The organism is Pontibacter sp. H249, from assembly GCF_037892465.1.
In the GTDB taxonomy this organism is placed as follows: Bacteria; Bacteroidota; Bacteroidia; order Cytophagales; family Hymenobacteraceae; genus Pontibacter.
Map to the genome: position 1 here is coordinate 1 of NZ_JBBKTR010000019.1, position 57,031 is coordinate 57,031.

The window sequence follows — 57,031 nt, forward strand, 5'->3', positions numbered from 1 at the left end:
ATTGCTTAAAACAGTTATTAAAAGGCAATCAGACCTAATAGCTAAGACTCTTTGTCAAACCCTACAGTTCCCAGAAAAAATGCGAAGAAAGTCTTCCTAATAACAGGAGGGAATCATTGCACCAATAAATTTTAAGCTATTATTAGACCACTGGCATTATACATTATAATCAAGTATCTAAATAAAAGAAATAAATAATATTTATTATATATGGTTCAATATTTAATACGTAATAATTATTATTCATTACCTATTAAATATTAATTATGTGTTTTGTCTCTAGTATTGATGATAGTCACTGAACATAAGTAACTATATTATTGAGCCTTATCTAAACGAAGAACTTCGCTGAGCCTCCATTAAAGAAGCATGCTTCTCCTTATCCAGTGTTTTGATCAACTCATGCAAAAGCGAATAAGCAGAGTTTGATTGAAGCAGATCCACCTCCTGCACACTATTCACCATCAACTTTCGGTTACAGATATTGATGCGGTTAAGCATCGGAACAATGCTGTTGAGGTAGCGGTTATAGAAGCCAGCAATATCCTCCACGCCGTCAGGAAGCTTATAGCCTGACTTGCCTTGGATACTTGCGATCAGCACCCCGTTGTCGCGCAGGTGTTGGACACAAACCCGCAGCTGCTGCTCCGAAAAAGTCGGAAATCTCCTTTTTAGCTTATCGATGATCTCCCGTTTCTCGATGAGGCGGTCAGGAGCGGTGCGGAACATCAGGTACAGGTACTGCAACACGGCAAGCGCCTCCTCCGAAAGGCTGTTTCTGCCAGAGAGTGCCTCTTGTGCGGACTCCGAGGCTATTCTTCGAATAAGATGGTTCTTCTGCCGATCTTCGGGGGTAGGGGAGAGGAGATAGTCTGTTCTTTCAAAAGGGAAAAAATCAATGAACGTACGGTCGTGCAGCAGATCGAACAGGGCGGATGCCTTTTCATGGCTGTGACTGGTGCAGTAAATCTTGCCCAGGCAGCCAGAAAGAAAATCTGCCAGCTGCACCAGGGGCTCCTCTGCCTTATCCTCCACCAGGCGATAAGAGCGCTCCGGTGTAAACAGATCCCGTTGGATAACTTTGGTTTCAATGTAATGGTGCAGGCTGCGCCGAAACTCTGGCCAGCCAAGCTGATCGGCATGAATCGAAAAAGCAGTGAAGTTTTTGGGAAACTGCTTGAGAAAGATTCTGTTGAAGTATTTATAGAACACATCATTATGATCAAAACCTGCTCCCTCCAGCTTGCTCTTGTTGATGACCATCCCCAGCACCACAAAGTCCAACTGGCGCAGCTCCCTTAATACCTCCAATCTTTTTCGGAAGCCCTTCTCATCATTGGGGATACGGCTGGACTTGATGGGTTGGCCTTGGAAGAAGCGTTGGCTGATCGTATCCCTTAGCAGCCGGGCCTGCTCCAGCTTCGTCTCATCCAGGAGAACAGCTGTCAGAACAAAATGGGAGAAGGTACCGGCTTTATCCAGATTTAGGCTGGCGTTTCCGAATTCATCCAGAAAAATATGTACATATTGCATAGGAGGAGTATAGGGTGATAACTCTTATGCCACATAAGATACAAAAGATGAAGCACTTTCAATATAAATATAGTAAGCCTAAACTACGCTGGTGAGGGCATCCGTTTGAAGCTGCCCTTGTCGGATGTGAAGCCGCTGAACGGTGATGGCAAAGAATTTCTTCCCCCTGCGGGTGGTGAAGCCATGGCTGTTAAGCCGGTCAGCAATTTGCTGATAGGTCATATCCTTTTCCCGATACATCTGGATCAGTTCCGTGGCCTGTCGGTTGGCTTTGTGCGATGCTGCGTTCTCCTGCCGTATCTGAAGTCCTTTCGTCCTGGCTCCCTGGGTCAGGTTCTCAGGCGTACCCAAGGCAAAACCCTGTAGCTTCTTTTGCTGGAGCGCGGCTCTGGTCCTGGAGCTGATTAACTCCCGCTCATGCTGGGCCAATACGGCGAAGATTCCGATGGTCAGGGTATTGGCATCGGGCATATCCACAGCAAGAAAGTCCACGTGGCTGTCACGCAGCTTAAAGATAAACCCGGCGTTACGACTGAGACGATCCAGTTTGGCAATCAGCAGCTGGGCCTGCTCCCGTTTGGCCAGGGCGATGGCCGCCTCTAGCTCTGGCCTATCGTTCTTCTTGCCGCTCTCCACCTCAATGTGCTCGGCAAGCAGCGCATCGCCGGGCTTGAGGAAACCCTTCACCATCTCGCGCTGTGACTCCAGACCCAGCCCGCTCTGGCCTTGCTTCTTTGTGGAGACCCGGTAGTAGGCCACGTACTTCATCTTCGCTACTCCTTATTATATAGGTGAAACTCGGGGGCGAAGATAGTTATAACATTTTACAAACGGACGTTTATAAAATGTTATAGATACACAAATATGTAAAATGTCTTTGCTTTGCTATAAATTTTAGAGAACCAACAGGTCAAAAGGGGATGTGTAATCTAAGGACCGTCCATCCATTAAAGACAGGGGAAGAGGTGCTTGCCTGTCGGGGCAGCAGTAAGATAGGGGAAAGTTTGAGAAAGGTGCCGTAGCATTTTGGATACCACAGTTTACCCTTGTGTACTTATACGAGGTCTTCTTGGTACACATTGACTTTATATGTACCAGAAATTAACATTCTTGGTACACACCTTCCGCTATATGTCCCTAAAATCAGCATTCCTGGTACATATTAAGAATCTTGCGTGCCTATAACAGGCGTGGTGGAGGTGTACTGCTCTTTGGCATTCACAAAGACCTCGATCAGGGGGAGGTTCAGGTAATAATTGCTCGTGCCTACCTTTTCTTTTTGTAGCAGTCCTAAATCAGCAAGTGCATTTAAATATCTGGCAGCGGCTTTTCGCTCCAGCATGAGGTCCTTCATCACAAACTCAATCTTGGTGTAGGGGTGCTTGAACAGGTTGTTGAGCAGATCCTGACTGTATATTTTTGGCAGGTCCGTACGAATTCTTTTTTTGTACTGCTGCATGAGGAGGTTAATGCTTTTCACCATCTCGATGGTCTGCTTGGCAGTTTCTTCCACGCCCTTCAACATAAATAAAATCCATGCTTCCCAGTCACCTGAGTCGCGTACCTGCTGCAGTAGGCGGTAATAGTCTGCCTTATTTTCCACCACATAGCGACTGAGGTATAGCACAGGTAGTTGCAGCAGGTCTTTGCACACCAGGTACAGGATGTTGATGATACGTCCTGTGCGGCCATTCCCGTCATAGAAAGGATGTATACTCTCAAATTGGTGGTGGATGATGGCCATCTTGATCAGCGGGTCGACATCCGATACCTCGTCATCATTAATATATTGGACGAGGTTATGCATGAGGTGTTCTATCTGGTCCGGGTGCTGCGGCGGTGTGTAAACCGTTTCACCCGTTTTGGCATTTTTCAATGCCGTGCCTGGCAGCTTACGCAGGCCAGCGTTGTTCTGCTCAAGTTCCTGTTGAATCCTAAGAATATGGCTTAAGCTCAGAATCTTATTCTTACGCACCGCTTCAAATCCTTCTCGTAAGGCAGTGGCATAGTTCTGCACCTCCTTAGTGGCAGTGCTTAGGGCGTAACCTGCCTGCAGTTCGGCTTTGAACAACTCATCCTGGGTGGTGATGATGTTCTCAATGGCCGAACTGTCCCGCGCTTCCTGCAGCGTAAGCGTGCTGATCAATATCTGTTCATTGGGAATAGTTGCGGCCACTCCTTTCAGCTCGGCCAGATAGCGGTGGGCTGTCGTCGCCTGTTTTAAAACGGCTTTTGTCTCTACTTCAACAGGAACAGGTAAATCAGTTGGCTGCCACATGGCTAAAATTGTATTAGATTAGTGAAAAGCTATTGGGGGTTCCCCAACAGCAAATGGTGTATAACTATGTAAGTTGTCTTTCTAAGATAACAGCAGTCGATGAGAAGGCCAGCTCTTGGTTGAGCTATAATTACAGCTGCCCTATCAGCTCCTTAGCCTTATTCAGGTTGTAAGCTCCCTCTATAGCTTTACTCTCAAAAACCATAAAATAGTTATAGCCAGAACCAGCCAGTTGTGCCCACTGATTGCCTAAACGGCATTTTGCTTCGCTGTCTGAATTATCCCGATCATCTCCCTTCGTTTCCAAAAGTATTACCCTTCCAGACTTCGTGTAAAGTATGAAATCAGGGTAATGGTTAGACTTGAACCCGTTTATGGCAAAGCCCTTGCCACGGCCCAGGTTACGATGCCAGAACAGTACATTTGGCAGGCCTGAAAGCTCCATAATGCTGCTCTGTTCAAAATTGTTCATACTTCCCTCGCGCTCATAAAGTGAGCTGGCAACCGGCGCACCCAGTGCACCAGGCACCAAAGTCATAGGAAACTTCCAGTTTGCAGCCGCTGTAATTTTTCCAATCTTCAGCTGCTCATTAAAGCGCTGTTCTGCATAGGCGTCAGCCAGTGATCGGATCTTCTTCTTTATCTTATCGGTGTAGCTATACTTGCGCGACAGGAAATCCCGAAGCTGTTCGGTTGTTAGCTTGGAAAGAATCCGCTCCACGTAGATTTTTACCTCCTGTTCAGCGATAGGGTACATGTTGCCGATAAGCTGCATGATCTGGTGACCAATGTCTTTTACCTGGCTCTCCTTAGGCTTTGCCAGAATGTACTCGGCAATGGGATCCTTTACCTGTTGCTGCTCAATCTTCGCGAAAGACGGTGTGAAGTCATCCTTCTTGGCCTCATGCAGATCCACCTTGTACATATCCGATGAGATGCTGTCAAACGCTACTTTAGTATCCTCATCGGAAAGCCGGAAACCTTTTAACAGCACCTCCTGATTAAGTAGGGCAGAACCTGTTTCCATATCGAAAATAGAGCTGGTGGGTACTTCCAGGAAAAACTGCGGTAAGACTATCTGCTGTGCCGTTTCTGCAAAGGCATCCCGCATCTGGTAACGCTGTACTTTTTCACCCATTTCAGAAAAGATGTTGTCCGTGTTCGATTTCTCCTGCTCCTTTATCCGCTGCTCTGTCTCGGCAACCTGCTGCACAGCCATTTGCTCGATCTGTGAAACGACGGAAGACGAGGCAGTAGGAGGTAAAGGAGTATCAAGGCTATAGTTAATGCGACCGGTGTCGATCTGGTCCTCATCGGGTGTCTCCGGGTACTCCTCTGGGAAGAATGCCTTGTTCAGCGATTGCTGGGGCGTTTCCTCTGGCTTTGGTGCCTCTGGAAGTGTATCCTTATGGCGGTAGTCTTTGCTGCTGAAACCGGATGCCTGCAGCCCTTTTACAATATTCTGCAGCGTTTCGTTAAACTTAGCTGAGGCTGTGAGCACGTAGGACACGTTCAGCAAGGGGTGACTGTGTTTCATCACATAGGGCTGGCGCAGCACACGACCCAATATCTGCTCCACATCTACTGCCGAGGACTTGTCGGCCAGGGATGCCAGTATGTAGGCGAAGGGGCAGTCCCAGCCTTCTTTCAGGGCGTTTATAGTAATAATAAAGCGAACCGGGCATTTCTCCGACATCAGATCCACACCCTTCAGCTCGTCTTTGTTTGCTGTTTTTATCTTGATCTGCTCCTCCGGAATGCCTAGTTTGAGCAGTTGCTGCTTCAGTTTATCGAAGGTAGTGTTGTCTTCGCCGGTGCGTGGCTGCGCCTGAAACAGCACGATCGGGCGTATATAGCGGCCTCCGTTTTTGTGTTGGGCCTTGGCCAGCTGCTCCAGGTTCTGTTGCAGGTGCAGAGCGCTGTTCACCACCTCCGTTTTGTCGTGGTGGTTATACACGATGACAGGCAGCTTTACCATGTGCTCTTTCTTCAGCTCAATGGCAGGCACCAAGCTGATGATGTTGCTGTTCTCCTTCGGCGTGGCGGTAAGGTCCAGCAGGAAAGACGGGTTCAGGGCCTGCAGCATGTCCACACTCAGGTCGCTTTCGGCATTGTGGCTTTCATCTACCACTACCACAGGGTTCAGGCTACGGATCACGTTGATCAGCGCCGTCTCGTCTGTATTGTCAAGCAGGTGAGAAGTATCTTTATACTGCTGTGCGAACTGCGCCAGCTGCCCGTTTTCCTGGTATACTTTGCGGTCTTCCTTGCGGCGGGCACGCAGGCTGGCAAAGCTCATGACGATGATGGTGAGCTGCTCCTGCACCACCGTCGGGTTGAAGTTAGCCCCCTGCAGCAGGTCGTCTTTTTTGTACACCTCTACGCGGTGGTTGAAGAGGGCATCCAGCTTCTGGCGGTAAGGGTGATCCGGGTCACTCAGGTTCTTTACCGTCTGGTCCAGCAGGTTGCTCCACGGCACCAGCCATACTACGGCCTTGGGCTTCTCCACCGGGAAGGCCCTGAAAATGGTGCTCAGGGCATTGCAGGCAATAAAGGTTTTGCCACCGGCGGTGGGCACCTTAATGCAGATGCTGGCCGCCCCCGGTACATTGTTTTTGTAAGGGCGCATGCCTTCGCCGGTTAGCGGGTTGTGTGGCCCTATTTTGTCCTCCCAATACCTGCTAAAGGCCTCCCCAACCAGCTTATGCTGCTGGGTGTACTCCAGAAATGTTTCAAGGTCCTGTATTACCTGCTGCTGATATGTTTTTAACTCCATTTAGGATCCCGTTCGTCTGTTAGTTTTTTTAGAACTGGCGTTTAGTTTTTCTACTTCTTTCTCGGAATCGGCTTACCTGGCGACTTCCTCTTACTGAACTATTCAAATTTTTCTAATAGTTGCCGATTCATCCAGAAAATATACACCCTCCTTTATCTGATGATCGGGGGTAGTATAGAAGAAGATAGTTGATTCCGGCGGGTTTTGCTGTGCTGGCATATCTTAAAACCTTGAAATATCTCTCGGTATCTTTTTGAAAACGATGTTATACTTCTGCAACAGCTCTTTGGGAAGCAGGCAGTTGTCGGCATACATCACATACTGCTCTGCCTTGTGCGTGACGGTGGCCAGGAAATCGTAGTCAAGGTTGGTGATCTGGTTTGGCTCGTACACAAAGTAGTAGGCAGTGTGGTGCAGGCTGCCCAAAAAGTATGTATCGGAGCCAGCGACAGGGGCAGGGTAGGGGCTGCGGGTTTCGGAATACCAGATGTATTGCCGCATGCGCTCCAGCCCTACCGCCTCGTTCAGGTTGTTCTCCTCATCAAACAGGCACGGGCCTAATGTATAATAGGTAAAGTCGCCGCCTGTGCCTGCTACTGCTTTACTGCCTTCGCCATAACCCTGCATCACCCGCTTCACGCGCTCGGCGGTTATACTTTCGGCATAGTCTTCCATCTCCACCAGTATAAACCTGCGGTTTCCGCCATCCTCCTTGTTCAGGTTCAGCACGGCATGGGCCGTGGTGCCGGAGCCTGCGAAGCTGTCAAGGATGATATAGTCTTTGTCGGTAACTATTTTTAGAATTCTATCAAGTAATTTAGTAGGTTTTGGTGTTTCAAATTCGCCGGCGTCACCAAAGATAGATGCTAGCTCCTTAGATGCTTCTTGATTATGAGCTACTTCAGAATTTGGCCACCAAGTCCATACAGTTGTACCTTCAGTTTCGCTCAAAAACTTCTTTTGTCTTGGTCTAGCATTTCCATCTTGGCCAAACCACACTCTATTATCCTGTATAAGACGCAAGAAGGTATCTTCTGAAAATGCCCAGCATCTACCTTTGGGTGGTTTCAATGTGTTACCATTTGGTGTTGGTATATTGTAATATTGAGCCTCAGTGGCGTGTCCAGTTTGCCCAGTCATATCAACTGAAGCCCAAGGTCCTCTAGGGTCATTATCTGGATTCTTATAAGCCTTCGATCTTTCTCCACTTAATTTCACTTGATTCAACTTCATAAACTGCTTTTTTTTTGAATAAGCTATTATGAAATCATGTGCTGGAGCAAGATTCTTTCTTGCATCAGGTGACGTACGCTTTTGCCAGACAACGTTTGCCACAAAGTTCCCCGCCCCAAATATCTCATCCATCATCAGCTTCAGGTTTGCCTGTTCATTATCATCAATGGAGATGAAAATGGCACCGTCCTCAGCCAGCAACTTGTGCAGCAGCTTCAGGCGCGGGTACATCATGCAGAGCCACTTGTCGTGGCGGGTCAGGTCTTCGCCTTCTTTGCCCACCACCTGCTGCAGCCACCGCTGTATCTTAGGGTCGTTTACATTGTCGTTGTACACCCAGCTCTCGTTGCCGGTATTGTAAGGCGGGTCGATGTAAATGCATTTCACCTTGCCCTCATACTCCGGCAGCAGCGCCTTTAGCGCCTCCAGGTTATCACCGTGTATGATCTTGTTTCCGGCTGCGGCGGGTGCAGTTTGCTGTTCGGTGGTGAAAGTATAGGCAGGCTCCAGCACCCTGAAGGGCACGTCGCGGTGGTGGTTCACTACTTTTTCTTTTCCAATCCAGTGGAGCGTAGGCATCGGGTAAGGGTGGTTTCTGGGTTAGCTACAAAAAGGTAAAGATAGCAAGGTTTCGGGAGATAAGCGCACGATAAAAATAGTACTATGGCGCAAGTGCCTATCACCGCTTTTGCAGGAGCTCACCCATTTTTTTGCATAAAATATATAAAAGCAGTTCAGTAATATATAAAACCGTAATCTGAAATGACTTGTAAAACAGGAACAGCAAAGGTGCAACTGGTGCTGTGCACTCCTTGCAAGGAACTGTTGTGGCGGTACAGCTTATTAGCTCCTTTGCAATTAACTACATGTAAGATAGCACTACCAGCATGGATAACAGTCAACATAACACACATAACAACGGCAAGCATCAGGGTGGCGGGGATGCGCGGCGTAACCCGGCCCATGGCCGAAAGGCAGCTGCGCGAACATAACAAGTAAATGCACGAAGGCGGAGGTGGTGACGGTAAAGGCAAGGACCATGACATGGAAATGAACCCCGAGATGCGCCAAAAGATGCTGCACATGCACCACATGCAAACGCTGTGGGTTTACTGGATGATCATCATCCTGGGGGTATGGGTGCTGCTGTCTCCGCTGACCTTCGACTATGGGAGGGCGGTGACCGAGCCCAGCGGCGGAAGCGAAGTGTGGCTGAGTATGGAAGAGCGGGTCGCTTTTATGAAATGGAGCGACATCATCAGCGGGGCACTGCTTGGTTTGGAAGTGGCTGCCCTGGCTGTACCCTTAGGGCCTAAAACAGAAGTTTATGCCGAGTGGGGACGAGTACATCAAGTAAGGCACTACCGACTGACGCGGTAAAAGTGCAGGTGCGGGAGGAACATAAAAAAGAGAAGTTGAGGAGGCCCTGAAGCCTGCACAGCATCAGCACGTACCCTAACTGACCGTTATAAATAGTTTTACAGCAAATGGAAAACTCAAACTGATATGGAAATAATAAAGTTTAAGACAAACGTCGTGGATGAGGAAGCCTTGTCCAAAGTGGCACCACTTTTAGATAAAGAAGAAAGGATAAGCAAGTGGAGCCTCGACACGGAAAGCGCAGAAAAGGTGCTGAGCGTGTCAGGCACGGGGCTGGACCCTCAGGTAGTTGAGAGCGCAGTAGAAGAGGCCGGGTATAAGGCTGAAATTATACGTGTAATGGGCATTAGTGGCGGAGATTTGTGAGCCTAACATAAAAAATAAAGTGTGGGCGTGGGAATAAAATAAATTGAAAACAGCCTTGATAGCAGCAGGCGCAGCATAAAAGCAACTGCACTTGATTACCGTTTATAAATGAAGACCAATCAATATCTAAAACTATGAAAAAGCTGTACTTGTTTGTCTTAACACTTCCACTATTGCTGAATTACGCTTGTACTTCAACACCCTCTTCTGACGTCGCAGATGCAACGGCTTCACAAGAAGCACAACCTGTGGACTCGGTAAGCCTCCAAATGATTGCCGCTGATCTGGTCTCCCCGGTGTTCCTGACGCAACCACCTAACGACGAGCGGCTTTTTGTGGTAGACCAGGTAGGTGTGATTAGAGTGGTGAAAGACGGCCAGCTACAACCGGAGCCATTTCTGGATCTGCAGAGCAAGATTATCAAGCTTAAAAGTAAACATGAAGAAAGGGGGCTGCTGGGCTTAGCCTTCCATCCGGAGTTTAAAAGCAACGGAAGGCTCTTTGTATACTATAGCGCCCCGCTAAGACCGGATGCCCCTAGTGGCTTTGATCATACCAGCGTGGTGGCAGAATACATGGCGACAGGAAACAACCGCGAAAAAGCCGACCCCAACTCAGAGAAAGTGCTGATTAATGTGAACCAGCCGCAGGATAACCATAATGCCGGCACGCTCATGTTCGGCCCCGATGGATATCTATACATCAGTTTAGGCGACGGTGGCAACAAAAATGACATCGGGGAAGGGCACGTCACGGATTGGTATAACAAAAATGACGGTGGCAACGGCCAGGACGTGAAACAGAACCTATTGGGCAGTATTTTGCGCATCGACGTCAACAGCGGTTCCCCTTATGGTATTCCTTCGGATAACCCCTTCGCTGGCAATCAGGACGGCATGAAGGAAATCTATGCCCATGGTCTGCGTAACCCCTACCGCTTTTCCATCGACAACAAAACGGGTATGATCATCGCTGCTGACGCGGGGCAGGTGCTGCGCGAGGAGATCAATGTTATCCGGAAAGGAGCGAACTACGGCTGGAACGTGAAAGAAGGCACGCTGTGCTTTAATGCTGCCGACAACAAAAACCCGCTGCCTGACTGCCCTGACCAGGACAGCCTGGGGAACAAGTTTGTGAACCCTGTCATAGAATTCAAAAACAGCATGACCTACCCGGACGAAGGATTGGGTATAGTGAGTGTTGGTGGCTACGTGTACAGAGGAAACAAACGTGCAGCCCTGAATGGGGACTACCTTTTTGGAGTCTGGACCCAGCACCACGGCAAACCGGACGGGGCCGTTTTTGCAGCAAAGATGGCTGGCGAGCAGGGGCCCTGGAGCTACAGGAAGCTTTACTTTCGTGACAAGCCGGGCAGTGCATTTGGGCACTACGTGCTAGGCTTTGGACAGGACAACAGCGGGGAGGTGTACATTCTGGGGAGCGACGAGGAAGGCCCAACCGGCAAGACAGGGAAAGTATATAGGATTAATTAGTTGTAAGAATGGTAACCATTATAAAAACATAAATGATAAGCTATTACATACGGCTGTGCCAAGTTGTTAAATATGTGCAGTTTTGAATCTAAAGGCGATTATTTAATATCTATGATAGAAGATAAACACTTGGAGACAAATCCACAGGAGGTTGTTTTAGACCGCTCGCCCTCTGCCAGAAATATCCACGCAATAGTTTTTGAGGAGGCTGAATCCGAACTGAAGCGGTCTTCACCAGCTTTATTATGGTCTGGTTTGGCGGCTGGGCTTTCGATGGGTTTTTCCATGATCTCGGAGGGATTGCTGAAGGCTTATCTACCGGATGCAGAATGGAGTATTTTAGTATCTACCTTTGGGTATAGCATGGGCTTTCTGATCGTGGTTCTGGGCAAGCAGCAACTATTCACCGAGAACACGCTCACACCAATACTGCCGCTGCTGCACCGTAAAAACATGGCTACGTTCTTGAATGTCGGGCGTCTTTGGGGGATAGTGCTTTTCGCCAACCTGCTGAGCGCTTTAATTATCGCTATGGCAATCGCCTATACCTCTATCTTCGAGCCGCATGTGATGAAGGCTTTTGAGGCGATAGGGAAGAAGGCAATGGAGCCGGGTTTTGGCACTACCCTGTTGCGGGCGGTGTTTGCTGGCTGGCTTATCGCCCTGATGGTATGGCTCTTACCTTATGCTGATGCCGCCCGGGTTTGGGTAATTATAATTATTACATACATAGTAGGAATTGGCCATTTTAGCCATGTTGTGGCAGGTGCTGTCGAAACCTTTACGCTTGCTGCCACACAACAGGTTTCCTGGTTCGATGTGCTGGGGAATTATATCCTGCCCACGCTTATCGGCAACATACTCGGTGGCGTGATCTTAGTAGCAGCCATCAACTATGCCCAGATTAAAGCAGGCAGGTTTAAAAAGGGTAATACTTAGCTTTTTATACATGCCTGCTTCAGCATCTCGGTCATTTGTATGCAACACTCTTTTGTGCGTTGAGTTAGCAGGACCAACTGATTACTGCCTTCTTTCGGTGTGCCGCTTGCGGGTAAGCGGCGGAATAAAATAAAATTCCCTTCAGGTTGTAAGAGTTAAAGAAATCCAACTCTGCTTAAATATTCACGTTTCTATATACTTTACTTCAACAACTATAAAACCATAAAATGGAACACGCTAACCAAAATAGTAATATGAAAGGAAGCTACACAAAGTTTGTATTGATGCTGGCCTTCTCTTTTGTTGCGATGTACATCACCATGTACATGAACACGTATCAGTTTGACCATGTGTATTTTAGCATGACACGCTTTTACATGTCCTGCCTGGGTATTTCGGCAATGGCCGTGATCATGTTTTTGTTCATGAGAAAAATGTACAAGAACAGAACAAAGAACATGGCAATTATTGCAGGAAGTATTCTCTTGTTTATAAGTGCTTTATCTCTTGTTCGCGCACAAGAACCAATCGGCGATGTGCTTTGGATGAAAGCCATGATCCCGCACCATTCTATTGCCATATTAGCCAGCGAGCGTGCTGACATTAAAGATCCTGAGGTAAAGAAACTGTCGGAAGAAATAATTAAAGCGCAGAGAAAAGAGATTAGTGAGATGAAAGCAATGTTAGAGCGCCTGGATAAAGAATAGCACCTGCTCTAAACATGCAATTATTGAAGATTGGTCGGATTAAACAGTCTTGAGGCGCTACACACATGAGGTGTAAATTGGGTTTAGCGCCAGAGGGTAAGTATCTCTAATCTCGATTAACTACACCAAAAAGTAACAGCCCTGCCTCTCTAAGAAAGGCAGGGCTGTTGCTTTTTACCTTATACTCAATTGTGTGTTGTCATTTCTACCAAAGGGAGAAATCTGTAATGCTTTGTGCAATAATTCAGATTTTCCAAAGCTATACTCGCTCTCTTAGACTCTCGCGTTAAGAGTGTTCGAAATGACAGAAAGTTGCTAAAATACTACAGCCAGCTATCAGCCATTAGTTTTATGTACCACATCCCAGGTCCAGCCGTCCATTTCCAGTAATGCCGTAAGCAGTTTTCTGTGTTCCTGTACCTCATGGCTAAAAAGTGGCTTATGCTGGAGTGGTATCCCTTTCTCCTCCAGCTCCGAAAGATCAGGAACTGGGGCGCCCTCTTTAGGGGAGGCACTTGTCAAGAAGCTGCCTTTTACCATATTTAGGTACGAGTCCAGCGCTTTCTGCAGCATACTCATTTTCAGCTGATCTACTCCCGCCTGTGGTGATACCGTTTGCGCCAGCATCAGGTGCGTTTCAGCCAGCAGCACAACAGCAGGTGTGATAGCCTGTTCAGGCTTACTGTCATGAAAATAGTGAATGACAGGGTAAGACTGATGGTTAACGGTGTGCTGCAGCAGCATTTGACACAGATCCGAAGTAGTATCGAAGAAAGAAGAGAGTTCTTGCCCGTTCCAGCTGTTGGTTAGTACCTGCTGCGGCGTTTTACCCATACTGCTGATGTAAAGGCTGAGCTTGCTTTGCACGCCCACGGCAGACAGCACCGGGATGAAATACGTGATGGAAGTAGTGATGAAAGCCAGGCCGGAGAAAGCCGCGACACTGGTTACAATCCGCCAGAAGTCATTGGTTACCACATAGTCGCCCACACCCAGCGTGGAGAGGGTAAAACCGGCATAATACAGCTTCTCCCAGGCATCGGCAGGAGCCAGCGTACTGCTCTTCTGAACAGCGTCGGGATCTGACAGCAGCAGCAGGAACAGCCCCAGCCAAAGCCCGACTACCCACACCAGCAGGATAGAGACCAGTACAGATGGGCCGGCATACTGTAGCAGTTTTGATTTTCCTTTTCTGCCTGCAGCAAGAAAAAACACTTTCCAGACGGACCTGGACACGAGATTGGTGATTTTTCCTCCTCCGTTGGACGAAAGCGTGGTTTTGATGATATCAAGTACGGTGATGGCAAAAAGGAAGGCTCCAAGGCAGAGGTATAGGATATTCATAAAATAGCATGGTTTGCACTAAATATGCTTCTTAACGAATATATAGAAGAATGGATTTGCAGCACTTTTTGTAATTCGCTAGCCGGTGCAGTTAAACAACATGCCTACAAATTGTTTTAACCTTTACCTCTTGCCGATTGATAATTCAAGGCGGTTTTTTTCTAAGTATATATAAAAATTGACTCAAAATATGTAAAACGGTGCTGCTACACGGAGAGTATAACAGAAATGTGTTGAACTAATTTGTATAACTATGAACAAAGACTTAATAAAAGCCTTAGCAGCATGTGAGGTATCTTGCAACCATTGTGCTATTTCTTGCCTCCAGGAAGACGATATAAAAAAAATGGTGCCCTGCATCCGGCTGGATCTGGACTGCGCTGCCATTTGTAGAGCTACATTAGACTATGTATCGCGTGACTCCCGCTACGCGAAAGATCTTGTACAGGAGTGTATCAAAATTACCAAAGCCTGCCAAGAAGAATGCAAGAAACACGATATGCAGCATTGCCAGGAATGTGCTGACTCTTGCGCCAAGTTAGTGCAGGCCTGTGAGCAGTACATGAGTGCTTCATAAATCAGGCTTAAGTATGGTAGCTGGTTTACTGAAAGCCAAATTGTTTGCCACACTAGTATAAAATGATGTGGCAAGTACAAAGAGCAACTACTAAGTAGCCAGTGAAACCGGTGATAATACCGTACAACTAAACTGATGTATAGTTACTTGAGCCATAAAAAAGTACAATAGAAATATCCCCCTGCTGTCGGAGATTTTTGCAGTCGCTCCGGTGGTGGGGGTTTACTATTTAAAGCTAAAGCAGAATTACCGCCAGCTTCAAGCTTACAGAATTAACTGAAAGGCTGTGTCAGTTGAGTGGATAGGAAGCCGGAGCAGAGTTTCTCTTTGGCTGTAGGGCAAATCAGCCAGTCAAAGTATATTAAATTTCCCATACTTATGCAAAGTATCCTGAATAGTAGAAATTATGCAGCGTTAGTGATTTTCATGATAATACACCTTGCGCTTACCCAAAAAGAGGCCGCTGCCCAAACCGACACTATTGTTTACAACCTGACCATTGACCAGCAGCAGGTGAAGATAGCCGGCAAAAAAAGTATGGGCATGACCATCAACGGCACCATTCCCGGTCCCACCTTGCGCTTTACCGAAGGAGATTACGCAGTAATGCACGTCAAGAACGAGATGGACGTGGAAACCTCTGTGCATTGGCACGGTTTGCTGGTGCCCAACTTCTACGACGGCGTACCCTACCTCACTACGCCTCCCATTCCGCCGGGAGAAACGTTTACCTATGAGTTCCCGACAAAGCAGGCGGGCACCTACTGGTACCACTCCCACACGGGTTTGCAGGAGCAGTCGGGGGTATACGGCTCCATTGTGATAGAGGACCGGGAGGAGCGCATGGATTATGACACCGACCTGGTGCTGGTGCTGTCGGACTGGACCTATGAGAAGCCTAAGAATGTGCTCAAGACGCTGAAGCGGGGCCTGGAAATCTACGACATCCAGAAGGGAACTTCGACACCGCTAAGCATGGTAATAGCCCGGGGAGCATTGGGGGCGCAGGTGAATTTTTGGAAACAGCGCATGGAGGGTGCTGATATTGCTGACATATACTACCCCGCCTTCCTGACAAACGGGCAGCCTGTGCGGGAGTACCCAGAGTATAAGCCGGGGCAAAAGGTAAGGCTGCGGGTGATCAACGCAGCCGCATCCAGCCAGTTCTGGCTCACTTTTGGCGGCCCCACGCCTTTGCTTATCGCCGCCGACGGACTGGACGTGGTGCCGGTGCGGCATGCCCCAACCTTTATCGCCGTTGCTGAAACCTATGATTTTGTAGTGACCGTACCCGAGAACGGGAAGCTGGAAATAAAGGCCACCGTACAGGACGGCTCCGGCCATACCTCCGCCTATCTGGGGCAGGGGCCCGTAGTACCTGCACCCGATGTGCCCCGGCCTGATAAGATCGCGATGATGCAGCAAATGGCAGCCATGGATATGAAGATGGGGGCTCCCGCCCTCAAGTTCAACCCCAGCGAAGTAGAGCCCTACGAGATGATGAAAGAATGGGGCATGCAGATGGATGGCGATATGCAGATGGATGGTGACATGCACATGAACCATGACAAAAGTATGGAAGGCAAAATGAAGCCGCAGCCTACGGAGCAGAAACCGATGCATGAGCACAACATGGAGATGAAGCAGGACACGGCAGGCGCTATAAACGCTAAAAAGATGGATCACTCCAAAATGGAGCACCAGAAAATGCAAACAGATACCACCGCTGCAAAGGGTATGGATCATGCCAAAATGAACCACACCATGCACGGCAGGGAGATGCAGCCAGACACCGCCGCTGCCATGGAAATGGACCACCGTATGCACGGGCAGCGTGTGGATACAGCAAAGGCCAGTTCCGTAAAAGAACGCAAAAGCATCGGCATGCAGCACGAGGGCATGCCGGGCATGGACATGTTCGCCGAGTATAATTACGATTACCTGAAGGCTCCGGAGCCAACCGATTTTGCAGAAGGCAAACCCGTGCGTGAGATACTCCTCAACTTGACCGGAAACATGGTGCGCTACATCTGGAGCATGAACGGCGTGCCGTTAAAAGAAGCCGACAAGATAAAAATCAACCAGGGCGAAGTTACCCGCATCACGCTAAACAACCTGACCATGATGCACCACCCCATGCACCTGCACGGCCATTTCTTCCGGGTGATTAACGAGCACGGGGAGTATTCTCCGCTCAAGCACACGGTAAATGTGGCGCCGATGCAGAAGGTGGTGATTGAGTTTGACGCCAATGAGTATGGCGACTGGTTCTTCCATTGCCACATCCTCTACCATCTGGATGCCGGTATGGCCCGCATCTTCAGTTACGATACCCCGCGTGACCCGCGCCTGAAAATGTACCCGCTCAATGTGCTGACAAACAAAAGTAACCACTTTTTCTTTTGGGGAGCCGTGGATGCCGCCTCACACATGAGCGAGACAAGAATGGTGCTATCTAACCTGCGCAACCAGTTTACCTTAACAGCAGAATACGGCTGGAACAAGAATCTGGAGGCGGAGTTTACCTATGGCAGATTCCTGTACGACTACCTGAGCGTATTCGCCGGTGTGAACGTAGAGAACGAGGAGGAGGATAGCATGGACGAGGTGGAAACCACTGCCATTGCCGGTATCCGGTACCTGACGCCTTACCTGTTTAACCTCGACCTGCGCCTAGACAATAAGCTGAGGCCACAGATAAGTCTGGGCCGGGAAGTGTTGATTTTTCCACGCACGTTCCTGTTCGGAGAGTATGAGTACCAGGCGGACTTTGGCTGGGTAAACGACTTTGAGCCGGAAGAGGGCACAGGTAAAGCAGATAACTACCGCAGCGAAACCACCTGGAACGTGGGGCTGGAATACCTGGTGTCGAAGAGTTTTTCGCTGATGGGCAGCTACGACAACCGCTTCGGAGCGGGCGGTGGCCTAACGGTGCGCTTCTGATGTAGTTTCTGCGTTCCCTGAAGTAGGTAACTTTAGACTTTAGCGCCTAGTATTGAACCGGTTGTGGATTTGGTGTTATATTAGCCTGATGAAGCTAAAAAGTAAGCAATACTATATCCGCAAATCTCACCGCTATCTTGGCCTTGTGTTAGGCATCCAATTCTTCTTCTGGACACTTGGTGGGTTATACTTCAGCTGGAATGATATTGATAAGGTACACGGGGACCACCTCAGGAGCGGGAAGAAATATTTCCCGGCGTCTATGCAAATGGTGTCGCCGCAGGTGGTGCTGGAGCAGCTAAAAGCTAATAAGGCGGTAGACTCTGTGCAGTCGGTGCAGCTGATCGAAGTTGCGGGTGTGCCTACTTACCAGGTGCGCTACTTTTCGGGTGCCGTGGATCATGCGCAGCATGAAGCTGGGGGGCACATGCCAAGCCATACTTCCAATGTAAAAGTGCAGCTGGCCAATGCCGAGACCGGTGCGCTTGTCTCACCGCTTTCTGAAGATATGGCCGTGGTAGTTGCCAAACGGCAAATGGCGAATCCGATAAAAGTGGATAAAGTGGAGTACCTGACAGAAGTTAGTTCGCACCACGAGTACCGCGAAAAACCGTTGCCAGCATGGGCCGTAACCTTTAGCAAGCCGGACAAATGTACGGTGTACGTTTCAGCAGAGTTAGGTACATTCCAGGCTATACGCCACGACCAATGGCGCGTATTCGATTTCCTCTGGATGCTGCACACCATGGACTACGCCGGCAGAGACAATTTCGGAAACGTGTTGTTAAAAGCGTTCTCTATCTTTGGCTTGCTTACTATACTTTCCGGCTTTGTGCTGTATTATATGTCGTCACCGTCGGTAAGAAAAGTAAAGAAGCGGGTGCAGAAAGTATAGCGCATCATCTTAATAAACCCTTATCTAAAGTATAAATTCAACGTGAAAAAGAAGACATTCCTTTTAGGAGCTGCGACCGTAGCGGCAGCAATCACAACAAGTTGCACCAGTACCACAGAGGAGAGCCAGCAGGAGCAGGTTTCCTCTGTAGAAATAGCAGAAACCCCAGAGCCACAGGAGTCACAGCCAGACACGATTAAAGGCAGCATCCCATCCGAAGCCGCAGGAAGTATAGGCAACGCAGACATTAAAATAAACTACCATGCACCGGGCGTAAAAGGGCGAATTATTTGGGGAGGTTTGGTGCCGTACAACCAGGTATGGGTAACAGGAGCACACATGGCCACCTCTTTTGAAACTGATAAAGCCTTGATAATTGATGGCAAGGAATTACCTGCCGGTAAGTATGCTTTATTTACCATACCGGGAAAAAATGAGTGGACGGTGATCTTCAATAGGGACTGGCAGCAGCACCTGGCCGACAAGTACGATCAGAAAAAGGATGTGCTGCGAGTGCAGGTGAAGCCAGAGGAACTGAAACAACACCAGGAAAGATTGAAGTATGAGATACTTGGGAAAAATAGCTCAGAAGGCGACATTCTTATTGCCTGGGATAAAGTTGGACTAACGGTGCCAGTTAGATCTAACTCGTAATCAAAGCATAAGGAGGTGGCAAACGCGCTCTGACACCTCCTTATAGATTTAACGATAGAAGGCAATATAACTTTGGGAACAGACGCAAATATTCATCTGCACCAACTGGTAGCGCTGGCTCCCACACCCAGCACCACACGAGGCGTAACTTGCCTTCCGACTCTGATCTCGGCAAGATCTATAACCTCCACCTGCTACTTTAGCTGCCTACGCAGCAGCTGCGCGTTAATAGCCACAATCACGGTGCTCAGGCTCATGAGCGCCGCCCCAACAGCAGGAGACACCATGATACCCTGCTGATACAGCACACCGGCAGCCAGCGGTAGCGCCACCACGTTATAGCCCGTTGCCCAGATCAGGTTCTGGATCATTTTCCGGTAAGTTGCCTTACCAAATAGTATGAGCGAGGCAATGTCCTGCGGATTGCTGTTGACCAGGATGATGTCGGCAGTCTCGGCGGCCACATCGGTGCCCGAGCCCACGGCAATGCCCACGTCGGCCTGCGCCAGGGCAGGGGCGTCGTTCACGCCGTCGCCCGTCATGGCCACAAACTCACCATTTTGCTGTAGCTCTTTTACTTTCTCCTGCTTCTGGTGCGGCAGCACATTGGCCAGGTAGCCATCCATGCCCAGTTTGTCGCTTACGCTCTTGGCTACACGCTCATTGTCACCGGTTAGCAATAAGTTCTTAATGCCGTTCTCTTTCAGTATCTTTATGGCTTCCTCTGACTCAGGTCGTATTTGGTCTTTCAACGTGATAAAGCCTGCCACCTGTTGGTCTATCATAATATAGACCACGGTTTCTACACCATCTTCGGCATCGTTTTCGGGTACTTGTATGTTGAACTCTTTAATGTAGTTTGGCCCTACTACCTTCACATCCTTTCCTTCCACGGTTCCCTCCAAGCCCTTGCCGGGCAGGTAGTGAAAGTCAGAGGAAGCGGGTATGGTAATGCCTTCTGTCTCAACCTTGCGCAACACGCCCTGCGATATGTAGTGCTCTGAGTTTTGCTCGACTCCGGCTGCCAACCTTAGCAATTCCTGCTCTGTGTAGGCCGGGTTCAGCGATACAACCCGTGCCACCTCATGCGAGCCTTGGGTTAGGGTACCTGTTTTGTCGAAGATGATGGTGGTGATGTTGCGTGAGTTCTCAAAAGCAGTACGGTTACGGATCAGGAGCCCATTGTTTGCAGATACAGCTGTAGAAATAGCCACTACCAACGGTATAGCCAAACCCAGCGCATGCGGACAAGAAATAACCATAACGGTAACCATCCGCTCCAAGGCAAAGCCAAACTCAGCACCGGCAATTAGCCACGCGACTAAGGTTAAAGTACCGGCAGTAAGGGCAATGTAGGTGAGCCATTTGGCAGCCTTGTCGGCAAGCCGTTGCGTATCTGATTTTGTTTTCTGAGCCTCCTGTACCAAGGTAATTACCTTGTTCAGGTAACTGTCTTTTCCGGTGCTTTGCACACGCACCTGTAGCGAGCCGTTGCCGTTTATGGAGCCACCAATTACCTTATCGCCTGGTTTTTTCTGCACCGGTTTGCTCTCACCAGTCAGCATGCTTTCGTTCAGGTAGCTATCTCCCTGTACCACTTCGCCATCGGCAGGCACTTTCTCACCGGGCTTTATTAGAATAAGATCATCTGCTTTTAGCTCCTCTACCTTCACTTTTATGGTTTGTCCATCTTTGATAAGCGCAACCTCGGCTGGCATCATGCTCACCAGTAACTCAAGGGCTTTGGAGGCACCTAACACAGATCGCATCTCAATCCAGTGGCCCAGCAGCATTACCACAATCAGGGTGGCAAGTTCCCAGAAAAAGTCCATGCCTTTTATCCCGAAGGCCACTGCCGTGCTGTATACATAGGCCACGGTAATGGCTACGCCAATCAGCGTCATCATGCCCGGGGCCTTTTTCTTAACCTCCTCGGCAAGGCCTGTTAGAAATGGCCAACCCCCATAAAAGTAGATGATGCTGGAAAGCACAAAGGAAATCATCATGTTGTAGGGGATATTCAAAGAGTAGCCCAGAATATCCTGGATCATAGGGCTGATGATGATAACCGGAACCGATAATGCAAGTGAAACCCAGAAGCGTTTCTTAAAGTCCTCGATCATCATGCGGTGGTGGTCGTGGTGGCCCTCATGCTCCCCGTGTTCCGCGTGGCCTATGTGCTCTTCGTGCGGTGGGGGCGTGCCTTCTCCATGCGGCATGGCCTTGTGGTGGGCGTGCAGTGTCTTTTCCTCCAGCCGCTCTGTTACCTGGTTTTTCTGATCCTTTGCCTGCTGGCGCTGACTTTTCCCCTGGTGGTGTTGATGGTCATGATTCATGATAGTAGCTTCTAAGATTGATAATCAACTCTTAATTTTTGGGCCATTTCAGGCGTAACAGAATCGGCATACGTTCCATAAGCATCTATCAGTACACCTTTTACGCCCTGATCGGAGGAGATCGCGTACACAACCGAGTTATCGTCAGGGTTGCTAGCTCCTTCAAACCGATGTACCTCATTGATGTCAAACTCCCCCGCCCCTAACTCCAGTTGTAAACGGGGGCACTCCAGACAGTACGGGCGTAAGTTAAAGTCCTCCACATAGCCCCGCTTCTTTAAGTCATGGAGCGCCTCGACTATGGTTTCGTAGTGGTACTTGTTCATCCTTGTCAGCTTTAAGTTTCATACATTTAGAATCTACGCGCACAGCTAAAAAGCAAAGGCGCAGCTATGGGGCTGCGCCTTTAAATTAATGATGGTGCCCTGTGTCCAGGTACTTGCCTTGGGGGCCGACTCCCTCTATGTGTACGAGCTGCGCACCATAATGTCCTGCCATGGCCACGCTGTAAGCGGCACCGGTAAGAACAAAGGCTACGACCAGCACGCTCCAGCGCTGGCCCTTAAACAGGAACTGACTCAGCAGCTGTGCCGCCAGGCCTATTCCCGCTAAGTAAATGGTCCAGTCGGCGTAGTAGTCGTGCTGGGCGAGTACAAGCTTTGCATGTTCTGTGAGTCCGCTGGTATGCGGATGCGCGATTTTAGTAACATAGTAGGCCATGCCAAAGCTTATTAGGGTGGCTATGGTGGTGATCCAGTCCAGCTCTCTGCGCAGAAAAAGGATGTTGCAGAGCTGCACGGCGGCGGCTACCAACAGCAGCACGATGGGGAAATGCACAAGCAGAGGGTGCATGTTAGGGAAGTCATCCGGTCTGGCGTGGGCACTCTCCGGTTCTTGCTGGTGGGCGGCATGCGCTTCGGGAGCTACTGCGGGTTGCACTACGGCAGCGGTATCTACTATCTGCGGCTTCTCTTGCTTTGCGGCAGCCTTCCCGTGTTTCTCGCCTCCGTGTGCGTAAAGTGTTTGGGTACTAATTACAGATAAAAACAACATTAGGAGTAGTAAAAAACAGGTGTTTTTCATTCTTATAAAGCGTTAGTTAAGTGGGCGTATTATGATTTACACTAAACCTCCACAATACCTAACTACTCACAATAATATTAAAATTAGCAGCCACTGATTGCACACAAAAGTGCTAAGCAGGTGCGTTGCCTTTGAACACACTTAGAGTACTCGAGCGAGACGAAGGCAGTTTTATAAATTTATGGAGCAGCGTTATATATCTGTGGAGAAACCTTAGTATCAATACAGGTTATCGATAGTATGACGGTCTGAGCCACCCTGCCGCTTGTATTGATTGAGGGTGGTGCCAGTAACTTCCTTAAACTGCCTGGAAAGGTGCTGCAGGCTTTTATAGCCGAGCTTGGTTGCAATAGCAGTAAGAGGAAGCTCGTCGTAAGTGAGCAGCTCTTTGCTGCGCTCTATTTTTTGTAGCACAATGTACCTATTCAGGGCTATACCCTCAGATGCTTTGAAAGCCGTGCTGATGGTGGAGTAGTCTTTGTTTAGCTTCTCGGCCAGATAAGTAGACAGGTTCGTGGCAAGGGATGAAATCTCATCACTATAAACTAAATTAATGACGGCTACTTTGATACTCTCTACAAGCTCTTCTCGCTTATCGTGGAGCAGCTCAAACCCTTTCTGAGCCATGGCCGCTTCTATGGCCGTTTCATCCACCGCTTCGTTTTCACCGATAACGGCTGTACCCAGCTCTACCTCCAGAACAGGCAGGCCCAGCTTTTCCAGTTCTTCCCGCACAACCATAATACAGCGGGGGCACACCATATTTTTAATGCGAAGCACCCTTTGGTGCTGATTCTCTTCACTCATTTAAACCAATAGTATGTTAGCGGCTAGCTTGCTTTAAAAGCGAACTACCGCTTCATTTGATGTTACAAACACATTCAGCGCGTTACATGCCTTACTGCAAGCCAGGAAGAGCGGCGCAGGTGAAAGGCACAGAAGGTCACGCACATCAGAGACGGAAAAGCATAGCTCTTCCATGATGCGGTCAGGAGCAGCTTGTGCATCAAATGACTAAAGAGTGCAGGAATATTATGATGTCAGGTATTTTAGGAACAGGGGGATCAGGGGGAGCGTGCGACACCGCTGTAACACAGTTCTTATAAAAAGCGCGTAATACAGCCTGATAAAGGCTATCCATGAAGGTATACGATGCCTTTACAAGCGACGGCAGCTCCACGGGAGGAGCGCTCTTTAAAAAAGGGGCGTAAGCTAAATCAGAGCAACAGCTACTATCCTCCGTTGACGACGCAGGATGCTTCTCCTCATGGTGTGCGTGCTCCTTACCGTGATGTTCCGAAGAGGTTTCATGTTTATGGCTATGCCCACCATGCTCTGCGCTGTGGTGTTGTGCTGGAGTGGAAGCTACAGGTTGGAGCCGCTCAGCCAGGTGCGGCAGGTTGCAAACCAGCTGAACAAGGTACAGGCTCACGAAGACTGCCAATAGAAGCAGCCCCGTAAAGTTTAAGTTCTTGTTATGTCTGGTTCTTCTCATGAAGTAAGGCCTTTGTGCGGCAGCCCCTTAACCTTCGCACAGTGTAAATATATAGAAAAAACAATAAAATACAGGGTTGCACTGTACTTAAGCAAGATACGCCTCCACTAATACTGAATATTCGGGGAAAAAGCTTCTCAGCCAGTCGCTCCAAGGTTCAGTAACACCTGTGGTGGGAATACAGCTATAGATGCATGCGTGAGTCCCTGGCAGACTCACGCATGGTTAGTTTTAGTTCAGCACTTCCTCCGTGCCGCCGCACTTGAGCATCTGCTCGCCGAAGTATGGGTTGCGGATTTCCTGGTTAGCGCTCAGCCAGTAGGCGCCTTGGTTGTTGTTTGCCATCGGGCAATGCTGGTAGTAGAGCTTCTGGTCCGTCGCGCCGAATGCCTTGGTAAGCGAGAACGTAGCCTCTGAGAGTAGCTCCAGGCTTTCACGCTGTGCGCTCACCTCACCTGCCTCAGCAATTTTGGTGGCACTTTGCTTTACTTCCTCCACCTTCTCTTCGGCAAAGGCTTTCTGCTCGCCCTCCAGCTTAGCTAGGTCTATTTTTTCGGCGGCGGCAAGTACAGATTCAGCCGCTGCCTTCGCTGTTTGCGCGTTGGAAGCAACGAGCGCGTCCTTCAACTTTAGGTAATTGTCTACCAAAGCTGCCACTTGTGCCTTTACAGGCCCGCCAACCGAAGTATAGTCAGGAGCCTCTACCACCTCCTGCGTTGTCATCTGTCCGTGGTCCATAGTGCTATGGTCCATTCCTTCGTGTTGATCCTGAGCTGCCTCCGTTGTTTCCTGCTGCTTTTCGGCACAGGCAGTAAAGGTAAAGGCACCCATTACGGCCCCGGCAAATGCGATTCTTTGAATTGGTCTTAGATTCATTTTTTAATTTATTTAGAGTTAGTAATTAATTTGATTTACTAGTACAAAGGCGACTAAAGCGCCTACGATAAGGTAAACGGCCCATCTCAGCCATTTCTTGCTGTTTGGTTCTTTCGGTTCGTCGGGCGCTATCCTGCAGCAGTCTTTCATTGGTTTTAATGGTTATGGCCTGCCATCGGGTCGCCGCCCTTCTTCAGCACAAACTCGCTGTAGAGCAGATAGGCCCCTGAAGTCACGACCTTATCATTCTCTTTTATTCCCGAGAGTATGGCGACATTGTTAAAGCTTTCCTCCCCGAGCGTCACCATGCGTGCCTGAAAGGTTCCTTTTCCTGTCTGCACCCACACATGGCTGCCACTCTCATCCCGGATCACCGCATCGTTAGGCAGCACCAGTTCAGAACCGTTCTTACCGGGGAGCGTCACGTTGGCCTGCATACCCGGCAAGTACTGCCCCTCATTGTTTTTTAACTCAGCACGCATGACAGCTACCTGGCTCCCGGCACTATACTCCGGGTTCAGGAAGGTAACCTTGGCGGGAATAGCCCCTTCGGTAAAGCCCTGTACTGACACCTGAACCGGATCCCCCACCTGCACTTGGGCCACCTCCTGCGGATAGAGCTCGGCCTCCACCCAGATGCTGCCCAGCTTGCCAAGCCTGTACAGCACGCCGCCTTCTGCTACGTATTGCCCTTCGGCGGTGGCAACTTCTGTTATTACGCCTGCGCTTGGAGCTACAAACGTGACTCTGGCATTCAGTTGATCCGTACTGGAAAGTTTTCTGATCTGTGCCTCCGTCAGGCCATAGAGCAGGAGTTTCTTTTTGGCAGCTTTCAGAAAAGAGGCAAAGCGAGGGTTCTCCTGTCCCAGTTCCTGGTTCTGCCTGAGGGCCAGCAGGTACTCGCGTTGCAGGGTCAGGAGCTCTTCCGAGTACAGTTCGTAGAGCGGCTGCCCTTTCTGAACACGCTGTCCGGTTTCTTTGATGTAGAGCCGCTCAATGCGCCCCGCGGCACGGCTGCTAACCACATCGGTTTGTGACTCGTCCAGCACGAGTTGCCCGGTCAGGATGGTACTGCTGCCTACCTCGCCATACTTTACCCGTTTCACAGTGATGTTCCCCAGCGCGATCTGGCTGTCGCTCAGCATCAGCTCCCCCTCATTTTGGCCTGACTGCGACACCGGCACCAAGTCCATGAAACAAATGGGGCAGGTGCCCGGCTCGTTCTGCACGATCTGCGGGTGCATGGGGCAGGTATAGGTGGTTGCTTCGCCCTCTGTATGGGCTGCCTCCTCATGGCTGCAGGCCCCCAGGGTAATTACCACCAGGAAAGCCAGCAGGTACAGGGTATACTTTCTTGCTCTTGTCATCATGCTTTTACTTATTTACTTTGATAAAGCTCTCGCTGTCCACCAGGAACTGCGCGTTAGCGGCCACCACATCGTTCTGCTGTAGCCCTTCCACGACCTGTGTCTGATTTCCTTCCGTTATGCCCGCCGTAACAGGCACTGGCTCAAACACACCGTTTACTTTCTTAAAGGCCACAGACCTGGTGCCCATGTCCAACACGGCAGCTTTAGGCACCCACAGGGCAGGAGCCGTGGTATAGCTGGCGCGGGCAGTTACCAGTTGCCCCACCATCGCCAGCTTTTGCTGCCCCGGCAGGTACACCCGCACCTTGGCAAAACTCTCTCCTTCCTCATAAAAAGGCTGGAGAAAGTCTACCTTCGCCTCCAGGCGCTCGCCGGGTAGCTGCGGAAAGGTGACCTGCACCGGAGCTCCTTTGGCCAGTGCGCTCACCTGGGCGGCAGGCACATTAAACTCCGCCCACAGTTGATCTGGATTTACCACCCGCAAGAGCGGCTGCCCAGTACTCACATACATGCCTTCCCTTAGCTGGATATCTTCAGCCGCAGCAGTGGGAGTAGCCGAGGGGCTAGCTCCTGCGCCCGCACCATTGCCGCCTCCCATGGCATCCATGCCACCGCCTGCACTTACTGCAGCGCCCGTCGCTGTGCTTGGTGTAGCGGATGGGGCTGCGGCATTCAGGCCAATTACATAGCCATCATAAGGACTGTAGAGGGCAAAAGTATAGCTCTCTTCCCCGGTTCGGATGAGACGGCTGACTTGCGCATCCGTGGCACCCAGCAGGAGGAGCTTCTGCTTTGCTGCCTCAATTAGCTGTTTGTCCTCGGGAGCCGACTGTACCAGGTATAACAGCTCCTTTTGTGCCGTAATCAGCTCCGGGCTGTAAACCTCCATCAGCTTCTGCCCTTTGCGGATGGGCTGGAAGTTATACCTGACATACAGCTTCTCAATCCTTCCTCCCACGCGGGCAGGCACAGTATAAATCCGGCGAGGATCGTAGGTGATGATGCCTTCCATTTGCACCGTAGCCTGCACGGTTTTTTCCTGGGGCTTTGTCGTGGCCACCGAGGAAACGACGGTACTGTTTGTAGGCCTCAACAAGAACGCCAGATCCTCTGTGATTTTGATCTCTGTACCATGCCCAGACTTCGGCACCAGGTCCATGCCGCAGATCGGGCAGGTGCCCGGCTCGTTCTGCACGATTTGCGGGTGCATGGGGCACGTATATTCTGTATCACCTCCCGCATGCTCCGTTTCGTCATGGCTACAGGCTCCCAGGGTAATCACCACCAGAAGGGCCAGCAAATAAATAATGCTATTTTTCAATTTCCTTCTCATAATTCACAACCATTAAGTACAGCTCCTGCAGCCTGTTCAGATACTCCATCTGCGCCATGTTCAGCGCCTCCCACGCATCAATCGCCTCGGGCAGCTGCGCGGTGTTCTGCTCGTAGGCCAGCATTGTCACATCATAGTTTTTCTTTAGAGCGGGAATGATCTTTTTTTGATAATTCTCCGTCTGTGCCCGCAGGGTGTTCAGTTCCAAAGCCATGTTCCGTATCATGCCCTGGGCCTCGTTTACAATAGATTCCTTTTCCTGCTGCATGGCCTCTATCTCCAGGTTCATGGCCTTGGTGTTGGCTTTGTACATTTTGGAAGACCACGGGGCGATCGGGATAGAGACCATGCCCATAGCCGTGAACTGTTGCGGCATCATGCTGTTACGCGGGTACATGTGCTCAAAGCGGATGCGGAAGTCAGGCTTACGCTCCAGCTGCTCCAGTTCCACGTTCAGCCGCATCGACTGAATGGTCCTGTCCAACTGACGCAAGTCGCTTCGGGCGTTGATCAGGCTACTCGTATCCACCGCCAGAAGAGCCGGCTCCGGGATAGCTACCAAAGTGTCGATGCGAAACCGCTGCTCTTTAGGCAGGTTCATCAGTATATTGAGCTGCACGTTCTGCTGCTCAATCTGACTGGCCGTCATCAGCTGCATGTTCTGCACCTCATGCAGGCGCCCTTCTGCTTTGTACACGCCTCCCAAACTTCCCTGGCTGTAAGGGTAGCGGATTTTAGCCAGCTTGAGCATGTACTCCATAATGCGCTCGTTATCCTGCAGCACATCCATCTTTTTTTCAAGCACCACCCAACTGTAGTAGGCGGCTTTTGCCTGTGCCCGTAGCTGATTGAAAGTAACATCCCTGCCCGCGTTCTCGATAGCCGCTCTGGACTTCATGTAGTTCTCTTTGGCCCGCTGCTTGGCAGGGTTGGGAATGTCCTGCTCTGCCGACAGCATCAGCATGCCCCTGTCACCCCCCTCCATCACTTCTGCGCCAGGATACGGAGCCATGAACACGCCGCCACCCACCATGGGTGCCATCCAGCTTCTTGCCCCTTCTGCATAGGCATCCATGGCCCTGGCCCGGTAGTCATATTCCTGAAGCATCGGGTTACTGCTGCTGATGCGCTGCAATACGCTGTCCAGGTTCATGGTCTGTTGCTGGGCCAGCGCCGGAGCGCTGGCCAGCAGCATCACAAACAACCAAACAAAACACTTACATTTCTTAATGCTTAACATCGTAAATTTCCAATTTGCCGTGTTTTTTTAACTCATACTCTTTTGTCATCTCAAACACCACCGGCGTTACCAGCAGGATGTGAACCGAAGAGGTAAACACCCCCCCGATCAGCGGGAGCACAATCGGTAGCATGATGTCCGATCCTACTCCGGTGGCCCACAGCACCGGGATCAGGCCAAACAGGGACACTGACACCGTCATGATCTTTGGGCGAAGGCGCTTGGCCGCACCTTTAAAGACATAGTCGCGGATATCCTGCTTCGTGATCGTGTCACGGGAGTTGCCTTTCGTGGCCACCAGCTCTTTCATCGCCTCATTCAGGTACACGATCATCAGCATACTTGTCTCCATGGCCAGGCCAAACAGGGCTATAAAGCCCACGGCCACGGCCACCGACAGGTTCACGCCATAGAAGTACACAATGTACACACCCCCGATCAAGGCGAAGGGAATAGTACCCAGGTTGATGAGTGCTTCTTTCAGGGACTTAAAGGAGAAGTATAGGATGAGGAGGATAATCACCAGCACCAGCGGGATGATGATTTTGAGTGTGTTATTGGCGCGTACCTGGTTTTCCCACTGCCCGCTCCACTCCAGATAATAGCCCTCCGGTATGCCTGTCACTTCCTTGTTGATCTTTTCGATGGCCTCCTGCACGGTGCTGCCCAAGTCACGGTCCCGTACATTAAACAGTACCGCCCCGCGCAGCTGCGCGTTCTCCGAGTTGATCATGGGCGGTCCGTCAGTAAATCGGACGGTGGCCACGGAGGACAAAGGCACCGTGCCAGCCGAGGAAGTCTGGATCGGGATGCGCCGAATGCGCTCTACGCTGTTACGGTACTCCTGCGCCAGCCGCACGTTAATGGAAAAGCGCTCGCGCCCCTCAATGGTGTTTCCGATAGGCGTGCCGCCCAAGGCCGACTCCACGATCATGTTCACATCGTCCACCGTCAGTCCATAGCGCCCCAAGGCCTCCCGGTTGATGTCGATCTCCAGGTACTTGCCGCCTGTGATCGGCTCCACGTACAAGTCCTTCACACCCGGTACTCCGTTCAGCGCCGTTCTAACCTTTTCAGACACAGCCGCTATGGAGTCCAGGTTCTGGCCGTATACCTTCACGCCCACGTCGGTGCGGATACCGGTGGCCAGCATGTTGATACGGTTGATGATGGGCTGGGTCCAGCCGTTGACCACCCCTGGTATCTGCAGCTTGGCATCCAGCTCCTGGATAATGTCCTGTTTGGTAACTCCCTCGCGCCACGCTGACTCCGGTTTCAGCATGATGATTGTCTCAATCATGCTGATAGGGGAGTTGTCGGTGGCGGTGCTGGCGCGGCCGGCCTTGCCCAACACGCTCTCCACCTCGGGCACTGACTTAATGATTTTGTCCTGTACCTGCAGGATGCGTTTGGCCTCTGCGTTGGAAATGTCGGGCAGCGTGACGGGCATGAAAAGGATGGACCTTTCATCCAGCGGCGGCATGAACTCTGTGCCCAGGCTAAAGAGCATGGGAATAGAGATCACCAGCGCCAGGATGTTTATGCCCAGTGTGGTTTTGCGCCACTTCAGGCACCACCTCAGCACAGGCCCATACACTTTCTCCAGCGCTCTGTTAACTGGGTTGGCGCTCTCCTCCTTGAACTTTCCTTTTAAGAAGAAAGAGATCAGCACAGGCGTGAGGGTGATGGCTACGACAGCATCCACTATCAGGATGAATGTCTTTGTCCAGGCCAACGGGCCGAAGAGCCTGCCTTCCTGCCCTGTGAGCAGGAACACCGGCAGAAAGGAGGCAATGATAATCACCGTGCTCCAGAACACGCTGGGGCCTACCTGCCTGCTGGCCTTTTCTATGATTTGAATTCTTTTTTCTTTTGACAGTTTCATGTTCACTCTACTTATGAATGCTGATACTTAATCCTCCCACGACTTGCCCTTCGTCGCATCGGCCAGGTGCCGGTAGGCGTTCTCCACCATCACGATGGCGTCATCCACGATCACGCCGATGGAAAGGGCAATGCCTGTCAGGGACATGATATTGGAGGAGATACCGAAGGCATTGAGCAGGATAAAACCAATGGCAACGGAGAGCGGCAACTGGATCATGATCACCAGGGCACTACGCCAATGGAAGAGGAAGAGGAGCACCACCAGCGAGGCCACGATCATTTCCTCGATCAGGGTGCCTTTGATTGAGTCTATGCTTTCGTTGATGAGGCCGCTACGGTCGTAGACGATGTTGAACTTCATGCCTTCGGGCAGACCTTTGGCTACTTCCTCCATCTTCACCTTCACGTTTGCGATTACTTCTGCGGCGTTTTCCCCGTAGCGCATCACCACGATGCCGCCCACGGCCTCTCCCTCGCCGTTCAGGTCGAAGATGCCCAGGCGGCTCTCACCTGTCATCTGCACCGAGGCCACATCCCTTACCCGTACCGGGATGGTGTTACTGGTGATGATGGGTATATTCTCAATCTCTTCGGCAGACTCTAAGTAACCGGTTGTTTTGATGATGTAGCCAATATCCGAAAGCTCAAACTTGCGACCTCCCGCCTCATTGTTGTTGGCCCGCACCGCCTGAATCACCTGCGGAACGGAGAGGTTATAATAAGTGAGCTTGTTGGGGTCAAGGGTGAGCTGGTACTGTTTCTGAAAGCCCCCGAAGGATGCCACCTCGCTCACACCCTCCACGTTCTGCAGCGCGAACTTCACGTACCAGTCCTGTACGGCGCGCTGCTCACCCAGATCCATGCCGGGGGCATCTAGGGTATACCACAGGATGTGGCCGACACCGGTACCGTCAGGGCCCAGGGTAGGGGTTGCGTCTTCAGGCAACATATTGCCAACAGAGTTCAGACGCTCCAGCACGCGGGTGCGGGCCCAGTACACGTCCGTCTCATCCTCAAAGATGATATAAATAAAGCTCATGCCGAACATGGACGTTCCCCGCACATACTTCACCTCGGGTAGGCCCTGCAGGTTCGTCACGAGCGGATAGGTAATCTGGTCTTCCACGAGCTGCGGGCTGCGGCCCATCCATTCGGTAAAGACGATGACTTGGTTTTCAGACAAATCCGGGATGGCATCCACCTTGTTTGTCTGCACGGAATAGACGCCCCAGCCAAACAGCGATGCAGCGATGAGCAGCACCATCACACGGTTGCGGAGCGAAAAGGAAATTAGCTTTTCGATCATGGGAATAAATGAGTAACCTTAACAGGAAATGACTGGCAGCCACAGGAAATGACTGAGACGGACATAGTGCCAACGGACAGGCAATAGTGTGGCTAGGCTACACCAGCACACTTGCCCAGAGAGGCACCTGTAAGACTGTAAGGTTAAATAAGAAAGGACTGCACCAGAACAGGTATGTCCCGGGCAATGGGAGGGGAGGTGTAAAGCGCGTAAGCAGGTTTAAGTTCCTCCTGAGGGGCAAAAAGCTGCAGTATCACCACTTTTACAGCGGCAATGAACTTAAGATCCAGCGTTTTGGTGGGCGTAAGCGCCTTCGTGTCCGTGGTTATATCCAGGCGCTCTATGGTCAACTGGTGATCTTCGCAGCAGCTTCTCTCCTTAGGCTCTTCCTCAGGGGCGTGGCAAGGAGGCAGCTTTTCTTTCATCTGCTCCATGGGACATTCATCTGCCTGCCCGTACAAATTCAGGTCGCGTATCTCTCCGGCACATAAATGCATCCCTACCGAGATGCCTGTCGAGGAGACAAGCACTAGCAGTGCAAGCGTTAGCAGTATGATCCGGTGAAGCACTCTCATAAGATGATTTTGCCACAAAGTTACAATAGAAGCAGCTGGCACTGTTACATAATTAGCATTTTATTTTACATATTTATTGGACTCTCTTGACTAGGTCATGCAGCTATATAGGCTATAAAGCACAGAGAGTAGCTTTACGCCCCACTTTAAGGGTCTAACAAACGACTTTCAGCTCCCTTTTGTTCAGCCTTAAGTTACGTATGCTCCCGTAAATAAAATAGGCACTGTGGCTGTGGGTGACAGTTAGCAAAAGCCGGTCTGTTGTATTTCAACAGCTCCTACTGTCTACAGCATGCTATCAGAGGAAGTCTGTAACTCTTTGCTAGAATTTTGTAATAGCAAGCGCTGGGTCAGGATGTACCTTTGTGTTATCAAGAACGACTAAATGAGTGGTAAAATGGAGAATAAAGTACTTACCCCTGATAAGGCTGTAGGTCAGCCTACTGCACAGGAGCAGAGAGTGTCTTTACCGGTTACAGGTATGAGCTGCGCCTCCTGCGCCCTCAGCGTGGAATCCATGGTAGGAGCCCAGCCTGGAGTGTCGCAGGCAGCGGTGAACTTTGCCTCCCAGACACTGCAGGTGTCTTATAACCCTGATAAAATCACCCTTGCCGAGATACAGCGAAATGTGCAGGAGATAGGTTTTGACTTGATCGTTGATGAGGAAAACGCCCAGGAGAAGCAGGAAGAAGAGCAGCATAACCGTTACCAGACGCTGAAGAAGAGGACTATCGCAGCAGCCATTCTTACCCTGCCGGTGTTTATCATCGGGATGTTTTTTATGGATATGCCTTACGGGAACTGGATCATGATGGTGCTGAGCGCCCCGGTGCTGTTTTACTTTGGCCGAAGCTTCTTTATCAATGCCTTTAAGCAAGCCAGAAACGGAAAGGCAAATATGGATACGCTGGTATCATTGAGTACAGGCATTGCCTTTGGCTTCAGTGTGTTTAACACCTTCTTTCCGGAGTTTTGGCACACACGCGGGCTGCACCCCCACGTGTACTTCGAGGCCGCGGCCGTCGTGATCGTGTTCATCATGCTGGGCAAGCTGTTGGAGGAGAGGGCCAAATCCAATACCTCCACCGCCATTAAGAAGCTGATAGGCCTACAGCCCAAAACCGTTTGGCTGGTAGAGGGGGAGCACGAGCGGGAGGTGCCAATTTCACAGGTGCAGAAAGGCGACCTGCTGCTGGTGCGTGCCGGCGAAAAGATACCTGTGGACGGAGAGGTGGCGCAAGGCACTTCCTATGTAGACGAGTCGATGATTTCGGGGGAACCCGTACCGGTGGCCAAGCAGAAAGGAGACAAAGTGTATGCAGGCACCATCAACCAGAAGGGCAGCTTCCGATTTGTGGCCGAGAAGGTAGGCAGTGAGACCATGTTGGCCCAAATCATCAAAATGGTGCAGGAAGCGCAGGGATCCAAGGCACCGGTACAGAAACTCGTGGACAAGATCGCGGGTATTTTCGTGCCAGTCGTGCTGCTGATCGCGCTAGTAAGCTTTACGACTTGGTTGATGCTTGGCGGTGACAATGCACTGACGCAAGGGCTGCTGGCCCTGGTCACCGTACTTGTGATTGCCTGCCCATGTGCCCTTGGCCTGGCAACCCCAACCGCTATCATGGTGGGTGTGGGCAAAGGTGCTGAGAACGGCATCTTGATTAAAGACGCCGAAAGTCTGGAGCAGGCCCATAAAGTGAATGCTGTTATTCTTGATAAGACGGGCACCATAACGGAGGGCAAACCTGTATTAACGGATATAATTTGGGCTGGTGGAGCGGAAGCCCGAAAACAAACCCTGCAAACCATACTGCTGTCATTGGAACTGCAGTCAGAGCACCCGTTGGCTGAAGCAGTGGTCCGCTACCTGAAAGACCAGGAGGTAAGGTCACTTGAGCTGGACACGTTTGATAGTGTAACCGGGCGCGGGGTGAAAGCTTCCTTGCACGGAAACCGGTATTTAGCAGGTAATCATAGATTACTAGAAGAGGAAGGCGTACATGTTGATGCGAAGCTGACACAGCTAGCCAGCTCTTTAAGAGATGAGGCAAAAACTGTTATCTTCTTTACAGAGAACAGTAGTGCTGTAGCTTTAGTAGCCATTGCAGACCAAATCAAGCAAAGTTCGGCGGCAGCCATCCGAACATTGCAAGAGCAGGATATTGAGGTGTACATGCTCACTGGCGATAATCAACAAACCGCTGCCAGTGTGGCAGCACAGGTAGGCATAAGGAATTATAAAGCTGAGGTTTTGCCTTCGGATAAAGCCGCTTTTGTAAAAGATTTGCAAACTCAAGGCAAGGTAGTAGCCATGGTGGGGGATGGCATCAACGATTCGCACGCACTGGCACAGGCTGATGTAAGTGTAGCCATGGGCAAGGGCTCTGACATAGCCATTGATGTCGCCAAAATGACCCTCATTTCCTCCGATCTGCAGCAGGTTCCTAAGGCACTGAAGCTATCGAAGCAAACGGTGCGGGCCATTAAGCAAAACCTGTTCTGGGCCTTCATCTATAACCTGATAGGTATTCCCATTGCTGCAGGTGTGCTTTACCCGCTGTATGGCTTCCTGCTGGATCCCATGATTGCAGGTGCGGCCATGGCTCTGAGCTCTGTGTCTGTAGTTACGAACAGTTTAAGGCTGAAGGCGCAGAAACTGTAACTGTGGTGAATAATTATATAATAAATAAGAAATATTGTGTAACAAGAAAGGTATTGACCTGACCTATCTTTGTAAGATCCAAACTAAGTATAACTTATAAAAGCATAAAAACATGAAAGACTTAAAGTTTAAAACCAATATAAACTGCGGCGGCTGTGTTTCTAAAGTAACCCCAGTACTTAACGCCGCCGAAGGTGTTTGCGAATGGACTGTGGATACAGCCAACAAAGACAAAGTGCTTACCGTGAAAACAGACTCTCTCTCTGCCAGTGAGGTCATCGCCACTGTAGAGAAGGCTGGCTTTAAGGCACAACCTATTTAAATCAGTAATAGCCGGAATGGTTCGTTATAAGTAAGGGAAGGCTCTTCGGAATGAGGAGCCTTTTCTTTTATCGCAATATCCCTTCTTATGTACTAAAGGTTACTCTTTTGCGCTTTGATACGTGCGGAGATCATTTCTAAAATAGTAATCACCTCTTCCGGGTCAGGCAGCGTACCGTACACTAAGGAACGGAATTCCTGCTGGTATGCAGTCTCCAAAGAATTCCAGGCTCCTCTCACGTCGGCGAACAGCAGGCAGGCATCCAGCGGCTGCGTAGCCCAGTCGCCCTGAAACTCGCTGTTGCGGGCATCATCGGCCTGTACGGCCTTGATCATTTGAGAGAAGTCTTCGCTGTGCAGAAAGGCGGTCACTGCAGGTGCTTTTAGCATGGCGTGCAGGTCATATACGTGGCGGATCTTGCTACCTAATTCATCTACTGGATTTTCGGCATGAGAGGCCCTTACTAGGGCCAGCACTTTCTCTGCGAAGGTGCGCTCCAGACTCACTACATTTACCTCAAAAGGCTCTAGCCCATACTGCTTGATCATGTCCAGCAATCCGCGCTGAGCCATAAACTGGCTGATGTAGGTCTTAATTGGCATCAGCTGGTGTGGATTAGGGCTGGCAAAGGAGTTGATCTCCATCAGGATCTTGTCAGTTGCCTGGCCATAGTCTCCCTGCACGGAGGCCCCGTAGTCGTGCAGCGTTTTGCGGAAGCGGGAGCCTTTGCTGGTCCGGTACGGATCATCTACCTCCACCATGTCCTTTGTGATCTCTTTTGAGATTTTGCGGATCAGCTGCATGACCTGGTTGTTGGTCATGCCTTCGTCGGCGTTGATGGCCAAGTCGATGTCCTCGGAAAAACGCTCGATCAGGTTGTAAGCCTTGGATAGCGATGTGCCGCCCTTGAAGATGGCTTGCTCCACGTAGGGGGAGTGGGCCAGGCGGTAAAGCACCAGCGTCACCCAGTAGTCTTTCTCCACATACACATCCCTGATCTGCAGGGCCTCTGCCGTGGCCGTAATGGCATCCCGAAACACCTCCGGGTTTTGGTGCAGGTTCATATGATATTCCAGTCTTTTCTGTTATGCAGTATGCTCTCGCTAATGCCCAGTTTGTATTTAGTCAGCGGGTTGAGTGACTGCCTTAGTCTGTCTGCCTCCTCTGTAAAGCCCAGACGCTCCAGCAGGGCTCCCAGCAGGGCACGGGTAGCGGGGTTATAGTCCAGCGCCAGCTCTATGAGCCGATCCATGTCGCGTTCGGCTAGCTCTTTGATATACTTAAGCAGAATAAGGATCGTCTTTTCGCTGTTGCGGTCCGGAATCTTCTTGTAACCGCGCAGAGCGTCCAGGACCTGAAGCTTGTCAATGTCAGACTCCTTGAAGTTGGTGGGGCTTTGAACATAACGGACTTTGGTTTTCCCTACATTCGCTACCCGGCGCTGCTTGCGTGTCATTAGCGTCACCTCCTGGGGAACCTGCGTGGTCAGACCCAGCTGGTTGTAAAGCCCCAAACCGCTCTCGTACCCTTTGACTTCGCCTTTGGAGGTGCTCAGGCTCTTGATGATCTCTCTTTCGGATGGTCTCACTTTCCCGAAAACAGTTTCCTTTGGCTTATAGTAGCGGCCTTTTGCCAGCCGGTTGACCACCCCTTGCTTGGCCAGGCGGCTGAGTGCCGCTGCCAGGGCTTCCAGCTGGCTATCATTTACCTGAAAATCAGCGTAAGTGAGCAGCTGACCGGGTTGGGCCTGTTCAATTCTTTCCCGGACTTGCTGCATGATGCTCATCACTTCCTTTCTAAGTTGTGCACTGGTTTAGCCTAATGGTTCTATAAAGGTAGTAGCTTGTTTATTAGATGTCAAGTTTTTTTGTTATTAAACTTGACAAAACGATAGTAAAAACTTTAAAAGAAGCTTCTTAAATCATCCAAGATGCATTTTAGGCTAACCACTTCCATTTGCAAAATGGCTATCTCATCATCTAATGCTTCACTTCTACTTTCATTATTCAACCTTTCAAGTCTAAAGTCAGCAATCTCCGCTTCATAAATTTGCCTTACCTTATCTTGCAGTTGCACCTTTAACTCTAGTTTCAACTCGTTAATCTGTGAAATGGCTCCTTGGCAAGCCTCTACTTTATCAGCAAAGGTCAGTATATCCTGACCATGTTCGACCAGAAGAAATAAGCTGCTCTTAGTAAAGACCTCCACTAGGTTGGTTTCGGAAAGCACTGGCCGTAGTTCCGCCCCCTCGAAAAGTGTTCCCACAGCTGACTTAGGTATAAACTTGACTTGAGCATAATGAGGCCTTATCATCTGGAAGTATTCATCTGCCCCAGGCAGAATTTGGTAACTTACTCCCGCTATTGCTATTTGCTCCAGTGTAGGAAGGCCAGCCTGTTCCTTGAGCCAATAGCTCTTCTCTATGCTTGATTGGGAAAGCCTTGCCTCTAGCCCTTTTATAGACTCTAAAAACTCCGAGCGCAATGAGTTCACCATTTCATAATGGCCATATTCATGGTTCCCATGGAAAGGGTTTGAGGGACTTTTGCCAGCTATGAAGTCATAAGCTTTATCGGCATAAGCCGCAAGATCTGACAAAATCTGTGTCCTATTTTCTATTCTTTCCTGTAATCGTATTGCCTTCCTCTCCAAGTTTTCTTTCTCTTGGTGGAGCTCAGTGAGCTGCTGAGTCAGCTCTGATACAGTACGTTTTAACTTGGTATACTCAGCCAGCTTTCTTTGCTCTTCAGCCTTTCTTTGCTCCTGTATTCTGACTTGCGCGGCCCGGCGTTTTTCGGCTTCAATTTTTTGCTCCCTTTCCAAAAGCTCCCTTCTCTTTCTTTCCTTGCCGACGGCTAGCTCCACCTCTCCCTTTTGTTTTTTTGAATCGTGAAAGTACACTTTGAAGTTAGTAGCATCAAAGGTTAGATCTGATAGGGTTACATAGGCCATTTCCCAAGCATCTTTGATTTCAAGTCCCTCCTGATAGTGTTTTTTATAATAACACTTTAGTACCAGATCATTTTCAAGTTCTGATCTCCAGCTGCAATCCGTATCAAACACGTAGGCATTGTGGTGGTTAGTAAAGATTACATCATTGTAGGTAAGCTTTCTTATATCATCATCAAGGTTAAACTGGTGGAACACCCACAGTATGTAACAGCCTTGTTCCCGGTAGAAGTGCTGCCTTCCAGTGATCACACTTAACCAGGTGGTAGAAAGCTGCAGCTCAATGGCCATGCGCTCTCCCTTGAAAAAGGCGTTAATGTCAGGCTTCCGCCACTCCCTCTCAATGAGCCTGCTCTTAACCACTTTTTCCACCTCAATGTCTGATACCTCTTTCTTAGATAGGCTATTTTTATTCAGGTAAGAGGCAATCTGTTCCTTTAAGTGGATGTGCAAGGCGCTTTCCTTCGCACCATTGTACTTGATGCGTTCCACCTCCTCTTTTGAGTAGCTGTTATTGGTTTTAATATGGCAGGCCGCACTGTCATGCAGATGTGCAAAGTGAAAACTATCCTTCTTCTTTCTGCTATCCCTAAAGTTCCCGCCTCTGATCCTGACCATCTGCTTACAATAATAGCAGACAAAAAGCGGATCCCGGTAACCAGCAATGGCCCTCTGTAGCTCAGACCGGAACTCAGTAACCTCATCCAATGGCTTTCGGAAAAAGTTATAAGCGTCTATATGCTCACCTGTTTCAAAATTCAAAACATCTTCAATGGTAAGCTTTCTTGCGCGTTCCATAGGATTATATAAGAATTAATATTGAGAAGATTTATGTAATATTACCACAATATAATGTTAATTTATCTATGCTTAGTATCTAAAGGCAAATCAATATTAAAGAAGAAAAAATTGTACTATCTTAGAAACTGTTTTAAAATGTATTAAAGCCTTTTTAGCATGATATTTATGGCCAGATAAACCATGCTCTGCGCGTTTGTTCTGTTTACTCATAGTTTTAGCTCAGGTGTATCGCGTGGAGTATCCAGGCAAAGGTTCTCTTCACCACCCACCTTCTGGGCAGCGGCTTGCACCATCACTCCGTTGAGCTAGAGAGCGAAGAGGAGGGTGCAAAGAAAGAGGCCATAATACGCATCAAAGCACTGGTGCAGCAGACCGCCGAGTTCATCAATGCCAATTTCCCCGGACTACTGGAGAACCCAGATGATGGGCAGCTTTCCCTGTAGATTATAACCCAGTCGAAAACAAACATAATAAACCATGGATCTATTAGACCCAAACGGCTACGGCTATCTGCCAGAACAGTACCACAGGAGCCACGACATGTGCGAATTTCTAGTAGGCCAACTGGAGGCCTTTCTGACGGAAGAGCCTTACAGGGGGCTTCGTCACTTCGAGGTTGACATCAATCCCGAGGCGGTTCCGATAGATGACGAGTATACCCTAGACTACCTGCTCCGTGCGGACATGAAAGATAAGCATGATGAGCTGGTGCGACTACACACCGTCTACGGCCTGCTGTCGGACTCTTGCTATTTTCTCCGAGAGGCGTTGGATGCGTCCAGGAAAAGGAGGCTTACCGTCTCTTTCGCCCTGCTGCGCAAGCCCTTCATCTACAACATGCCAGTGCTCCTTCGTCTGTACCTGGACGAGGAGTTTCTAGAGCACTTCAATAACCGCGAAGACTTTGATGCCTCCAAGCTACCCAAGCAGGATCTGCTGGACCTGATCGAGGCATCTCTCCCGATGCTGTTCTCCATGCAGGACATGAGCAGGGGTGAGATCTACGACATCCTGTTCAACAAGGAGGAGCACGGCAGCCTGATCAACTGGTCTAACAAGGCCCTACACCCGGCTACCACGCACCATTGGGCCAGCCTCACGGGAGCCAAGAACCTCAACTTTATGTTCAGCACACTGGATGACATTGATAAGCAGTGGGAATACTTCTACCGGCGGCTTCCTTTCCTGCTTACCTACCTGCTTGAGTGCACGGAGCAGATCGTCTTTGACCTCCTACAGCTGAATCCGGCTCTCTACACTGAGAGGCTGGAGGAGCGGGCCGCCTTTTTCATCAGCCAGGGAAAGGGAGGCCAGAACGCATAATTTATTTAGCTGATTTTCTTGTGACTGGGTAACATTTTTACTAATATTACGTTCATTTGGCTGTATACACACATTCAAATTACTGCTTATGTCACTAGATACTATTGTAAGGGTAATGGGAGGCGAAGATAATATCGGTCGCAACATTAAGAGTCCGCTGGACTTTATTAAAGCCTCACGCGAGGGGAAGATCTCGGTACGTATCGTCAAGGTGATTCAAGACAGAGCGCACCTGACCAACTACCGTATGGCCAGAATACTGAATGTCTCGGAGACCACGCTCCAGCGCATCAAGAAAATGCAGGACAGCAACCTAGGGGAAGCGGAATCCGATGCAGTCTACGATGTCTCTAAAGTCATTGCCAAAGGAATAGAGGTATTCGAGAACGAGGACGACTTCAACGAGTGGCTCAACACAAGAAATACGGCCCTTGGAAATGAAAGGCCTGTTGACCTGCTACACTCCTCAATAGGTAGAGAACAAATAATCAATGTGTTGAACGCCCTGGCGCACGGTATTTACTCTTAGCATGATTGTTTTTCGTTTAGCCAAAGAAGAATTCAAAACAGATCTGCTGGGAACTGGGGGGCTCTATGGGCCGGGCAGGTGGCATGAAACGGGAACCAGGCTGCTGTACACGGCCGAAAGTTTTTCCCTAGCCAAACTCGAAGTACTGGCCAACTCGTCGATGTTGCCCAAGAACATGGCCCTGGTAATCATTGAGATCCCGGACGATATCTCGTTAAAGGAGCTCACTGAGGAGGATCTTCCCGATAACTGGGCAGACTTTCCTCCCCCGGCAGCGCTCCAGAAGATAGCCCTCGACTGGATCAGGGAAGGTAAGGACCTGGTCCTAAAAGTCCCGTCCGCGCACTCGCCGTTTGAACGGAATTACCTGATCAACCCGCTGCACCCAGACCACGGACGCCTTAGAATCGTGGAGACCAGGTCACACTTCTTTGACAAGCGCCTGAAGCCGGAAGAGGAGGCCAAGCCGAAACCGAAAAAGAAGGCTTCCAAATCGGATCCGGCTGACATGGTCGTGACGCTCAAACCCGCGTCAGGGGAAGTTCGGAAAGCGCTTATTGAATTAAAAGCGCATAAGCTAAAGGGTAAACAATCATAGTGTACTAATTCCCAATTCGTTAACATTAAATAAAAATAAACCGCACCTTATAAAATTCACGGTGGCGAAAAATTTATCCATAGGTATATTTTAATTTAAAATAACCTGCGTAAATTTACGCCATCATGAACAAGCAATCTAACTCGAATGATGGACATCTGCTAAGTGAGATATATGCTCTACTGGCTAAAGATGAGTCTTCCTGTTCTATTATTGAATTAATAGAAAATAAGTCTAAGGAATATAATATTTCCCAAAGGCAAATCAGTGAAGCTATAGGTATACAAAGAAAGTCTCTGCAGAGAATACTGGAAGGAGAGGCACAGAAAATTGACGTTTTAACTTTCCTGAAGATAAGCCAGTTTCTTGGAACAGACTTAGAGGAGCTGGTTCAAATGTATGTCGCTGGGTTACCTGTTCAATATATCAAGGATGTAGAGAAAGCTCGTAAAGCGGGCTTCATATTAAGAAACTTTGACCTAGACAGTCTGAAGAAAATGGGCTTGATAGAAAGCTCCGTTGATTTTGACCATATTGAGTCTAGAATTTTGCGGCGTTTCAGCTTAAGCTCTATTTATGAGTACTCAACCGAGGTAGCAGCCCCCCTCTTTAGCAGAACCAAGAGGAACTTTTCCGATCAAATGGTAAAACTCTGGATCGGTTCTGCATACCAGCAGTTTAAGACTATCAATAACCCCAATGATTTTGAAAAGGAAACACTGTTCAAAATCATCCCTCGGATCAGAGCCTTCTCGCGCGACTACGACAATGGACTTGTACAAGTATGCAGGGCTCTGTTCAGTATAGGCATCACTGTGATCATCCAAAGCTATTTGCCGAAAATACAGGTAAGGGGAGCTACTTTCCTAGTCAATGGAAAGCCGTGCATTGTACTCTCGGATTTCAATAAACGGTATGATGAGCTATGGACTACATTGATGCACGAACTCTATCATGTTATGAAAGATCTGGATTTAATAGCTAGAATGGGCTATCACACAACAAAGAGTGAGGGACAGATGGTTGTTGATCACGTTAGCGAGGAGAAGGCCGATGGTTTCGCAAGAGAGTTTCTGTTGCCGGCAGACAAGAGAAAGTATATCAAATCATTTATAGATGTACCTGCCATGGTGGAAGGGTATGCTGAAAAATGGAATATCCACCCCTCTATTATATACGGACTGCATCTGGAGGAAAACAATGACGATTATCCTAAATACCGCAGAATGATCCTTAAAACCAATGATGCAATCAAAAGATTTCTTGTATATGATTTGGAGGATGCTCCTTTGATTGAAGTTGCTGAAAAGTTAAAAGAACAAGTTTATTTAAACTCATAATCACAATTCGAATGGACAATATGATCGATGACAATGAGTTCCAAGACTTCAACTCTGAGGAACCGCAACACAACAGCTTAGAATTTGACGCTGATATCCTGGCCATTTTAAGCGAAGCACACTCGAGTAACACACCTCAACTGGATCTTCCTCTACCTGTCTTTAAAAGTAAAAGCAACGAAGAAGGTGACCTCAACCTGGACGATACAGTTGATCCAGAGAAGGCCCATACTCTTTACCACAAAAAGCTACAGAGAATGCTAAGGCAGTATGTGGTGGCAGATGGCGCAAAACAGTTAATAAGGGAGCAGGTGAATATATTCCTGAAGGAGGGATTCACCAAAGGCAGAGACGGAAAACAGGCGTATTACCACTCTGTTGAAAAGGCCATCTCAGTAATCGAGGACTGGAAAGTAAATACAGAAGGGGGAGACATGGTAGGTCTTTTTGAGAAGTTCTACGACTTGAATATTGAGAAAGGGTACATTTCGAAAACCAAAAATAAGTACTTAAAATAAGGACACAGTGTATTGTAGCTCAACCCCCTATTTAACATAAGGTAAATTATAAGACTATAAATATATAGTCTTATAATTATCTAAGCCCAGACAATTTTCCCTTTTCTTATAAAGAAGTGGCTCTTGCAGCCAGCTTTTCGCCAGATAGATGGTTTTATTGTGATAGCTCTGTTATGTGAAATACTATATTCCCATCTGGGCTTCGCTTCCCTTAAAAGGTTAAGCTGGATTATCGAGTGGCAACCGCAAGGGCATTCCAAAGCCACAGCCCATGGATCAGATGGTTCACCGAGGATGTAGACTCTGTGCTTTTCCAGTTTCACTGGCAAGTCATCTGCGATTGTAAAGCTGTAACTTGGTTGAAAAAATAGAGCAAGCTGCTTATAAGCTTGCTCTACTAGTTTAATAAATCGCTTCATACGTTCACAGCAGATAGTTCAATCATCCTCAGAAAGGTAGATAAATCTCCTCTCCCGGCCCACATTACCTGATAGTCATCTACTGGTAAGTCATCTTCTGCCACATTGCAAATTGAGCCATCACTATAATCCATACTTACCTGCGCATAATTACGGGCAGGCTCATTCTTAAAGGAATGTAAGCGATTGAGAAACTCATTGATGGCCATGCTACTGATTTGCATATTAATACTTATAACCGCTGGACGGTCCACGTCAGCGTTGTGCACATAACCGGCCTTAAGCCTCTTACTGTATTCAACAGGGTCCTGCCTTCTTAGGCATTCATCGAACAAGATCTGTCTGGTATACTGCCCTCGGCTAAGCAAGGACGAACTTCCTGGTTGGATGAAGTGTACTGTCCCAGAAATTTTGTCAATGCCACCTTTCCCGTCAGCATCTAACTTTACACCCTGATCAAAATAAGGAATAAGATAGAAGTTGGTTAGCTGGCTAATTAGGTGCCTTCCATCAACGCTATCGACGCATCCGAAGATGACATCACATGTAATAAGCTCCTGCAAGGCCTCTGGGGAGTCATACAAATTAAATGGGTATGCTATTACTTTTGTGCCTAACCCGGTTTCCCGTATGTGACTGGACAGAACTTCTGTTTTAAGCCTTCTCAAATTAGCATCTTCCCGAGTTGTATTCAAGATACGGTTTAGGTTCTTATGCTCTACTTCGTCTGGGTCAATCAATACCAGTTCCCCTATTCCAAGCCTTTTTAACTGTTCTATGGTCGGGCTACCTGTGCCGGAGCAGCCGACAACACCTACCTTAAGCCTTCTTAATTTTGAATAGGTACCTTCACCAAATGCTTGTGCGGTACGGACCGCAAAGTCATCTGGACTATATGAAGAGGTATTATTTTCCCAAACTTTTATCTCATCCCCTGCTACAGATACTTTATCGAAAGGGAATGACTCTAATTTTGGGGTGAACACTCTACCGAAGATTCTCCCTTCTGGCAGCATAACGGCAGACCCATGTACTGAATCTGACTCACACCATCCAAATACTGAAGAAAAAAGATCTTTATCAGATTCATCATCTACATCAGAAAAGGCGGGAAATCCTCCTGGGTGACTATGTATCTTGAGAATAGCCATATTTTTCTTAGAGGCCTTTTCTAAAAAAGGCAAAATGGTTTCAGTCTTCCAGCAAACTACATCTTCAGTACGGTAGCACTCCTTGTGCGGAATTAGCATGAGCTCATGCACCAGCAAGATAGATATTCCGTCCCGTTCATATCGGCCGCATAATGCCACGGCAACGGCCTCTTTCCCGTCTCCGGGAAAGAGGTGCTGCTGTAGCTGCTTGTAATGGTTTCCTGATACTCTAAGCTGATATTGCATGGCTCGGGCGCTTTAGGAATTCCTGATCTAACCAAAAATCAGCCAGAGGCACATGGGTACTCAGGCTATCTACACCGGGCCTCCAGGGGTTTTGACCAGTTCGGTGACGAGACCACTGCTGGAATACTTTTCCATCCAGGGAAAGAGGAGAAAGCGCCCCTATAGGCTGCCCATCTGCTCGACCGAGAGGCGGGCAAAAATAAACCATGTCTAATTGGGCTACCGGATAGCCCGAAGTAATCCTAACTCCCAAGGTGGCCTTACTAACGTTATAGCCATCTCTTACAGGGTAATCATGAATAAAGACCCAAAGTATATTTTGCAGGTTAATAGTCTCCCATGGCAACTCCAAGCTCTCCAGAAACTCCTCATCTTCTTCCAAGAGCGCAAAATGTCTTCTAAGTGCCTCCCCTTCCCTCTGATCCAGTGGCAAAGTCAGGAACTTCTCAACACCCGGTTCGCTCAGGCATATGGTGTCATCGTAACCAAGTTTGGCTACTTTACCTCCCTTTCTCTTCACATTTAGCTGATAACCTTCAACCGGCGATTTCTTGGCAAGGGTAAGTATTTCACGCCCTGTGAGACATTCTTTATCGACCTTTATGTTGTCTCGATCCACCAATATGTGGTACTTGTTTTCTGGCCCAGGCTTATGCTCCGGTTTGCCAGTACTTTTCTCGTTATTCATCCTATTCGGCTTTGAAAGTTGAAATAATCCTCCACTTCTTTAAAGCATCCCGGAGCGGAACTGCTCAGGCAGAAAACGACGATATTTGTTAAACCCGATACAACTCTGTACCTTGTGTCGAATTCTATACAGGGAAACGCTCTGAGGTGATCAACCTCACGCAAGTCGCCAAACTCAGTTCCCGATGCCCCATTTAGCTGTGCCATTAGCTAGGTGGGGTTTTGTTTTTGATCAGCCTATCATTGTTTCTTAGTGATTATTTAATATGCTAAAACTGGCATATACTATATTATGCTAGGCAACAAATCTTTTTTGCAGGTGACTGTAAAAAAAATTATTTTGGTAACATAGATAGGTATGGGCCTATTGCTTAAATGATATGATGTGAGCGAAGAGCACAATGACATCGACTGGGGGGATCTGTACGAATGCCTCTACGCCTTTACTGACAGGCTTTTAAAAAGAAAACATTGGTTCAGGAAATCGTCTGATGGTTCCTTCATAAAAGGGAAGCAGGTTCATGACTACGTTACAGATGGTATCGAGAGATATTTATCTGAACCTGATAAGTTTAATCCAACTAAGGGATCTTTGGCGGATTATATCAAGTTTAACATTATTCGCACCTTAGTTGGTAACGATTCCATTTCAGCTGAGAACAAAACCAGCCTAGACATTTCGGCCTTTGCCCCTCATGAAGATGATGATAATGACTCGAGTTATCTTGACTCAATGCTACCTTATGCTGCAGCATTATTTGATCAACAGCTAGATTATGACACTATTATGTCTCATATAGAGAATGAGGTCAAAGGTGACCCCGATGTAGAAAACATTTACATTGGTATCAGTGCCGGTTTAAAAAGAAGAGAGATCATCGAAGAATTCAACATGAGCACAAAAGAGTTCGATAATGGTCACAGAAGATTAAATACCATTCTCAAGAATACTGCATTAAAATTTAACTTAAAGCCATTATCATTATGACTGGAGACGCAAAACAAAGAAAAGCCGACTTCATCAGTTTGATGATGTCTAGCGTTGATTCGATAAGCTGTAATAAAGAAAATGCCAGGGATTATCTGTTAGAAGAAGGGCTTGACCCTGATTCAATTAGAGCGGAAGGCATAAAGCGTATTAAGAAATTAAAGCTTCAGGCACAAGCAAACAGTACACGGAAAGAAATGGCCTCTACCGCTGCTATTAAACAGAAGGCAATGGAATGGGTGGAAAAACTATTAAATGACGTCAATTTTTCCTTTCCTCAATTTGTTAAAACTGAGAATCTTGTTCTTCAAAATCGCAATCTTGAGAAGTTAACAAAGGAAGATATTAAAAGCACTTTAACCCAATACTATTACCTTAAGTTCATGGAACAAGGGAACAAACAGTCAGATGAACAATAAGTACTCTAAAGCGGAATTGATCGCTAAAAAGGTATTATCTGATTGTGGTTTGGATGACCCTACAGAGTTACCTCTCAGTGATATTATACTTGGGAGAGGAGCCTATTACGAAGAGAAGCCTTTGATAGGAAAAGAAGGAGAAATTGTTTCTGCTGGTGGACACTCTATGATAACTGTTAACTCAGATATCACTTTTGAAACTAAGAAAAGATTTGCCGCAGCTCATGAACTTGGGCATTATGAGATGCACCGGAACCTAACTCCCATCATATTTGACACAGAGTATGATCTAATCAACTGGTATAAGGCTGGGTCACAGGAAACGGAAGCTAATGAGTTTGCCTCTGAGTTTTTGATGCCTTCTGAGACATTCTACAAAGAATGTAGGTCTAAACGTTTTGGCCCTCATGTCATCGAACACCTTGCCGAAAGGTTTCTAGTTAGCAAGACCGCTGCAATCCTAAAGTTTGTTAAGAGAGGAAATCACCCTGTATGTGTTGTTTATTGTAAGGACAACAAGATGAAATGGTGGAAATCATCTTATGATTTTAGACCATTCATCGAGTTTGAATATGATAAAAACCCTCCGACAGGATCTGTTGCTTATGAGGTATTTACAAAAGGTAAGGTATACTTAAATGATGAACGGCAGCAACAGATATATAAGTCGGATTGGTTCAGAATGAGAGATGACGAACAGGACTCAAATTTTTATGAATACTGCCTACACGCTAAATCCTTTAACTACACAATAAGCATTATCTGGGAAGACTAACGGCTTCCTTCAATGAACCTGTTCCTCATACTATTACATGTTCAGTTTATTTGGGGTATAACTAAAACGAATAGCTAATATTTTTAGTATTTCGTTTTTATTAAGCGAGTAAAATTTCCTAATGTTGCGTATTAGCTAAATATATTAGCCAATAAACCACCGCAACATGAATAAAGAAGTAATACTACCCTCAGAAACAGTAAGCTTTGTTCTGCTAGGCCGTGACACGGAAACAAAGTTACCCCTCTTCGCGGCACGTGTCCCAGCGGGTTTTCCCAGTCCGGCAGAAGAGCACATTGAGGATAGAATTAGTCTATCATCTTATTTAAATGGACATCCAGACGCTACGTTCTACGTTCAGCTAGAAGGGGATTCTATGATAGAGTACAACCTGCTGGAGGGCGATCTGCTCGTCGTAGACCGTTCACTGCACGTGCGCAGCGGCGACATCGTGCTGGCCAATGTGAACAGCGAATACACGGTAAAGAAACTGGAGATAACAGAAACTGGAGTCCGGCTTCTCCCTGGCAATAAAAAGTACAACCCTGTAGAAATCACGGAGGATTTGGAGTTTTTGGTCTGGGGCGTAGTGCGGGGTGTAGCCAGGAGGATACGTCAATGACTAGTTTGTTTGCCCTTGTAGACTGCAATAACTTTTACTGCTCTGTGATGCGCGTCTTTCACCCTGAGCTAAACAATGTGCCCGTGGTAGTGCTTTCCAACAACGATGGCTCGATCATCGCTAGAAGCAATGAGGCCAAAGCACTGGGCCTGCAGATGGGGCAGCCCTTTTTCGAAGCCAAGTCAACTATAGACAAATATAATGTAGTCTACTTTAGCTCTAACTACACGCTTATAGGTGATATGTCTGCCAGGGTGCACAGTACCCTGGCCCGCTTCACTCCCAATATGGAGATTTATTCCATTGACGAGGCATTTTTGGACCTGGGTGGCTTTAAAGGAATAGATATACCGGATTATGCACGCACCATCCGGAACACCGTCAGAAAGTGGACAGGCATACCTGTCAGCATAGGTGTCGCGCCCACGAAAACCCTGGCAAAGCTTGCGAACCGTATCGCCAAAAAGTCTGAGAAGGCCAATGGTGTGCTGGTGCTGACGGAAGCTAAGTATTTGGAGGCGGCACTAAAAAGAACAGACGTCGGTGACGTATGGGGCATTGGCTCCCGCTATGCCACAAAGCTCCACAGCTTCGGCATAAACAATGCCTGGCAGCTAACCAATGTCACGGATGCTTTTGCTAAAAAACATTTAACGGTGGTGGGGCTGCGGCTGGTGAAAGAGTTGCGTGGGGAGCCATGTACTGACTTAGAAATCGAGCCTCCGGCAAAGAAGGGTATCTGCTCCTCTCGCTCATTCGGGCAACCAGTAACCACGCTCAACGGCCTAAAGGAAGCAGTGGCTGTCTACGCCTCCCGGTGCGCCTACAAGCTACGGCAGCAAAAAAGCACTTGTCGCGTGGTAACCGTGTTCATTCACACTAATCCATTTCGGGAACAGGAGCCGCAATACTACAACACCAAAACCATCAACCTGCCCGTTTCTTCCTCCTCCACTATAGAATTAGTTCAGTACGCTACCATGGCACTGGAACACATCTACCGGGACGGGTTTGCCTACAAGAAAGCCGGCGTGTATGTCACGGAGATTGGACCGGCAGACGGCGCACAGATGAATATCTTTGACAGAGTGGATCGGAGTAAGCATGCACGCCTCATGCTCACGTTGGATCAACTTAACAAGTCTATGGGAAAGGGCACGGTAAAGGTAGCTGCTGAGGGGGTTAGCCATATTTGGGAGCCTAAAGCTGAATTCTCTCCTCCATGCTATACCACAAGAATAGAAGATGTCCTGAAAGTGAGATAACGCTCCAGCAAAGGCTAGCTATCTTGTATATCAAATTAGATGTGCTAAATTCGATAATGGTTAAACTTGAAAAGTACATGAGATTTAAAGAGGCAATAAAATTTATAGAAGGGAATAAAGACAAAGCAGCAGTCGCAGTGAATAAAGAACAGATGGAAATTTTCATTCTTGATGTCTTTGTAGATGATCTTGAGTCTGATACTAGTGTTGAGGATATACCTGTGTCTGTTTCTTACGAGCAAGATTTAGGGCCTGGTGCTGGTTCAGAAGACTTCTATGAAATCTCAGAGTGCCTGGAGGAGCATCCTCATGTAGAAGCCTTAGAATTCTTTATCGTTGACAAAGAGCTTACCGATAGTATCCGAGGGCATGAGTTTTGGTATCAGCTTGAGGCGCTGGGGCTTCAATAGAAACTTGAAATGGGTGAATCTAATTAACAAAGGAAGGAAACCATATGATAAAGATAAAACATCCGGTAGAGGAGTGTAATGCAAGTCAGGAAAAATTTCTGGCCACCTGTCCTAGCGAGGAGCGCCGCTTTCACGAGCTGATATTTACAGTGGGTAACATTTCATATCGCTACCATCACGAGGCCAAAGACTACTCTCCTAATATGATTGATTATCAGGAATGGCTTGAGGGTCTGCCCGATAATGTGCGCAAAGGAATGGAAGAACAAGGTTTCGAGAATTGTAAAAGCATACTATCATTCACACGCTATGTAATGGAGAAAAACGATGTTGGAATGGAAGAGTATATTCGCCTTCATATGGACCCGCAGGACTACGAAGAGTACCTAAAAATAGCGAAAGGCTAGGTATAATAAGTTAAATACTTTCCTTATTTGATGTTGGCGCTGAAGTTCGCTTCATGCTTAACATCTTTCATCTGCTAGAGTATTAAAGGGATACCTAAAATCTTACCTTAGTCATTGGCCTTATAATTCAGGTATTCATTTTTCTCTCCTGAAGCTTCATTGTAAATAAAGGTCTTCTCATCTATCTGCTTACCGTTCTTGTAAATAACAAAGCGCATCTGCATGGAAGCAGGACCATCCTCTACGGCACTAAACTCATTGGCAGCATGAATGGTAAGTTCCCTTACATTATCCGCTACAAAAGAATAGGACGTCTCCGAAAGGTTCCCGTCAAATAACACAGGCGGCATAGCTTCGCCAGTACCCCTCACTTTGAAATCACCACCTCCGATGGTGATAATCTTAATGAACTTCTCATAATCCCCAGACTGGCTGTAATCAACCCGATAGGTAGCAGTATCAGGCAGGATAGGGCCCTCGCCTTCGTCATCACAACCAGCAAAAAATAGAACTGTACATAACAGAAGGGAGAAGATAGATAGCTTTTTCATAGCCTAAAAATTAAATGGTTTATAGTTAGGTGAAAAATATTTTCTACAGAGACTTAATTAACCGTAACAGCCATGCGAAACACAGAAACTGCATTTCATCTCCTACAGTCTTTGACTGCTATACTAGCCACCAGATCATAACTTCACTTTCATAGGGACACGGTTCTCCTGGTCATTTTTGGGATGTATAATGTCATTAAAATCCTTATGGCCAAGGGGCTTATGCACCTGAAGTCCGGAACGAATACCGGAGTTCTTCTCAAAGACAAAAAGGCTCAGCTTGTCTACAGGAATATCAAATTTCTTCTCATCCAAGCTGAAGGTGATACTGTCGGCATTCTTCGTGAAAGTGTAGGGCTTACCTGCTATCGCCGTGGCCAGATAGATATCATAGATCTTTCCCTGGTAATCGTTATCGAAAATGGTATGCTTTTGAGCATGCGGCCATGCCTTCAGGGAAAGCTCCACCTGCATCCTCGACATTCCCCCACCAAACGAGACGAATACGGAGTTGCTGAAGTCCCGCTTATCCTTCTCCAGCTGATAGAAGCTCATGGCATCTATAGGGTTCTCCGCAAAGTAGACATGGCGTGTAAGAACCGGATTCTGCGCAAAGTCGGCTACCCAGACACCGTGCTTGCGGTCGCTGCCCGCAGCCACGCCCTTAAAGCCATAATTTCTAAGGTCGTAGCCTATCGTTTCACTGCTAGGTGGCCTTTGCAGTGGGAAGGCGATATTGGTATAGGCATTATCCTTCTCTGCGTCCCGCACCAGCCTGATGTAAGGCAGGAACAGCTGCACCGTCTCGCTAGAGAGACCTCGTTCCTTGATCAGGTAATGCAGCTTAAAAACAGAGGTCTCCGATTCGACAAACCTGCTTTTGTCAAAGGGCTTTGCTTCCGTAACATTGTGGATTGGAGCTTTGGGTTGAGAGGCATAGGCATACCTAGACAGCACCTTATTGATACCATCGATCTCATTGCGAAAGCTCCCCTGGAAGCGGTGCAGCCGGTTGGCCACAAAATCTATCACAGACCCTTTGTCGTTGCTTCCATCCCGGTTGAAGTACATCTGCCGGGAGCTGTCGCCTGGGTTGTTGATGATGATTCTGTCTCCGTCAGGGTGCTTGAACTCAGGGCTCTTTCTCCCCTTCAAGGGATCAAACACATAGCCGAGCGATTCGGCGACCTGAATAATCGACACTTGCTCTCTGTATTCCTGAAAGGTCATAGGCAAGTTAACGTTTGATAGACACAACAGGGGTTTCCTTCACTGCCAGGGTGTGGCTTTCTTTTAGGGAAACCTGCCCCTCCCCTATCTTCAGTCCTTTAGGATCATTCAGATCCAGGCGGGCCGAGATCAGCTGATCCTTTGCTTTGGAATAAAGCTCCAGGGTACCTCCTTGCCGCAGGTGCTCTTTCTGATCAGTACTCAACACGATGTCCCTGATAGCACTAGGCACTTGGATATCCCGTACCCTCACCCTTAGAATCTCGTTGGTCTCCTTATCCAGCTGGAAAACATACAACTCTTTCTCCCCATTAAGCGATTTAAACGGCTTTACCAGCAGCTCCCCGTTTTGCAGCTTCTCCAACTCCTGCTTACCGGCACCAATCTCGTTCTGTATCTCCCTCCGTATGGGGTGGATCAGCAGCGATAGGGTGTTGTCTGGATTCATCTTCAGGCTCAATTTTGCATCCACAGTAAGAGGCTCCAGATTGGCTTCCTTGATAGTAAAGGTATGCAGGCTTGTGCGCCTGCCCGTCAGCAGGCTGACCAAATCGTCAGACTTCATGGAGAGCACGTCTTTCTTGTTCATTCCAAGACGCTCAAATTGACCATAAGGAAGGTCTTTTATATCGAAGTTCATAGTTTACTTAGATCATGGATATCTTTAACTAAATCTACGTTTAAATATTATTTAAGTATATATTATTAGTTAATTATTGATTTATTTAGTAAATAATTATATAAAAAATAAGGCATTATACATTATTTGTATAAAATGTAAAACTATTGTTTCACTTACCATTGTGGCTCAGCTCTAGTTTTAACTTTGACTACTTCTATTACTGAAGATAATCCTTTTACTAAACATGAAAGTTGTTTTGGGAACTCTCTCTAGTTGTGTAAGTGCTATCTACCAATGAGCTGCAAAAACCAAAGAGACCGCATAGAGCAGCGGCAGAACCATGGTGGAGGTAACAAGATTGCTGTTTCTGCAGTTAACAGGCTGTGCATGGTTTTCTAATTGCATCACAGAATCTTAAACTGCTTCCTAAAATGACCTTCGTTGCTCCCTCCATACTGTCAACAGACTTTGCCCATCTCAGCAGAACTTTAGCAGCGGTGAACGAGAGTAAGGCTGACTGGCTACACGTAGACGTGATGGACGGGGTATTCGTCCCGAACATTTCCTTTGGTACCCCTGTACTCAAAGCAATTCAGCAGCACACTAAAAAGCCCGTGGAGCTGCACCTGATGATTGTGCAGCCTGAGCGTTACCTGGAGACCTTTGCCCGCTTCAACATAAACCAAATGACCGTGCACGCAGAGGCTTGCACGCACCTGCACAGTGTGGTACAACAGATAAAGCGTTTAGGCTGTAAAGCTGGTGTTGCCCTGAACCCGCACACGCCTCTCGGGTACCTGGAGTACGTAATACAGGACCTGGACATGGTGTGCCTGATGTCCGTAAACCCCGGCTTTGGCGGACAAAAGTTCATTCCCCAAACACTTGAAAAGATAAGCCAGCTTAAAGAGTTGATTAGAAGGAAAGGCGCTGCTGCTTTGATTGAAGTGGACGGAGGAATCAATCAGACAAATGTAACAGACGTGGTTAGCGCAGGGGCAGACGCCGTTGTGGCGGGAAGCAGCGTGTTTGACTCCAGTGACCCCAGGCAAGCGATAGCGGCCCTAAAGGGAGCACAGGCCAAGTGATGTTGGCACAGAGCCCTCCCAACAAATGCGCTTCATCCTCAGCGCAGCGGTAGTGCCTTAAAAACCTCTTCAAGAGATAAGCTGTAGGCAACCCGCTGAACCTCCACACTTGCCTTTAAAGTATATCAACCTCAAGCAAATTAGTCCTGCAGATAACACAAAGTTAAGCTTCTTTGAGGCTTCATTTTCTCATCCAGGCTATGGCGGTCTCTCTTTCGGTTAAATCGAAATATTTAATTTCTGCGGAGGTAAAAGGCTTCATGAGTTGCGTCATCCAGTCCTGCCACTTTTTTTCGCCCACCATAGCGATTCTCTCATAATCGTTTACGTGTTTCAGGTCAATTTTCAAGTCTTCCCAAAGCCCCTCTGCGTCCCAGCCGGTAAATCGATCCATCTCAAAATACCACCTCACTTTCTGGCCACTGTCTATTATGCTGTGGATGAGCGGGTGTATGCGCTCCATGTCTTCTTCTCTCAGTATCCCATCAGCCTTGGTGGCGATGATGTTGCCTCGCGTAAAGTCTAAAATCTGTAGCATCGTGAATGTTCGTTAAATGTTGCTTGAGCTCATTTCAGCTCTTGTAATACCCCTTTCCAACGCCTACTCCTTTGAGCATTTCTCCTAACTATACAGTTCCTCGGCGCCTGCATAGCCACATTCATCAGAACTTGTAGAACTTTATTCATGCTCTCTTGATAGCCTTATGTCTTGAAATTGTTTATCAGGAGGTAAGGGCCAGCAGCGGATTCTCCATATCACTTTTGGCCTTCAAAAGGAAGGTATCATAGTATCCCTGTGCTTTCCCAACTGCGATGTTAATAAAAAGGTCCCCGTCCCCAAGCATGGTCGGCAGCTGGGGCGTCCGGCTGCCCATGAGTACCTCCTTGAATATTTCTTCTTCCTGCTGCAGGGCCAGTACTGTGACATGCGAGTCAGCATCACCCAAGGCATCCTCTGTCAGCCTCAGGAGAAGTATGAGGCCCGGTACCTGGAAAAGGAGGCTTGCCTGGCCCTGATCGCTATGCAGCGGACTGTACGGGGCCTCCACCGGCACGAATCCCTTGTCAACCCCCACACCTTCTGTGTCGTTGGCAACCACATCGTACTTCCAGCCGATGCGCAGGGGCTGCAGGTGGCGGAACTGCCTTGCGCTCTCCGGGGTCTCTCTTATCATCACCCACAGGTTTTTCCCTTCCGACAGATCCGCAGCCTTGCTTAAATACTGCTTTAGCCTTTTACGCGGATCGCCACTGCTGTCGCTGCTGCCAACACTCAGTACATCCTGAACGAAAGGTGGCTTAGCTGCACTTAGGTAGCAGTAGAGCGCTTCATCTCTATAAGTTTTGAATTCCATAAATGACTTATTGTGGTACCTCTCTTGCCAGATCTGCCTGACCTACTATGCTCAGGCAGATCTGGCAAAAAACCTTCTTTCCCTCCCATGGCAGCGGCTACCTAAGGAGGCTACATTTCTGTCACCTGCCTCCACAGCTCCGCAGCCAACAATTGAGCTCGCATTTTATTATTTAGTAAAAGCGAATAGCAGCCTTAACCCGGCCTCTGGTAGTACAGGAAGAGCAAAAGGGCGGCGTAGCTCAAACCTCCTATGGCAAAGGCCCAGTAGCTGCTTTTTCCAGCACTTGGTAATTCTTCTTTGAGAACGTTCAACAGCACCCCCCCGGCTAAAAACGCCTGCAGGAGCACGGGCACTACTTCTGGCAGTACAGTAAGAACACTAATGCCCCAGCCCAGTAACACGGCAGCAGCAAGTAGCCAACGTCCCTTCTGATCATATCCCTGCTTATGGAGGTTGTGTAGCCCGTTATCATTGACGATAAACTTGAGAAACATGGCCACGAAGAAAAGCAGTAAGGGCAAAAGCCCCTCGTTCATCCTGTGAACAAGCAAATAGCCTATCAGTGCGTTCATGAATGCAAACGTCATCATGTGAATCCAAAAGACCCTTGCGCTCGTAACGCCCTTCCGCTGCTTTTGCCTCTGCCTTTCCACTGATGCCCTTGCCCAATGCTCTAAGCCGTAAAAGATGAACATGCTTAGCAGCACCAGGATATACACATGCTGGTCTAAGGCTGATAATAAGGAGTCCTTATTTATGTTCTTAAGAACCTTTTCCTGTCCTTTGCTTATCCCTGGTAGCAGGCGTAGCACAACAAAGGCCACGGACATACCTCCGGCAACCGATAGAAAGCGATTCCTAGGCACCCCGTCCAGCACCCTCAGGTAATTAGAGAAGATATGAACTGCTGCAAGGCCTGCCCCAGCTGCTAAAGGAATCCCAACGTTGTTTTCGTCCATTTGCTTTTAAAGTTGAAATAGGAAAAAGGCTTTCCGCTGTGTCCATTTCTGATTCACACCATCCCTGGCTGCGGACTTGTCAGTTTATAGCCATTCAGTCCACCAAAGCGGGTTAATATTTATTCCCTCTATTCGGCCCTTTGCTATACTTACCCGGTATCAACTTAAAT

The 57,031-nt window shown here is 48.4% G+C and carries 53 protein-coding genes and 1 pseudogene; 26 read left to right on the forward strand and 28 right to left on the reverse strand.

Annotated elements, in window-relative coordinates; genetic code table 11:
• Window positions 1-327: 327 nt before the first annotated feature.
• The 5 genes from WG943_RS18520 to WG943_RS18540 form a co-directional block, all read right to left on the reverse strand.
• Entirely contained in the window at window positions 328-1,533 is a 1,206-nt protein-coding gene (locus tag WG943_RS18520) for a DUF3800 domain-containing protein (protein ID WP_340411295.1), read from the reverse strand.
• A 78-nt stretch (window positions 1,534-1,611) separates the two neighbouring features.
• The gene (locus WG943_RS18525) at window positions 1,612-2,301 is read right to left on the reverse strand and encodes a recombinase family protein (RefSeq protein ID WP_340411297.1); all 690 of its coding nucleotides are present in this window, start codon (window positions 2,299-2,301) and stop codon (window positions 1,612-1,614) included.
• 394 nt (window positions 2,302-2,695) lie between these two features.
• Entirely contained in the window at window positions 2,696-3,811 is a 1,116-nt protein-coding gene (locus tag WG943_RS18530; RefSeq protein ID WP_340411299.1) for a Fic family protein, read from the reverse strand.
• Window positions 3,812-3,941: 130 nt separating this feature from the next.
• On the reverse strand, window positions 3,942-6,587 hold the full coding sequence (locus WG943_RS18535) for a DEAD/DEAH box helicase (protein WP_340411301.1): 2,646 nt from the start codon (window positions 6,585-6,587) through the stop codon (window positions 3,942-3,944).
• Between the two features lie 222 nt (window positions 6,588-6,809).
• On the reverse strand, window positions 6,810-8,399 hold the full coding sequence (locus WG943_RS18540) for a site-specific DNA-methyltransferase (protein WP_340411302.1): 1,590 nt from the start codon (window positions 8,397-8,399) through the stop codon (window positions 6,810-6,812).
• A 420-nt stretch (window positions 8,400-8,819) separates the two neighbouring features.
• Between WG943_RS18540 and WG943_RS18545 the strand changes: the two genes are divergently transcribed.
• From WG943_RS18545 to WG943_RS18565, 5 genes are all read left to right on the forward strand, one after another.
• On the forward strand, window positions 8,820-9,200 hold the full coding sequence (locus WG943_RS18545) for a hypothetical protein (protein ID WP_140623698.1): 381 nt from the start codon (window positions 8,820-8,822) through the stop codon (window positions 9,198-9,200).
• Window positions 9,201-9,326: 126 nt separating this feature from the next.
• Window positions 9,327-9,566, forward strand: a complete 240-nt coding sequence (locus tag WG943_RS18550) for a copper chaperone (RefSeq protein WP_140455316.1) — start codon at window positions 9,327-9,329, stop codon at window positions 9,564-9,566.
• Window positions 9,567-9,700: 134 nt separating this feature from the next.
• Window positions 9,701-11,059 carry a PQQ-dependent sugar dehydrogenase gene (locus WG943_RS18555; protein ID WP_140455317.1) on the forward strand — a complete coding sequence of 453 codons (1,359 nt, stop codon included), beginning with the start codon at window positions 9,701-9,703 and terminating at the stop codon, window positions 11,057-11,059.
• Between the two features lie 111 nt (window positions 11,060-11,170).
• The gene (locus tag WG943_RS18560; protein WP_340411307.1) at window positions 11,171-11,998 is read left to right on the forward strand and encodes a formate/nitrite transporter family protein; all 828 of its coding nucleotides are present in this window, start codon (window positions 11,171-11,173) and stop codon (window positions 11,996-11,998) included.
• Window positions 11,999-12,252: 254 nt separating this feature from the next.
• A complete protein-coding gene (locus WG943_RS18565) occupies window positions 12,253-12,705 on the forward strand; it encodes a DUF305 domain-containing protein (protein ID WP_210240316.1) in 453 nt (150 codons plus the stop codon).
• Between the two features lie 336 nt (window positions 12,706-13,041).
• Here WG943_RS18565 and WG943_RS18570 read toward each other — a convergent pair whose 3' ends face one another.
• A complete protein-coding gene (locus tag WG943_RS18570) occupies window positions 13,042-14,049 on the reverse strand; it encodes a potassium channel family protein (protein ID WP_140455319.1) in 1,008 nt (335 codons plus the stop codon).
• A gap of 253 nt (window positions 14,050-14,302) precedes the next feature.
• Between WG943_RS18570 and WG943_RS18575 the strand changes: the two genes are divergently transcribed.
• From WG943_RS18575 to WG943_RS18590, 4 genes are all read left to right on the forward strand, one after another.
• The gene (locus WG943_RS18575; RefSeq protein WP_140455320.1) at window positions 14,303-14,626 is read left to right on the forward strand and encodes a four-helix bundle copper-binding protein; all 324 of its coding nucleotides are present in this window, start codon (window positions 14,303-14,305) and stop codon (window positions 14,624-14,626) included.
• 426 nt (window positions 14,627-15,052) lie between these two features.
• On the forward strand, window positions 15,053-17,569 hold the full coding sequence (locus tag WG943_RS18580) for a multicopper oxidase domain-containing protein (protein ID WP_340411310.1): 2,517 nt from the start codon (window positions 15,053-15,055) through the stop codon (window positions 17,567-17,569).
• Between the two features lie 88 nt (window positions 17,570-17,657).
• Window positions 17,658-18,464: a PepSY domain-containing protein gene (locus WG943_RS18585; RefSeq protein ID WP_340411312.1), complete on the forward strand. Its 807-nt coding sequence runs from the start codon at window positions 17,658-17,660 to the stop codon at window positions 18,462-18,464.
• A 42-nt stretch (window positions 18,465-18,506) separates the two neighbouring features.
• On the forward strand, window positions 18,507-19,118 hold the full coding sequence (locus WG943_RS18590; RefSeq protein ID WP_340411313.1) for a DUF2911 domain-containing protein: 612 nt from the start codon (window positions 18,507-18,509) through the stop codon (window positions 19,116-19,118).
• Window positions 19,119-19,312: 194 nt separating this feature from the next.
• Here the strand turns inward: WG943_RS18590 and WG943_RS18595 are convergent, their stop codons facing one another.
• The 4 genes from WG943_RS18595 to WG943_RS18610 all read right to left on the reverse strand — a co-directional run bounded on the left by WG943_RS18595 (window position 19,313) and on the right by WG943_RS18610 (window position 23,344).
• Window positions 19,313-21,454, reverse strand: a complete 2,142-nt coding sequence (locus tag WG943_RS18595; protein WP_340411314.1) for a copper-translocating P-type ATPase — start codon at window positions 21,452-21,454, stop codon at window positions 19,313-19,315.
• A gap of 11 nt (window positions 21,455-21,465) precedes the next feature.
• Window positions 21,466-21,780, reverse strand: coding sequence for a phosphoribosylpyrophosphate synthetase (locus WG943_RS18600; protein ID WP_140455323.1), 315 nt, complete (start codon window positions 21,778-21,780; stop codon window positions 21,466-21,468).
• Window positions 21,781-21,865: 85 nt separating this feature from the next.
• Window positions 21,866-22,507: a hypothetical protein gene (locus tag WG943_RS18605; protein ID WP_340411315.1), complete on the reverse strand. Its 642-nt coding sequence runs from the start codon at window positions 22,505-22,507 to the stop codon at window positions 21,866-21,868.
• 249 nt (window positions 22,508-22,756) lie between these two features.
• Window positions 22,757-23,344: a helix-turn-helix domain-containing protein gene (locus WG943_RS18610; protein WP_140455324.1), complete on the reverse strand. Its 588-nt coding sequence runs from the start codon at window positions 23,342-23,344 to the stop codon at window positions 22,757-22,759.
• Window positions 23,345-23,689: 345 nt separating this feature from the next.
• Between WG943_RS18610 and WG943_RS18615 the strand changes: the two genes are divergently transcribed.
• The gene (locus tag WG943_RS18615) at window positions 23,690-23,998 is read left to right on the forward strand and encodes a hypothetical protein (protein WP_340411316.1); all 309 of its coding nucleotides are present in this window, start codon (window positions 23,690-23,692) and stop codon (window positions 23,996-23,998) included.
• Between the two features lie 265 nt (window positions 23,999-24,263).
• Here the strand turns inward: WG943_RS18615 and WG943_RS18620 are convergent, their stop codons facing one another.
• From WG943_RS18620 to WG943_RS18650, 6 genes and pseudogenes are all read right to left on the reverse strand, one after another.
• Window positions 24,264-24,908: a DUF3347 domain-containing protein gene (locus tag WG943_RS18620; protein ID WP_340411318.1), complete on the reverse strand. Its 645-nt coding sequence runs from the start codon at window positions 24,906-24,908 to the stop codon at window positions 24,264-24,266.
• A 155-nt stretch (window positions 24,909-25,063) separates the two neighbouring features.
• A complete protein-coding gene (locus tag WG943_RS18625) occupies window positions 25,064-26,278 on the reverse strand; it encodes an efflux RND transporter periplasmic adaptor subunit (protein ID WP_340411320.1) in 1,215 nt (404 codons plus the stop codon).
• A gap of 4 nt (window positions 26,279-26,282) precedes the next feature.
• A complete protein-coding gene (locus WG943_RS18630) occupies window positions 26,283-27,611 on the reverse strand; it encodes an efflux RND transporter periplasmic adaptor subunit (RefSeq protein ID WP_340411323.1) in 1,329 nt (442 codons plus the stop codon).
• Window positions 27,589-28,806, reverse strand: coding sequence for a TolC family protein (locus WG943_RS18635; RefSeq protein WP_340411325.1), 1,218 nt, complete (start codon window positions 28,804-28,806; stop codon window positions 27,589-27,591). Before WG943_RS18635 ends, WG943_RS18630 begins: the two co-directional genes overlap by 23 nt.
• 31 nt (window positions 28,807-28,837) lie before the next feature.
• Window positions 28,838-32,044 (reverse strand): annotated as a pseudogene (locus WG943_RS21250) (efflux RND transporter permease subunit).
• 143 nt (window positions 32,045-32,187) lie between these two features.
• Window positions 32,188-32,619: an HYC_CC_PP family protein gene (locus WG943_RS18650; RefSeq protein WP_340411330.1), complete on the reverse strand. Its 432-nt coding sequence runs from the start codon at window positions 32,617-32,619 to the stop codon at window positions 32,188-32,190.
• A gap of 397 nt (window positions 32,620-33,016) precedes the next feature.
• On the opposite strand from WG943_RS18650, the gene WG943_RS18655 reads away from it, so the two are divergent.
• Together WG943_RS18655 and WG943_RS18660 are read left to right on the forward strand one after the other, a co-directional pair.
• Window positions 33,017-35,284: a heavy metal translocating P-type ATPase gene (locus WG943_RS18655; protein ID WP_025603865.1), complete on the forward strand. Its 2,268-nt coding sequence runs from the start codon at window positions 33,017-33,019 to the stop codon at window positions 35,282-35,284.
• Window positions 35,285-35,396: 112 nt separating this feature from the next.
• Window positions 35,397-35,606 carry a heavy-metal-associated domain-containing protein gene (locus WG943_RS18660; RefSeq protein WP_025603864.1) on the forward strand — a complete coding sequence of 70 codons (210 nt, stop codon included), beginning with the start codon at window positions 35,397-35,399 and terminating at the stop codon, window positions 35,604-35,606.
• A 92-nt stretch (window positions 35,607-35,698) separates the two neighbouring features.
• On the opposite strand, the gene WG943_RS18665 is transcribed toward WG943_RS18660, so the two are convergent.
• The 3 genes from WG943_RS18665 to WG943_RS18675 form a co-directional block, all read right to left on the reverse strand.
• A complete protein-coding gene (locus tag WG943_RS18665) occupies window positions 35,699-36,670 on the reverse strand; it encodes a nucleotidyl transferase AbiEii/AbiGii toxin family protein (RefSeq protein ID WP_340411333.1) in 972 nt (323 codons plus the stop codon).
• A complete protein-coding gene (locus WG943_RS18670) occupies window positions 36,667-37,383 on the reverse strand; it encodes a type IV toxin-antitoxin system AbiEi family antitoxin domain-containing protein (protein WP_340411334.1) in 717 nt (238 codons plus the stop codon). Before WG943_RS18670 ends, WG943_RS18665 begins: the two co-directional genes overlap by 4 nt.
• Window positions 37,384-37,508: 125 nt before the next feature.
• Window positions 37,509-39,353 (reverse strand): DUF6035 family protein, encoded by a 1,845-nt coding sequence (locus WG943_RS18675; protein WP_025603860.1) that lies wholly within the window; start codon window positions 39,351-39,353, stop codon window positions 37,509-37,511.
• 287 nt (window positions 39,354-39,640) lie between these two features.
• On the opposite strand from WG943_RS18675, the gene WG943_RS18680 reads away from it, so the two are divergent.
• The 6 genes from WG943_RS18680 to WG943_RS18705 all read left to right on the forward strand — a co-directional run bounded on the left by WG943_RS18680 (window position 39,641) and on the right by WG943_RS18705 (window position 43,664).
• Window positions 39,641-39,799: a hypothetical protein gene (locus WG943_RS18680; protein ID WP_157593601.1), complete on the forward strand. Its 159-nt coding sequence runs from the start codon at window positions 39,641-39,643 to the stop codon at window positions 39,797-39,799.
• A gap of 394 nt (window positions 39,800-40,193) precedes the next feature.
• On the forward strand, window positions 40,194-40,679 hold the full coding sequence (locus WG943_RS18685) for a hypothetical protein (RefSeq protein WP_340411337.1): 486 nt from the start codon (window positions 40,194-40,196) through the stop codon (window positions 40,677-40,679).
• An 88-nt stretch (window positions 40,680-40,767) separates the two neighbouring features.
• Window positions 40,768-41,208, forward strand: coding sequence for a type II RES/Xre toxin-antitoxin system antitoxin (gene parS / locus WG943_RS18690; protein WP_025603858.1), 441 nt, complete (start codon window positions 40,768-40,770; stop codon window positions 41,206-41,208).
• A 1-nt stretch (window position 41,209) separates the two neighbouring features.
• Entirely contained in the window at window positions 41,210-41,806 is a 597-nt protein-coding gene (locus tag WG943_RS18695; RefSeq protein WP_025603857.1) for an RES family NAD+ phosphorylase, read from the forward strand.
• Window positions 41,807-41,931: 125 nt separating this feature from the next.
• Entirely contained in the window at window positions 41,932-43,146 is a 1,215-nt protein-coding gene (locus tag WG943_RS18700) for an ImmA/IrrE family metallo-endopeptidase (protein WP_025603856.1), read from the forward strand.
• 11 nt (window positions 43,147-43,157) lie between these two features.
• Window positions 43,158-43,664 (forward strand): hypothetical protein, encoded by a 507-nt coding sequence (locus WG943_RS18705; RefSeq protein ID WP_340411339.1) that lies wholly within the window; start codon window positions 43,158-43,160, stop codon window positions 43,662-43,664.
• A gap of 80 nt (window positions 43,665-43,744) precedes the next feature.
• On the opposite strand, the gene WG943_RS21255 is transcribed toward WG943_RS18705, so the two are convergent.
• From WG943_RS21255 to WG943_RS18715, 3 genes are read right to left on the reverse strand one after another with little or no spacing between them, the layout of a single operon-like run.
• Window positions 43,745-44,083 (reverse strand): DUF6527 family protein, encoded by a 339-nt coding sequence (locus tag WG943_RS21255; protein WP_445323654.1) that lies wholly within the window; start codon window positions 44,081-44,083, stop codon window positions 43,745-43,747.
• On the reverse strand, window positions 44,080-45,480 hold the full coding sequence (locus WG943_RS18710; RefSeq protein WP_340411340.1) for a ThiF family adenylyltransferase: 1,401 nt from the start codon (window positions 45,478-45,480) through the stop codon (window positions 44,080-44,082). Before WG943_RS18710 ends, WG943_RS21255 begins: the two co-directional genes overlap by 4 nt.
• Window positions 45,464-46,168 (reverse strand): multiubiquitin domain-containing protein, encoded by a 705-nt coding sequence (locus WG943_RS18715; RefSeq protein ID WP_340411342.1) that lies wholly within the window; start codon window positions 46,166-46,168, stop codon window positions 45,464-45,466. The genes WG943_RS18710 and WG943_RS18715 overlap by 17 nt, the downstream gene beginning before the upstream one ends.
• Window positions 46,169-46,552: 384 nt before the next feature.
• On the opposite strand from WG943_RS18715, the gene WG943_RS18720 reads away from it, so the two are divergent.
• The 7 genes from WG943_RS18720 (at window position 46,553) to WG943_RS18750 (ending at window position 51,053) form a co-directional block, all read left to right on the forward strand.
• Entirely contained in the window at window positions 46,553-47,155 is a 603-nt protein-coding gene (locus WG943_RS18720; protein WP_340411343.1) for a hypothetical protein, read from the forward strand.
• Window positions 47,152-47,574, forward strand: coding sequence for a hypothetical protein (locus WG943_RS18725; RefSeq protein ID WP_340411344.1), 423 nt, complete (start codon window positions 47,152-47,154; stop codon window positions 47,572-47,574). The genes WG943_RS18720 and WG943_RS18725 overlap by 4 nt, the downstream gene beginning before the upstream one ends.
• On the forward strand, window positions 47,564-48,349 hold the full coding sequence (locus tag WG943_RS18730; protein WP_340411346.1) for an ImmA/IrrE family metallo-endopeptidase: 786 nt from the start codon (window positions 47,564-47,566) through the stop codon (window positions 48,347-48,349). The genes WG943_RS18725 and WG943_RS18730 overlap by 11 nt, the downstream gene beginning before the upstream one ends.
• A gap of 166 nt (window positions 48,350-48,515) precedes the next feature.
• Entirely contained in the window at window positions 48,516-48,971 is a 456-nt protein-coding gene (locus WG943_RS18735; RefSeq protein ID WP_340411347.1) for a LexA family protein, read from the forward strand.
• Window positions 48,968-50,236 (forward strand): Y-family DNA polymerase, encoded by a 1,269-nt coding sequence (locus WG943_RS18740; RefSeq protein WP_340411348.1) that lies wholly within the window; start codon window positions 48,968-48,970, stop codon window positions 50,234-50,236. Before WG943_RS18735 ends, WG943_RS18740 begins: the two co-directional genes overlap by 4 nt.
• Window positions 50,237-50,313: 77 nt before the next feature.
• Window positions 50,314-50,646, forward strand: coding sequence for a hypothetical protein (locus WG943_RS18745; RefSeq protein ID WP_340411349.1), 333 nt, complete (start codon window positions 50,314-50,316; stop codon window positions 50,644-50,646).
• 44 nt (window positions 50,647-50,690) lie between these two features.
• Window positions 50,691-51,053: a hypothetical protein gene (locus tag WG943_RS18750; RefSeq protein WP_340411350.1), complete on the forward strand. Its 363-nt coding sequence runs from the start codon at window positions 50,691-50,693 to the stop codon at window positions 51,051-51,053.
• Between the two features lie 107 nt (window positions 51,054-51,160).
• Here the strand turns inward: WG943_RS18750 and WG943_RS18755 are convergent, their stop codons facing one another.
• The 3 genes from WG943_RS18755 to WG943_RS18765 form a co-directional block, all read right to left on the reverse strand.
• On the reverse strand, window positions 51,161-51,604 hold the full coding sequence (locus tag WG943_RS18755; RefSeq protein WP_340411351.1) for a beta-barrel fold lipoprotein: 444 nt from the start codon (window positions 51,602-51,604) through the stop codon (window positions 51,161-51,163).
• 135 nt (window positions 51,605-51,739) lie between these two features.
• Complete coding sequence (locus WG943_RS18760) at window positions 51,740-52,834, reverse strand: DUF3991 domain-containing protein (RefSeq protein WP_340411352.1); 1,095 nt, start codon at window positions 52,832-52,834, stop codon at window positions 51,740-51,742.
• Window positions 52,835-52,841: 7 nt separating this feature from the next.
• Complete coding sequence (locus tag WG943_RS18765) at window positions 52,842-53,474, reverse strand: DUF4099 domain-containing protein (RefSeq protein ID WP_340411353.1); 633 nt, start codon at window positions 53,472-53,474, stop codon at window positions 52,842-52,844.
• A gap of 413 nt (window positions 53,475-53,887) precedes the next feature.
• Here WG943_RS18765 and rpe point away from each other — a divergent pair, with 413 nt between their 5' ends.
• On the forward strand, window positions 53,888-54,544 hold the full coding sequence (gene rpe, locus WG943_RS18770) for a ribulose-phosphate 3-epimerase (protein WP_025603816.1): 657 nt from the start codon (window positions 53,888-53,890) through the stop codon (window positions 54,542-54,544).
• 181 nt (window positions 54,545-54,725) lie between these two features.
• Here rpe and WG943_RS18775 read toward each other — a convergent pair whose 3' ends face one another.
• The 3 genes from WG943_RS18775 to WG943_RS18785 form a co-directional block, all read right to left on the reverse strand.
• On the reverse strand, window positions 54,726-55,082 hold the full coding sequence (locus WG943_RS18775) for a SpoIIAA family protein (RefSeq protein ID WP_025603815.1): 357 nt from the start codon (window positions 55,080-55,082) through the stop codon (window positions 54,726-54,728).
• 184 nt (window positions 55,083-55,266) lie between these two features.
• Window positions 55,267-55,899: a hypothetical protein gene (locus WG943_RS18780; RefSeq protein ID WP_025603814.1), complete on the reverse strand. Its 633-nt coding sequence runs from the start codon at window positions 55,897-55,899 to the stop codon at window positions 55,267-55,269.
• Window positions 55,900-56,093: 194 nt separating this feature from the next.
• Window positions 56,094-56,861 (reverse strand): hypothetical protein, encoded by a 768-nt coding sequence (locus WG943_RS18785; protein WP_025603813.1) that lies wholly within the window; start codon window positions 56,859-56,861, stop codon window positions 56,094-56,096.
• Window positions 56,862-57,031 lie beyond the last annotated feature (170 nt).

What these genes read in the sequence shown, in the direction of transcription:
- WG943_RS18520 (WP_340411295.1), bottom strand. Translation starts at nt 1,533, where the DNA reads ATGCAATATGTACATATTTTTCTGGATGAATTCGGAAACGCCAGCCTA.
- WG943_RS18525 (WP_340411297.1), bottom strand. Translation starts at nt 2,301, where the DNA reads ATGAAGTACGTGGCCTACTACCGGGTCTCCACAAAGAAGCAAGGCCAG.
- WG943_RS18530 (WP_340411299.1), bottom strand. Translation starts at nt 3,811, where the DNA reads ATGTGGCAGCCAACTGATTTACCTGTTCCTGTTGAAGTAGAGACAAAA.
- WG943_RS18535 (WP_340411301.1), bottom strand. Translation starts at nt 6,587, where the DNA reads ATGGAGTTAAAAACATATCAGCAGCAGGTAATACAGGACCTTGAAACA.
- WG943_RS18540 (WP_340411302.1), bottom strand. Translation starts at nt 8,399, where the DNA reads ATGCCTACGCTCCACTGGATTGGAAAAGAAAAAGTAGTGAACCACCAC.
- WG943_RS18545 (WP_140623698.1), top strand. Translation starts at nt 8,820, where the DNA reads ATGCACGAAGGCGGAGGTGGTGACGGTAAAGGCAAGGACCATGACATG.
- WG943_RS18550 (WP_140455316.1), top strand. Translation starts at nt 9,327, where the DNA reads ATGGAAATAATAAAGTTTAAGACAAACGTCGTGGATGAGGAAGCCTTG.
- WG943_RS18555 (WP_140455317.1), top strand. Translation starts at nt 9,701, where the DNA reads ATGAAAAAGCTGTACTTGTTTGTCTTAACACTTCCACTATTGCTGAAT.
- WG943_RS18560 (WP_340411307.1), top strand. Translation starts at nt 11,171, where the DNA reads ATGATAGAAGATAAACACTTGGAGACAAATCCACAGGAGGTTGTTTTA.
- WG943_RS18565 (WP_210240316.1), top strand. Translation starts at nt 12,253, where the DNA reads ATGAAAGGAAGCTACACAAAGTTTGTATTGATGCTGGCCTTCTCTTTT.
- WG943_RS18570 (WP_140455319.1), bottom strand. Translation starts at nt 14,049, where the DNA reads ATGAATATCCTATACCTCTGCCTTGGAGCCTTCCTTTTTGCCATCACC.
- WG943_RS18575 (WP_140455320.1), top strand. Translation starts at nt 14,303, where the DNA reads ATGAACAAAGACTTAATAAAAGCCTTAGCAGCATGTGAGGTATCTTGC.
- WG943_RS18580 (WP_340411310.1), top strand. Translation starts at nt 15,053, where the DNA reads ATGATAATACACCTTGCGCTTACCCAAAAAGAGGCCGCTGCCCAAACC.
- WG943_RS18585 (WP_340411312.1), top strand. Translation starts at nt 17,658, where the DNA reads ATGAAGCTAAAAAGTAAGCAATACTATATCCGCAAATCTCACCGCTAT.
- WG943_RS18595 (WP_340411314.1), bottom strand. Translation starts at nt 21,454, where the DNA reads ATGAATCATGACCATCAACACCACCAGGGGAAAAGTCAGCGCCAGCAG.
- WG943_RS18600 (WP_140455323.1), bottom strand. Translation starts at nt 21,780, where the DNA reads ATGAACAAGTACCACTACGAAACCATAGTCGAGGCGCTCCATGACTTA.
- WG943_RS18605 (WP_340411315.1), bottom strand. Translation starts at nt 22,507, where the DNA reads ATGTTGTTTTTATCTGTAATTAGTACCCAAACACTTTACGCACACGGA.
- WG943_RS18610 (WP_140455324.1), bottom strand. Translation starts at nt 23,344, where the DNA reads ATGAGTGAAGAGAATCAGCACCAAAGGGTGCTTCGCATTAAAAATATG.
- WG943_RS18615 (WP_340411316.1), top strand. Translation starts at nt 23,690, where the DNA reads ATGCCTTTACAAGCGACGGCAGCTCCACGGGAGGAGCGCTCTTTAAAA.
- WG943_RS18620 (WP_340411318.1), bottom strand. Translation starts at nt 24,908, where the DNA reads ATGAATCTAAGACCAATTCAAAGAATCGCATTTGCCGGGGCCGTAATG.
- WG943_RS18625 (WP_340411320.1), bottom strand. Translation starts at nt 26,278, where the DNA reads ATGATGACAAGAGCAAGAAAGTATACCCTGTACCTGCTGGCTTTCCTG.
- WG943_RS18630 (WP_340411323.1), bottom strand. Translation starts at nt 27,611, where the DNA reads ATGAGAAGGAAATTGAAAAATAGCATTATTTATTTGCTGGCCCTTCTG.
- WG943_RS18635 (WP_340411325.1), bottom strand. Translation starts at nt 28,806, where the DNA reads ATGCTGCTGGCCAGCGCTCCGGCGCTGGCCCAGCAACAGACCATGAAC.
- WG943_RS18650 (WP_340411330.1), bottom strand. Translation starts at nt 32,619, where the DNA reads ATGAGAGTGCTTCACCGGATCATACTGCTAACGCTTGCACTGCTAGTG.
- WG943_RS18655 (WP_025603865.1), top strand. Translation starts at nt 33,017, where the DNA reads ATGGAGAATAAAGTACTTACCCCTGATAAGGCTGTAGGTCAGCCTACT.
- WG943_RS18660 (WP_025603864.1), top strand. Translation starts at nt 35,397, where the DNA reads ATGAAAGACTTAAAGTTTAAAACCAATATAAACTGCGGCGGCTGTGTT.
- WG943_RS18665 (WP_340411333.1), bottom strand. Translation starts at nt 36,670, where the DNA reads ATGAACCTGCACCAAAACCCGGAGGTGTTTCGGGATGCCATTACGGCC.
- WG943_RS18670 (WP_340411334.1), bottom strand. Translation starts at nt 37,383, where the DNA reads ATGCAGCAAGTCCGGGAAAGAATTGAACAGGCCCAACCCGGTCAGCTG.
- WG943_RS18675 (WP_025603860.1), bottom strand. Translation starts at nt 39,353, where the DNA reads ATGGAACGCGCAAGAAAGCTTACCATTGAAGATGTTTTGAATTTTGAA.
- WG943_RS18685 (WP_340411337.1), top strand. Translation starts at nt 40,194, where the DNA reads ATGCCAGTGCTCCTTCGTCTGTACCTGGACGAGGAGTTTCTAGAGCAC.
- parS (WP_025603858.1), top strand. Translation starts at nt 40,768, where the DNA reads ATGTCACTAGATACTATTGTAAGGGTAATGGGAGGCGAAGATAATATC.
- WG943_RS18695 (WP_025603857.1), top strand. Translation starts at nt 41,210, where the DNA reads ATGATTGTTTTTCGTTTAGCCAAAGAAGAATTCAAAACAGATCTGCTG.
- WG943_RS18700 (WP_025603856.1), top strand. Translation starts at nt 41,932, where the DNA reads ATGAACAAGCAATCTAACTCGAATGATGGACATCTGCTAAGTGAGATA.
- WG943_RS18705 (WP_340411339.1), top strand. Translation starts at nt 43,158, where the DNA reads ATGGACAATATGATCGATGACAATGAGTTCCAAGACTTCAACTCTGAG.
- WG943_RS21255 (WP_445323654.1), bottom strand. Translation starts at nt 44,083, where the DNA reads ATGAAGCGATTTATTAAACTAGTAGAGCAAGCTTATAAGCAGCTTGCT.
- WG943_RS18710 (WP_340411340.1), bottom strand. Translation starts at nt 45,480, where the DNA reads ATGCAATATCAGCTTAGAGTATCAGGAAACCATTACAAGCAGCTACAG.
- WG943_RS18715 (WP_340411342.1), bottom strand. Translation starts at nt 46,168, where the DNA reads ATGAATAACGAGAAAAGTACTGGCAAACCGGAGCATAAGCCTGGGCCA.
- WG943_RS18725 (WP_340411344.1), top strand. Translation starts at nt 47,152, where the DNA reads ATGACTGGAGACGCAAAACAAAGAAAAGCCGACTTCATCAGTTTGATG.
- WG943_RS18730 (WP_340411346.1), top strand. Translation starts at nt 47,564, where the DNA reads ATGAACAATAAGTACTCTAAAGCGGAATTGATCGCTAAAAAGGTATTA.
- WG943_RS18735 (WP_340411347.1), top strand. Translation starts at nt 48,516, where the DNA reads ATGAATAAAGAAGTAATACTACCCTCAGAAACAGTAAGCTTTGTTCTG.
- WG943_RS18740 (WP_340411348.1), top strand. Translation starts at nt 48,968, where the DNA reads ATGACTAGTTTGTTTGCCCTTGTAGACTGCAATAACTTTTACTGCTCT.
- WG943_RS18745 (WP_340411349.1), top strand. Translation starts at nt 50,314, where the DNA reads ATGAGATTTAAAGAGGCAATAAAATTTATAGAAGGGAATAAAGACAAA.
- WG943_RS18750 (WP_340411350.1), top strand. Translation starts at nt 50,691, where the DNA reads ATGATAAAGATAAAACATCCGGTAGAGGAGTGTAATGCAAGTCAGGAA.
- WG943_RS18755 (WP_340411351.1), bottom strand. Translation starts at nt 51,604, where the DNA reads ATGAAAAAGCTATCTATCTTCTCCCTTCTGTTATGTACAGTTCTATTT.
- WG943_RS18760 (WP_340411352.1), bottom strand. Translation starts at nt 52,834, where the DNA reads ATGACCTTTCAGGAATACAGAGAGCAAGTGTCGATTATTCAGGTCGCC.
- WG943_RS18765 (WP_340411353.1), bottom strand. Translation starts at nt 53,474, where the DNA reads ATGAACTTCGATATAAAAGACCTTCCTTATGGTCAATTTGAGCGTCTT.
- rpe (WP_025603816.1), top strand. Translation starts at nt 53,888, where the DNA reads ATGACCTTCGTTGCTCCCTCCATACTGTCAACAGACTTTGCCCATCTC.
- WG943_RS18775 (WP_025603815.1), bottom strand. Translation starts at nt 55,082, where the DNA reads ATGCTACAGATTTTAGACTTTACGCGAGGCAACATCATCGCCACCAAG.
- WG943_RS18780 (WP_025603814.1), bottom strand. Translation starts at nt 55,899, where the DNA reads ATGGAATTCAAAACTTATAGAGATGAAGCGCTCTACTGCTACCTAAGT.
- WG943_RS18785 (WP_025603813.1), bottom strand. Translation starts at nt 56,861, where the DNA reads ATGGACGAAAACAACGTTGGGATTCCTTTAGCAGCTGGGGCAGGCCTT.